Here is a 57671-nt window from a genome sequence, read left to right on the forward strand (position 1 = left end):
ATCCAGATTGCGGCATAGACATGCACGATCCAGACGCAGATGGCGATGACGGCGGCCATGGAGTGGATAAGCAATGCCCAGCGTTGCTGGTCGATGCTGACAATAAAGCCGAAATATTCGTTCCAGATGGCGAGGCCTGAGACGATCAGGATGATGATCAGCAATGACATTGACCAGAAAACGAGCTTCTGCCCGGCATTATATTTGCCGATTTCGGGCAGTTTCTCCTCATTGCCAGCGATCACATCATCGACCTGACCGAGCCAGCGCGTGTCCTCGCGCTTCCAGAGATTGGCGCTCCAGAAACGCACGAAAAGACCAAAGAAGCTGAAGAACAGCACGACGCCGATCCATGGATGAATCGTGCGCGTCCACTGACCGCCGCCGAAAAGACCGGACAGGAAAAACAGCCAAGGGTGGAACATGGCAAGCCCGGAAAGCGCCAGCAGCACGAGGCTGATGGCGGTGATCCAGTGATTGATGCGCGCGCCGCCGGAATAGCGATGCACGCGGACCGGCTTGCCCGGTTCTATGTCATCGCTGGCGGAAACATCGTCAAAGTCGGTCTTGCTCATGAGCTTTTTTCTCCCGTGAGCTTTTCGGCCTCTTCCTCGTCATGTTCGGTCACGACATTCGGACCTTTGAAAATATAATGCAGGAAGCCGGTGGCGACGGCCAGCCCCATTACCGCCATGCCTGCATATTTGGAGACGCCTTTCCAGACTTCGACAACCGGGCTGATGCGCGGATTGTTCGGCAGGTTGGCGTAAATTTCCGGTTTGTCGGCGTGGTGCAGCACATACATGACGTGTGTGCCGCCGACTCCCGGCGGATCGTAAAGCCCGGCATTTTCAAAGCCACGGGATTTCAGATCCTTGATGCGTCCATCGGCCCATTCCTTCATTTCGGCCTTGGTTCCATAGACGATGGCCTGAGTAGGGCATGCTTTTGCACAGGCCGGGCCTTGTCCAACCGCAATGCGGTCGGAGCACAGCGTGCATTTATAGGCCTTGTGGGTCACTTCCGAGATGCGCGGGATGTTGAACGGACAGCCCTTGATGCAATAGCCGCAGCCAATGCAATTATCGTGGATGAAATCGACGATACCGTTGGAATATTGCACGATGGCGCCAGGCGCCGGACAGGCCTTGAGGCAGCCGGGGTCCTCGCAATGCATGCAACCATCCTTGCGAATGAGCCATTCCAGATTGCCGGTGTCGGGATTATCCCATTCGGTATAGCGCATCAGCGTGAAGGTGTTGGGCGTCAGATCATGCGGGTTGTCATAGACCCCCACATTGATGCCCACCTCCTCATGCGTATCGTTCCATTCGGCACAGGCCGACTGGCACGCCTTGCAGCCAATGCATTTCGACACGTCGATCAGCTTGGCCACTTCTGTCTGGCGTTCGGCAGGTGGCGTCACGGATGACGCCGACCGCCGCATCAGGTCATTGTCACCGAAGCGCGGAGCTTGCGGCTGGACACTGGGATTGGGAACGGGTGGAAACATTCTTCAATCCCTTCTAAGCAACAGGCGCGCTGCTGCGCTCGATATTGACCAGAAACGCCTTGAATTCTGGCGTCTCGATGTTTGCGTCACCGACGAACGGGGTCAGCGAATTCGGGCCGAAGCCCTTGCGGGCAGCGCCCATGAAGCCCCAGTGCAGCGGAATGCCGACCACATGCACCGTCTTGCCGTCGCAGATGAGCGGCTTGATGCGTTTGGTCACCACCGCCTTGGCCTTGACCGAGCCGCGCTTAGACCAGACGCGCACCCAGTCGCCCTTGGCGATGCCCTTTTCCTTGGCCAGTTCTTCCGAAATTTCCACGAAGAATTCCGGCTGCAACACGGCATTCACATGCACATGCTTGGTCCAGTAGTGGAAGTGTTCGGTCAGGCGATAGGAGGTCGCCGCATAGGGGAACTCCTCGGATGCGGTATCGGCGAACTGCTTGAAGTCGTTGTTGAAGACGCGGGCCACCGGATTGCCCCGGACATTTGGCGCAACCACATTGGCGATCGGCGATTCAAACGGCTCGTAATGGGCCGGGAACGGACCATCCCGCATCATGCCACGGCAGAACAGGCGCGACGAGCCTTCCGCATTCATGATGAAAGGACCGACTTCCTGTGGCTTGGCGGTCGGCGCGATGTCCGGCACGTCATAGCCTGTCCATTTGGTTCCGTCCCACTCGATGAGCTTACGGCTCGGGTCCCATGCCTTGCCGTTGAGATCGGCGGAGGCACGGTTGTAGAGGATGCGCCGGTTGGCAGGCCACGCCCACGACCAGTTGAGATAGGCACCGGTCTCGTCAGGATCGTGATTGTCGCGGCGCGCCATGTTGTTGCCAGCCTCGGTGAAACAACCCGAATAGATCCAGCAGCCCGACGCGGTGGAACCGTCATCGCGCAGCACGGCAAAACCGGGTAGCAGTTTGCCTGCCTCCAGCACCACCTTGCTCGGGTCCGTCGGGTCCATCAGCGTGGTCAGGGCGCTGCCGTTGAGCTCCTTTGCCAGTTCTTCGGCGGTCGGTTCTTCCGGGTCCTTGTACTCCCAGACAAGATTGAGAATTGGATCGGGGAGTGCGCCGCCTTCCTTGCTATAAAGCGCTTTCAGCCGCATGAAGATCTGCGCCATGATCCAGTTGTCGGTCTTCGCCTCGCCGGGCGGTGTCGCCCCCGGCCAGTGCCATTGCAGCCAGCGTCCGGAATTGGTCAGCGAACCTTCGTCCTCTGCAAAGCAGGTGGATGGCAGCTGGAACACTTCCGTCTGGATTGATGCGGTATCGACGTCGTTATACTCGCCGTGATTTTCCCAGAAGCGCGATGTTTCCGTTTCAAGGGGGTCCATCGTGACGAGGAATTTCAGCTTCGATAGGGCCGCGGTCAGCTTGTTGCGGTTTGGCACAGCCATCAGCGGATTGAAGCCCTGACAGACATAACCGTTGACCTTGCCATTGTTCATCATGTCGAAGATGCGCAACACGTCATAATTCGGCACGTCCAGCTTCGGCAGCCAGTCATAGGCAAAGTCGTTTTCTGCTACAGCGGCGCTGCCCCACATTGATTTCTGGAAGCTCACGAAGAACTTCTTGTAGTTTTGCCAGTAGCTTGTCTGGTTCGGGCGCAGCGGCTTGAAGCTGCGCGTTGACATATAGGTGTCGAGGTCGATCTCCTTCTCGACCGGGATATTCATATAGCCCGGCAGAAGATTGGACATCAGGCCGATATCGGTCAGACCCTGAATATTGGAGTGACCGCGCAGCGCATTCATGCCGCCGCCCCGCACGCCGATATTGCCAAGGATCAGTTGCAGCATGGCCATGCCGCGAATGTTCTGCGCGCCCTTGGAATGTTGCGTCCAGCCCAGCGCATACATGGATGTCATGGTCTTGGTCGGCGAGGAACATTCGCCGATCATCTCGGCCACTTTCAGGAATTTCTCCTTCGGCGTGCCGCAAATGCGCTCGACCATTTCCGGCGTGTAGATGGACACATGCTGCTTCAGCAGGTTCCACACGCAACGCGGATGCTGCAACGTATCGTCAACAACGGCATAGCCGTCATCGCCGATCACATAATCCCAACTTGAGCGATCATAGTCACGTTTTTCCTCGTCATAGCCGCTGAAAAGTCCGTCCTTATATTCGAAGCCATCCTTGACGATGTAGCTGGCATTGGTGAAATGCTTCACATATTCCCACTGCACCTTGTCATTCTGGATGCAGTAGTTGATGACGCCGAGCAGGAAGGCGATATCCGACCCTTGACGGATCGGCGAATAATAATCCGCCACCGATGCCGTGCGCGTGAAACGCGGATCGACGACGATCAGCCGGGCGCCACGGTTGGCCTTGGCCTCCGTCACCCATTTGAAGCCGCACGGATGCGCTTCCGCCGCATTGCCGCCCATGACGACGATGAGATCAGTGTTCTTGATGTCTGTCCAGGCGTTGGTCATTGCGCCACGGCCAAATGATGGGGCGAGACTCGCCACCGTCGGGCCGTGTCAGACGCGTGCCTGATTATCGAATGCGACTATACCTGTGCTGCGCACCACCTTGTAGGTGAGAAACGCTGTTTCGTTGGTGGTTGCGGATGCGGCGAGAAAGCCCGTCGACGTCCAGCGGTTGACGGTGACGCCCGCCTCATTCTTCGCAATAAAATTCGCGTCGCGGTCATCTTTGAGGTGGCGCGCGATCCGGTCCAGCGCGTCCTCCCATGATATCCGCTTGAATGCACTGGTGCCCGGTTCGCGCACCATCGGATATTTCAGGCGTGTCTCCGCCTTGACAAAATCCTTGAGCGCCGCGCCCTTGGGGCACAGCGTGCCGCGATTGGTCGGGTGGTCCGTATCGCCCTCGATATGGATCAGGTCGGATTTCTCGCCCTTGCGCAGATCACCCTTGGAATAAAGGATGATGCCGCAGGCTACGGAGCAGTAAGGGCAGGTATTCCGGGTTTCGGTCGTATTGGCCAGCTTGAAGGGGCGGATGGATTCGGCATAGGCGGTTTCCACCGCACCGAAGCCGAAAGAACCGAGCGCCGAAGCCGCTACCACCGCTCCCGTTCCGCCCAGAAACTGGCGGCGTGAGAGCTCCACATTCATCGTGCGATACCTCCCTGATGATCAGAACCGACGTGCAGGGGAAACTTCCCGGTCACGTTGTCGGGCAGGCTTGACTTTCACTTTGGCAGTTCACCGCAATAAGACAAAGTTGTCAACCGAACCGAAGGGCGAAAAATATAATAACAAAGCCCATTTATATATAACATGACAGGCGTACTCAAGTATTAATACATGAATGTAATCTTCACGATGACTTTCTCTTGTTCGATGGTTGATTGACGGACATAAACAAACACGGCAGACTGCGCGTGTGACTTCTTCCGCTGCTCCCGAGTTTCGGGGCCTTGATCACAGATCATTCCTGGCATGCGCTGGTCTTTCCAGGTCGGGCGCAACAGCAGCGCTTTCTCCGCATATTCGTAAGAAACAGAGCTCATGGCTCCCAAAGAGGGGCCACGAAAGGGGATCGTCATGAATCGTCGGGAACTCCTCAAATCCGGTGCGGCCTGCGCCGCCCTCAGCCTTCTGCCGGGCTTCGCCTTGGCCCCTGCCTTTGCCGATGACGGCACGTTTACGCCCAAGCCATCGAACTGGCGCAGTTTCGAGATCAGGACAACTGTGAGCCCGACCGCATCCAAGGATGTCATTCGGGCATGGGTGCCTTTGGCCGGTTTTCAGGCGGATGACTGGAACCGCCCGGAAGGCAATCGGTGGACGACAAATGCCAGGGTCGCGCAGATCAATCGCGATCCACGCAGCGGGGTAGGCCTCCTCTATCTCGAATGGGCGCCGGGTGAAGAAACGCCGACTGCGGAAATCATTAGTCTCATCTCGACCCGTGACCGCGCCAGCAGCCTTGAGGCATCGGCGACCGCCGTGCCGCTGACACAGGCCGAGCGCGCAAAATATCTGGCTGGAACACGGCTGGCACCAGTGGATGGCATTGTTCGGGAGACCGCAAACAAGATTGTCGGCGACGCCGCAAGTGATCAGGATAAGGCCCGCCGCATCTACGACTGGGTTGTCGCCAACACCTATCGGCGCGCGTCCACGCGCGGCTGCGGCGACGGCGATATCGTCGCCATGTTGAGGAGCGGTGATCTTGGCGGCAAATGCGCAGATCTCAACCCGCTGTTCGTGGCGCTGGTGCGCTCTGTTGGCATTCCCGCGCGTGACCTTTACGGGGTGCGGGTGGCGCCGTCCGCTTTCGGTTACAAGAGCCTTGGCGCAAAGAACGAGGTCATCACCAAGTCGCAACATTGTCGTGCTGAAATCTATCTCGATGGCGTCGGCTGGGTGGCGACCGATCCGGCCGATGTGCGAAAGGTCATGCTTGAAGAAGAGAAGGACGGTTTGACAGCGGACGATCCGCGTGTGGTTGCCGTTCGTCAAAAGCTCTTCGGCGCATGGGAAGGCAACTGGATTGCCTTCAATGATGGCAGCGATATCGATTTGCCATCTGCGCAGGGCGGGGAGCTTGGCTTCCTGATGTATCCGCAAGCCGAGGTCGCCAGCATGCGGCTCGATTGTCTCGACGCGGACGCTTTCCGTTATAGCATGACGGCGCGCGAGATCACGATCTGATACGAAATAGCATCACGGGAACCGCTTTCGGTTCAGGAGGACCTATGGACATCGCATCGCCCATCCGTCTCAGCACTCTGGCGCATGGCGGCGGCTGTGGCTGCAAGCTGGCGCCTGCCGTGTTGCAAAATCTGCTTGCTGATCAGCCCGCCATCCAACCTTTCAAGCAGCTGCTGGTCGGCACCGAGACCGGCGACGACGCAGCGGTCTGGCAGCTTGACGATGAAACCTGTGTGATCGCCACCACCGACTTCTTCATGCCGATGGTGGACGATCCGGTCGATTTCGGGCGTATTGCGGCAACCAATGCCATATCCGACGTCTACGCGATGGGCGGAACGCCCATCATGGCGCTGGCGATCCTCGGCATGCCGGTGAATCAAATGCCTGCCGAAATGATCCGCCATATTCTGAAAGGCGGTTCCAGCATCTGCGCAGAAGCCGGAATTCCGGTGGCAGGCGGCCATTCGATCGATGCGCCGGAGCCAATCTACGGGCTGGCGGTGATTGGCACTTGCAAGCTTGCCAATCTGCGCAAGAACAGCGGCGCGAGGCCGGGCGATGCTCTCATTTTGACCAAGGGGCTCGGTGTCGGCATCTATTCCGCTGCTTTCAAGAAACAGGTTCTTGATGGTGCCGGTTACGATGAGATGATGGCCTCCGTCACTTTGCTCAATCGTGTCGGCGCGGAACTTGGCAAGGATGAAGCAGTGCACGCGGTCACCGATGTGACGGGCTTCGGCATTCTCGGTCATGCGCTTGAAATGGCGCGGGGGTCCAATGTCGGCATCACGCTTCGATACAGTGATCTTCCGTTTTTGGCTCAAGCCGCACATCTTGCCGAACAAGGTTTCATCACCGGCGCTTCGACCCGCAACTGGGCGAGTTATGGCGATGACGTGCGACTGGCGGACGATACTCCGCTCTGGAAGCAGCAATTGCTGACCGATCCGCAAACGTCGGGCGGGCTGCTCGTTTCCTGTGCGCCGGATGCGGCTGAGCGCATTCTCGCAATGATCCACTCTGCGGGCCATCCGGCGGCAAATATCATCGGCACGATTGGCGGAGCGCCAAAAGTCGTGACGGTGGTTGACTGAGCCCTGATTGAATTGCCAGTAAAATTCGAGCGTTCCTTGAGCGGCGACCCAGCCTCAGGCATAGTGTTCCTGTAAAAATAAGAGTCGCAACCCGCGATAGGGACAAGCATGTATTGGGCTGATGTTATCGGTATCTTAGCGGTTCTTCTTCTGGTGGCCGCTAACGGTTTCTTCGTTGCAGCTGAATTTTCATTGGTCGCGGTCCGTAAAAGCAGGGTGGCTGAACTGGTCGCGGCAAAGCGCACCAACGCTTCGGCCCTTATGCGCGCGGTTGATCATCTCGACGCCAATCTGGCGGCCACCCAGCTTGGTATCACCATTTCATCGCTTGCCCTCGGCTGGATCGGTGAACCGGCGCTTGCGCATCTCATAGAACCCGCTTTGGGCGCATTGCCGACCAACTGGGTAAGCTTCGGTTCCCATGCCATCGCGGTTGCGATTTCCTTCATCATCATTACGGCGCTGCATATCGTGCTAGGCGAACTTGCGCCCAAAAGCCTCGCCTTGCAGCGCAGCGAGGGCACGGCGCTTTTTGTCGTCCGCCCGCTCGGCGCGTTCACCTTCATCTTCTGGCCCGCCATTTCGACGCTTAACGCTCTGGGCAATCTGGTGCTGCGCCTGTGTGGCTTGCAGCCCGGCAACGGAGAGGGTTCGACTCATTCTCCCGAAGAAATCAAGCTGCTCGTTGCAGCCAGCCAGCAGGCCGGGCTGATCGAAATGACACAGCGCGAGGTGGTGGCGCGCGCGCTGACCATCGGTGATCGCCGCGTTGGCGATATCATGACGCCACGGCGCGAAATCGACTGGATCGATGCCGACGACAGTCAGGAACAAATGCTCAAGACCATCCGCGACTGTCGCCACGAACAATTGCTGATCGCCCATCAGAGCATTGATGAACCCATCGGTATGGTTCTCAAGAAAGACCTGCTGGATCAGGTACTCGACGGTCATGCGGTCGATCCACTGAAGGCGATCCGCGAACTCGTCGTGGTGCACGAAGCAACGCCGATTTTCCGAGTGCTGGAAATCTTCAAGAAAAGCCCGGTACGGCTGGTCGTGGTGGTTGACGAATATGGTATCCTCGAAGGCATTGTCACGCAGTCTGACCTGCTTGAAGTCATCGCGGGCGATATACCCGATATTGATGATGAAGAGCCGGATATCGTGACCCGCACGGACGGTTCGCTTCTGATCGACGGTTTGATGTCAGCCCATGAAGCCTTTCATCGGCTGGGCTTTACGGAAATCCCGGAAGATCGCGGCTATCACACGATTGCCGGATTTGCGCTGTTGCAGCTGGGCGATTTGCCGTCCGTCGGCGACAGCTTCGAATATGACGACTGGCGCTTCGAAATTGTCGACATGGATGGTCGGCGCATTGATAAGATTCTGGCGCAGAAGATATAGATCAGGCCACGGTCAGCGGTGCGTAACACTTTCGCTTATGGCTGATAATAGCTTATTGCCCGCAACAAATGATCGGGCTAGCATAGTTCCTATTACAACTACGGCAGGATGAACCTGTCGAAACAAATGGGGAAATAACATTATGAAAATGGCACGCCTTGCCTATGCCGGTGCACTTCTTGCAACTGTGGCCGGTTTTAATGCCGCGCCTGCTGCCGCGCGCGATCTGACCGTCGTCTCCTGGGGCGGCAACTATCAGGATGCGCAGCGCGAAATCTATTTCAAGCCGTTTTCGGAAAAGACCGGAAAGCCGCTGCTCGATGAATCATGGGACGGCGGTTATGGTGTCGTTCAGGCCAAGGTGAAGGCTGGCAAGCCCAATTGGGATGTGGTGCAGGTGGAAGCCGAGGAACTGGCGCTCGGCTGTGCCGATGGTCTTTATGAAAAGATCGACTGGGACAAGCTTGGCGGCAAGGACAAGTTCCTCGACAGCGCGGTCAATGATTGCGGTGTTGGCGCCATCGTCTGGTCCACGGCCATTGCCTATAATGGCGACAAGCTGAAGGACGGCCCCAAGTCCTGGGCGGATTTCTGGGATGTAAAGAAGTTCCCCGGCAAGCGCTCGTTGCGCAAGGGCGCAAAGTACACGCTGGAATTCGCTCTACTCGCCGATGGCGTCAAGAAGGATGAAGTCTATGATGTGCTGGGCACGCCAGAAGGCGTTGACCGCGCCTTCAAGAAGCTCGAAGAGTTGAAGCCGAATATCGTGTGGTGGGAAGCAGGGGCGCAGCCGCTGCAATTGCTGGCATCTGACGAAGTTGTAATGGCTTCGGCCTATAACGGTCGCATCACCGGCATCAACCGCGCCGAAGGCAAGAATTTCAAGGTTGTATGGCCGGGTAGCATCTATGCCGTCGATAGCTGGGTCGTCCTGAAGGACGCCGAAAACAAGGACGCTGGCATGGATTTCATCGCGTTTACCAGCGAACCGGAAAATCAGGTCAAGCTGCCGAAATATGTAGCCTATGGTCTGCCGAACAAGGACGCGGCGAGCAAGGTTCCGGCGGAATTCGCAGCCGATCTGCCAACGGCGGAAGCCAATATGACGGATGCGATTCCGCTCAATGTCGATTTCTGGATCGACAATTCGGAAGAGCTGACGAAGCGCTTCAATGCCTGGCTGGCGCAGTAAACGGGTTAGCCTGAGAACACCCATCGCCATCCCGTCTGCCGAGATAACAAAGAGATAGAGCGGTTCCGTTAAAACTGGACCCGCTCCATCGGGTGGACGGGATATTCCGATGCCGGCAACTGGAGTGATTCATTGACGGACTATCGAATTCGATTTGAGAATATCAGTAAATCCTACGCCGATTTCAAAGTCATAGACGGGCTCAACCTCGATATAGCACGCGGCGAGTTCGTCAGTCTGCTTGGGCCATCCGGTTCGGGCAAGACCACGCTTTTGATGATGCTCGCTGGCTTTGAAAGCCCGAGCGGCGGCAAGCTTGTCGTCGATGGCAAGTCGATCAACGATGTTCCATCCTACAAGCGCAATATGGGCGTCGTGTTCCAGAACTATGCGCTGTTTCCCCACATGAGCGTCGGCGAGAACATCGCATTCCCATTGCAGATGCGCGGGCTTGGCAAGGCGGAGATATCCGACAAGGTCGCAAAAGTGCTGGATATGGTGCAGCTTTCACCCATGCGCGAGCGCAAGCCGTCGCAGCTTTCCGGCGGGCAGCAGCAGCGTGTGGCTTTGGCCCGTGCGCTGGTTTTCGAACCGGGCGTGGTGCTGATGGACGAGCCGCTTGGCGCGCTCGACAAGCAATTGCGCGAACAGATGCAGCTCGATATCCGCGCGCTCCACAACCGCCTCGGTTTGACCATCGTTTTCGTGACACATGATCAGAGCGAGGCGCTGACCATGTCGGACCGTATCGCCGTGTTCAACAAGGGACAGATCGAACAGATCGGCTCGCCGCGCGAAATCTACGACGAGCCCAAGACCCGTTTCGTGGCAGAATTCATTGGTGAAACCAATCTGGCCGAAGGCAAGGTGGAGCGTGTCGATGGAACGAAAACGTTGATCCGCCTCAAGAACGGCGCCGAGTTGAACGCCTCATCATCCGGCGCGCTGACGCCGGGGCAAGATGTGCTGCTTTCCATCCGCCCGGAGCGGATCGAACTGGGCGGCGAGGCCAAGGCCGACAATAATCTCAGCACACGCGTGACCGATAGTGTTTATCAGGGCGATCATCTGCGCATCCAGCTGGATGACAAGGCGCATCATTTCATTGTGCGCCTCGACCGTAAGGCGCGCGAATGGCAACCGGGCGTCGATGTGGTGGCGCATTTCAATGCAGCCGATTGCTGGACAATTGTCGCATGACGGTTCTCTCCGCCAAAAGCACACGCTCGGTTCTGCTCATCGCGCCGCTTTTGATCTTCATTGCGCTGTTTTTCCTGTGGCCGCTTGGCGTGATGATGAAACAAGCAATCTCCGACACGGCGGTGCTGCGGGTTCTGCCGCAAACGGCGGAGGCCGTCGCCGGTTGGGACGGTCAATCGGGTCCGACACCGGAGATGAAACAGGCGCTGGTTGCCGATCTCAGGGCATCCACCGATCAGCAGGCGGTCGGCGATATGGTGCGGCGCCTGAACAGCGCCCAGTCGGGCTTTCGCACATTGATGAGCAAGACGCTTACAGCCATCGAGAAAGACGATCCGGCGCTTGATCTGGAAGCAGTCGATAAACGCTGGAGCCAGCCACAATATTGGCGGGCCATTGCCAATGCGCTGTCCCCCACCACAGACCGCAATCTGCTGGCGGCGGTGGATATGGAACGCGACAGTTCAGGCGAGATTGTTTCCATGGCCGCGGGCACGTCGGCCAATCGCGCCATCATGCTGCGCACATTCTGGATCGCCGCACTGGTCACGCTGGCCTGCGCCGCTATCGGTTATCCCTATGCGGTGTTGCTGGCGTCTGCCACGGGCTGGGTGAAAAGCGCCCTTTTTGCAGCCGTGCTTCTGCCGCTCTGGACATCGCTTCTGGTGCGCACGGCAGCATGGTTCATTCTGTTGCAAGACAAAGGGTTGATCAACGACACGCTGATCTGGCTCGGTCTCACCAACGGGCCGCTGCCGCTGATCTTCAACCGGATGGGCGTGATCATCGCCATGACGCATGTGCTTTTGCCGTTCATGGTTTTGCCGATCTACAGCGTGCTGGTGTCCATCCCGAACAATCTGATGCCTGCCGCCGCTTCGCTGGGTGCGCCGCCATGGCGGGCGTTCCTGCGCGTTCTGCTGCCGCTCAGCATGCGCGGCATCCTGTCCGGCATGTTGCTCGTCTTCATGAGCGCCATTGGTTATTACATCACACCGGCACTGATCGGCGGTCCGAGCGACCAGATGATCAGCTCGATCATCGCCTATTATGCCACCGGCTCGGCCAATTGGGGCATGGCTGGCGCGCTGGGTATGGTGCTGCTGGTTGTCTGCCTGCTGCTCTATGCGGTCTATGGTCGCCTGACCAACGAAAAGCCGGGGAGGGCATGATCATGGGACGCTCCGTCAAGATCGTGTTCGGCGTGGCCGCTGTCATTTTTCTGGTCGCGCCCTTATTCTCCATCCTGCCGCTGGCCTTCACGTCGAGCGTGTTCCTCACCTATCCGGTGCCAAGCTGGTCGATGCGCTGGTTCGAGGAACTGGCAACAGCCGATGCCTGGCGGCGCGCCATCGTTAACAGCCTGATCATCGGCTTTGGCACCATGACGCTGGCAACGGTTCTTGGCACTATGGCGGCCCTTGGCCTGCGCAATCGGGCGCTGTTCCTGTCCGGTCCAATCCGCACGCTGTTTCTGCTCCCGATGGTGGTGCCTGCGGTGGTGATGGGCGTCGGCATGCAATTGCTGTTCGTGCGGCTCGGCATCGCCAATTCCTATTTCGGGGTCATCGTCGCGCATACGGTGGTGTCGATCCCCTTTGTGATGGTGAGCGTCACCGGCGCACTGGCGGGCATTGACCAGCGAGTGGAGCTTGCGGCGGAAAGTCTCGGAGCATCGCCGCTGACTGTGTTTCGCCGGGTGACGTTGCCGCTCGCCATGCCGGGCGTGGTTTCGGGCGCGGTGCTGGCCTTCGCCACGTCGCTGGATGAGGTTGTGCTGACGCTGTTCGTCGCCGGTCCCAACCAGCGCACGCTGGCGCGACAGATGTTTTCCACCATCCGCGAAAACATCAGCCCGGCGATTGCCGCCGCAGCCTTCCTGTTCATCGCGGGCACGCTGATCCTCGGTCTGGCTGCCGTGCTGTTCAAACGGAAAACGCCGCGCATGGCGTGATCGGAAAACCGCATAACCTAGCGGATAAGATTGTGGAATTGTGGAACTTTTGACGGGGTATTCGGTTTGGAACCTATGCACCTCTCCACGATCCATACAGAGAGAACTTCGCTTGCGGCATTATCGCCGGAGCATTCCGGTTATGCGCTTTTCTTCGATATCGACGGAACCCTGCTGGATATCGCACCAACGCCGGACGGCGTCGTTGTCGATCCCGCGTTGGTGACCGCCTTGGAAAAATTGCGCGAGCGTTTGTCCGGCGCAGTGGCGCTGATGACGGGCCGTCCGTTGGATTTCGTGGCAAAGCGTTTCCCTTCCTATTCAGGCGCTATCGCGGCATTGCACGGCACCGAGTTCCGGCTGCCGTCGGGGCAGGTCGAAAAGCTGGAGCCGGGCGAAGAATTCGCGCGCGCCAAGGATTTTATTCGTGAGACGCAATCCGGTATTGCCGGGCTTCTGCTGGAAGATAAAGGCAATGCGATCGCAGTTCACTTCAGGCTTGCGCCCGAGAAGGAAGACATTGCGCGTGAATTGATCGATGCGGCGGAAAAACTGGCCGGTCCCGACTGGCGGGTTCAGGCTGGGAAATTCGTTTTCGAACTGCGTTCGCGTCATGGCGACAAGGGCGTCGCTCTGCGCCGCCTGATGCAGAGCGAGGCCTTTGCCGGGCGTCTTCCGGTCGCGTTCGGGGACGATCTGACGGATATACCGATGCTGCAAGCGGCGATGGATTTGGGCGGAATGGGCATTGCCGTGGGCGAAGCGATCAGCGACCTCTCGACGGACGCGGTTGCCTCGCCGGAAGCTTTGCGGGCATGGGTGATCAAAATGGCGGGGGAACCATAATACGATGAAAGGAGAATGGAGTGGGACGCCTTGTCGTGGTTTCCAACCGCGTTCCCCTGCCGGATAAGCAGGGAAAAGCCCCGGCAGGAGGATTGGCCGTCGCCTTGCAGGCGGCCTTGAATGTCAGAGGGGGTGTCTGGTTCGGCTGGTCCGGTGAAACACTGTCCGGCAGAGAGACACATCAACTGGAAACGAAACAGGTCGGGCCGATCAGCTATGCGCTGCTAAGCCTGCAAAAGAAAGATATCGACGAATACTACGCCGGCTTCGCCAATCGTATGCTATGGCCGCTCTGCCATTACCGGCTGGACCTCATAGACTATACCCGCAAGGATATGGCGGGCTATTTTCGGGTCAACCGGCTGTTCGCGCAGCAATTGTTGCCGCTAATCGAGCCCGACGACACAATCTGGGTGCATGATTATCACCTGATCCCGCTGGCCGAAGAATTGCGGCGCTGCGGGGTGGAAAATCGCATCGGCTTTTTCATGCATATTCCATGGCCTCCAGCCGATCTGCTTTTGACGCTTCCGGTGCATGAGGCGATCATTCGCGGTTTGACCTATTACGATCTCGTCGGTTTCCAGACGGAAAACGATGTGGAGAATTTCATCGGGGGTCTGCGGCGGGAAAAGATCGGCAAACAGATTGAACCCCGGCGGTTCGAGGCTTTCGGGCGCAGCTTCAGCGTGGACAGTTTTGGTATCGGCATCGAAACCGAAGCCTTTGCCGAGATTGCGATGAAGACGCAAAACAGCAGTTCCGTAAAGCGCATGCGCGACAGCATGAGCGGGCGCGATCTGATCATCGGCGTCGACCGGCTGGATTATTCCAAGGGGATCACCAACCGGCTTGAAGCTTTCGAGAATTTTCTGAAAATCGATCCGGTCAATCGCGGCCATGTCACCTTTTTGCAGGTGACGCCGAAGTCTCGCACCGAAGTGCCGGAATATAAGGATATGCAGCGGGAAGTGGCGGAAATGGCCGGGCGCATCAACGGGGCGAACGCCACCTTCGACTGGACGCCGATCCGCTATATCAACCGGTCTCTCAATCGCGATGTGCTGGCCGGGCTTTATCGTCTGGCGAAAGTGGGGCTGGTCACGCCGCTGCGCGATGGCATGAACCTCGTGGCAAAGGAATATGTCGCGGCGCAGGACCCGGATGATCCCGGCGTGCTTGTGCTTTCACGCTTTGCCGGTGCCGCGCAGGAACTGGATGGTGCGGTTCTGGTCAATCCCTATGATACGGAAGCCGTTGCCTATGCGATTGCGCGGGCGCTGTCCATGCCGCTGGAAGAACGGCAGGAACGCTATAACGACATGATGGATTTTCTCAAAACCCATGACGTCACACGCTGGTGCGACGATTTTCTGGCGCGGCTTGCGCCGGAAAAATAGACCAATAGCTTGCGCCGCAAGGCGCAAGCTGTTCCAAGAATTAGGCGACAGCCTTGCCGTAAGTGCGTACGACATTGCGAACGGCTTCGACCATCAGCGCATGCGGCGTGGCTTCGACCGCACCCGAGGCGACAGCCGGATAAAGCGTGCCGAGATATTGGCTGATCAGCGTTTCGGGTATCTTGCGACCTTCCAGGCGCTTCAAAAGCGAATCGACGGCGGCGGTTGCCACCGGGTGCGGCCAGTAATAGCGAATGCGGTCGCTATAGGAGAAATGGCGTTGCAGCCGCAGCTCTTCCGCGTCGCCGTGGTAATATTTTTCCCAGTTCTTCGACTCGGCCAGAAGCAGCGCTTCCATCTTGCCGCGCAGGGTTTCTTCCTCCGGCAGCTTGTCGAGGAATGCCGCAATCTGGTCGAGACCATAAAGCGCCTCGCGCAGTGCAAAAGTCAGGCCGGGGCCGACTTTCAGAATAGCGAAACCGTCGTGCACGAGATCGGAAAGCGCTTCCACCGACTGGTAATCGGTCGAATGGGCTTCGAACACGAAGTGCGGCATTTCGCTCAGAACAGCGCTTAAAGCCGTCGCTTTTTCGCTGTTGTAGAAGACGACATTCTCATTGCCGAATTCGACACCCGGCTGCACCACAACACCGATGGCGCGGGAAAAGGCGTCTTCCAGTCCGAGTGCTGCAAAAGCTTTGCGGTGAATGGCGACGGTTTCGACGGCAGCGCCCGGCTTGGTCAGCTCCAGCTCTTCGATTTCTTCCATCGCACCACCGGGAATCGGGACTTCCGTGCCGATGATATAGACCGGCAGGTCGTATCCGGCTTCGCGGGCCGCCGTTTCGGAAACCTTGGCGAGACGCGCAGCGCGCTCGGCTGTCACGGCATCAGGCAGCGCGACTGGCTCGCCAGCGCAGCCCATCGACGTATCGAGATGGATTTTGGTGAAGCCTGCGCGCACGAAGGCGTCGATCATGACATCCGATTTCGCAAGGGCTTCTTCGGCTGGCAGATGTTTCCACGGGTTGGGGCCGAGATGGTCGCCGCCCAGAATAAGCCGCTTGGTGTCGAAGCCGACGCGAGCGGCGATGTCTTCCACGAAGCGGCGGAAGTCGGCAGGCGTCATGCCCGTATAGCCGCCATCCTGATTGACTTGATTGCAGGTAGCCTCGATCAGCACGTCGGTCTCGGTCGCGATGCCTTCGAGGAGGGCTGCTTCGATCACCAGCGGATGCGCAGAGCAGATCGACGTGATGCCACCGCGAACGCCGCTTGCATAACGGGCGGGAAGTGCGCTCAGAACGTTCGTGCTGCTCATGCTGGAACTCCGTTTTTCTGCAGGAAGGCTACAATTTCAGCCATGGTCGAGGTGCCTTCCATCGGTCCCTTGACGCCGACGGCGCGTGCGCCGGTGGCATTGGCGATGACAAGAGCTTCCTTCGGGGCCATGTCGCGCAGCCAGCAGGTGACGAATGCCGCGCCAAAACTGTCGCCTGCTCCGGTCGGGTCGATTTCATCGACCTTGAAAGCGGGCGCGAAAACTTCACCGGACTGGTCGAAATAGCTGGCGCCTTCCGCGCCGCGCTTGACCACAACGGCCTTGACACCCCGCGCCAGCAGCTCTTCCACGGCTGCCTTTTCCTCGGTCGCCTTGGTGAAGAGGAAAATTTCCGGGCCGCTCGGCATGAACAGGTCGGTGTTTTCCAGAGCATGGGCCAGTGCCTGACGCATGCCCGGCAATTCCAGCATTTCCTTGCGGATATTCGGGTCGAAGGACACGGTGCCGCCCTTCGCCTTGATGCGGATTGTCGCCTCGTGGATCGCCGAAACGATGCCGTCGGAGAACAGGGCCGAACCCATGATATGCAGATGATCGGCGGTCTCGATCAGCTTTTCAGCTTCTGGTGTCAGGCCGATTGCGCTGCATGCGCTGTGCTTGATGTTGAAGATGAAGTCGCGATTGCCATCCGGGCGATAGCGCACGAAGGCGCTGCCGGTGGCGGCTGTCGGATGCACGCCGATGGCCGAAATATCCACGCCGTCGTTTTGCAGGCGCTCGACATTGAGCGCGCCGAAATCGTCATTGCCGACCGCGCTGACCATGCCGCAAGGCTGGCCCATCTTGGCCGCCTGATCGATGAAGATCGCGGGCGCGCCGGAGGCGAACGGGCCGATCAACGGGATGGCGGATTTGAAACCGTTGCCGGTTTCCACGGCCATGATCTCGACGACGATTTCGCCGATAGTGATGATCTTTTTCATATGCTGCACCGATTACGTCCGTACGGATTTCGAGCGCACATCGAGCCAGACCGCGACCAGAATGACCACGCCCTTGACGATGAGCTGATAGAAATAAGGCACAGACAGCATGTTCATGCCGTTATTGATAACGCCGATGATGAGCGCGCCGAGAATGGTGCCGACCATGGTGCCGACGCCGCCCGCAAGCGAGGTGCCGCCCAGCACGACCGCCGCAATGGCGTCGAGTTCGTAGCCCATGCCCGCATTGGTCTGCGCCGAGGACAGGCGCGACGAGAGCAGAATGCCGCTGATCGCAGCCATGACGCCGGAGAGCATGAAGACGATGATCTTGATGCGGTCGACGCGGATGCCCGAATAAATCGCCGCTTCCTTGTTGCCGCCCGACAGATAGATGCGGCGACCGAACACGGTCTTCGACAGCAGGATATAGTTGAAAATGAACAGGACGCCGACAATCCAGATGATGATCGGCAGGCCGAGCCAGTTTTCCGACCCGATGGCGAGCCAGGTATCGTTTTCGATGATTTCCGGCGCGCCATTGGTCGGCAGGCTGACCATGCCGCGATAGATGCCCATTGTCGCGACCGTCACGATGAAGGAGGGCAGCATCAGCTTTGCCGAAAGCACTCCGTTCAAGCCGCCCATGATGGCGCCCGCCGCAAGGGTGAAAACCACGGTTGGCACAAAGCCGAACCCCATGGAGAAGGCTTGCGCCGCCACCATTCCGGAAACGGCGATGATGGAGCCAATCGAAAGGTCGATCTCACCGAGCAGGATCACATAGGTCATGCCATAGGCGGCAACGGCAATCACCGCCACCTGCTGCATGATGTTCATGAAGTTGTTGAATGCGAGAAAGCGCGGGTTCAACACTGCGAAGACCACGCAGAGCACGGCCAGCGAAACAATGATGCCGCCATATTGGCGAACCAGCGGGGAGGAGAAAAGCGAACGGCGGACTTCCGCGTCCACGGCTTTCTTCTGGATATTTTGGGCGTTGCTCATAGGTGCATTCCTGCTGCGTAGCTCATGACGGTTTCGGGCGTAAGGCCATCGGCATCGACAATGGCGGCGACATGCTTGTTATGCATGATGACCACCCGGTCGCTGAGGCCCAGCACTTCCGGCAGTTCGGAGGAAACCATCAGAATCGCCGCGCCATTGGCGGCAAGTTCACGGATGATGCGATAGATTTCGAATTTCGCGCCGACATCGACACCGCGTGTCGGTTCGTCGAGAATGAGGATGCGCGGTTTTGTCTGCAGCCACTTGGCCAGCACGATCTTCTGCTGATTACCGCCGCTGAGCGATCCGGCAACCGTGTCGATGGAAGCGGTCTTGATGGCAAGGCGCAGCACTTCCGCCTTGGCGGCGGAGCGCTCCGCGCTGGAACGCATCAGGCCGAAAGGCCCCGCCAGCTGGCCGAGCCCCACCATATTGATGTTGCGCTCGACGCTATGCGGAAGAACAAGGCCTTCTTCCTTGCGGTTCTCGGTCACGAAGGCAATGCCGTGGCGAATGGCATCGGTCGGCGAGGCAAGCGTGATGGCTTCGCCTTCGAGCCTGATTTCGCCCGTTGGCCGCAGCATCCCGAACAGCGCCTTCATTACATCCGAACGGCCAGAACCGACCAGTCCGAAAAGCCCAAGGACTTCGCCGGGCTTCACATCGATGGAGACCTCGTGGAACTTGCCCGGTACGGACAGGTTCTTTGTCGCGAGAATCGGCGGAACGGCGTCCGAAGGACGTGGCGCTTCACGCGGCGGATAAATGTCGTTCATCTCGCGACCGACCATCAGCGCGATCAGGCGCTCGATGCTGGTCTCGCTCTTTTCGGTGGTCGTGACATATTCGCCATCGCGAACAACCGTAATGTCGTCGGAAAGCCGCATGATTTCTTCCATGCGGTGCGAGATATAGATGACGGCAGTGCCCTTGGCCTTCAGGCGCTCGATGATTGAAAACAGGATTTCCGCCTCGCTGTCGGAGAGCGACGAAGTCGGCTCGTCCAGAATGACGACATCGGCAGGCTGGCTCAAGCCCTTGGCGATTTCGACGAGCTGACGCTGGGCAATCGAAAGATCGCCGACCTTGGCGCGCGGATCGACCGGAAGTCCGAGATCGGCAACAAGTCTGGTCGCTTCCGCGTTCAGCTCGCGCTCGCGGATGAAGCCGAAGCGGCTCGGCTCGTGGTTCGCGAAAATATTCTCGGCAACGGTCAGGTTGCGGGAGAGGCTCAATTCCTGAAAGACGATGGCGATCCCGCTGGCGCGTGCATCGCGCGGGTTCTTCGGCGCATAGGCCGCGCCTTTGAGCAAAATCGTGCCGGAGGTCGGCTTGAACACGCCGGCCAGAATCTTCATCAGCGTCGATTTGCCAGCGCCGTTTTCACCGAGCAGCGTATGCACGCGTCCGCGCCGCACGGTCAGGTTCATGCGCTTCAGCGCGATGACCGGGCCGAAAGACTTCGCAACATCGCGAATTTCCAGAACCGTATCCGCTGCCGTCATCTGTTCGGATTGGGTTGCTGTCACAGGATCTGTCACTTTTGAGGCCTCCACGCTCCGTTTGCTGCAGTCTGCCACGAACCGGATATGGCCGGGTCCGCACAGCCGTGCTGTCTAAAGGGATGCGGTGGCGGCCCGGAAAGGGGAGGCTTTCCGGGCCGCCACCGCAAAAAGGAAACAGCGACTGGGAGGAGTGTCGCTGCTTCACGCGGTCTTACTTGGTTTCGCCGTCCTTGGTGACGACGCCCGGAACGATTGGCTGCTTGGCCGGAACGCTCTCGCCCTTGATGACCTTGGCGGCGGTTTCAACTGCAACCTTGCCCATCTGGTCTGGATATTGCGCGATCACGCCGACCATGATCGGGTCGTTTTTCACGGCGTTGCGGGCTTCTTCCATGCCGTCAAAGCCGATCACCTTGACCTGATTTTCAAGCTTGGCGGCTTTCACAGCCGATGCGGCGGCAAGTGCAGCATCATCGCCGAAGCCGAAGATGCCGACGATATCCGGGTTGGCCTGCAAGATGTTCTGCGCGGTCGCCAGTGCTTCCGGACGGGTGATGCCCGGCTGGATCGCCACGATTTTGATGTCGGGATACTTGGCGATGCCCTTCTTGAAGCCTTCAACGCGGTCAACAACTGACTGAACCGTCGGGTAATCGATGACGGCGACATTGCCCTTTTCGCCGATGGTCTTGGCCATCAGTTCGGCAGCGCGTTCGCCACCGGCAAAGTTGTCGGTGCCGACGAAGGAGGTCACGTCCACATTGTTGGCAGGCACATCGACCGTGATGACCTTGATGCCAGCCTTTTCAGCCTTGTTGATGGCCGAGCGCACGCCCTTGCTGTCAACCGGCGAAATGATGATGACATCGACGCCCTTGGTAATGAAATCTTCCACATCGGCGAGCTGCTTGCTCAGGTCCTGATTGGCGATAGAAATTTCGAGCGGCACGTTTTCTGCCTGCGCTTCCTTCTTCATCGCGTCAGCGAGCGAGATGTAGAACGGATGCTGCTGGGTGAGAAGTGATGCGCCAACGCCTTCGGCAGAGGCAGAACCCGCCATCATGGCCAGAGCGACGCCGGACAAGAGAATGCGGCCGAGAGAAGTGCGAAACATGATTTCCTCCGTATGAACCGGCGTCTGCCGGGCTTGTCCTTCTAACAGGGACATGAACGATGACTTACCTGCTGGTTCATCGGACCGCAGCACTTTGCGTCGGTCTTCAAATCTCCCGGAAGGGCAGGTGCCTTCAGCCCATTATCGAGCTTCACTAGACATGATGGAGCTTGTTCAACGTGTCAATATATAATTTTTCACGTGTAAAAATTATAACGATTTAATTTCGCCCGAATAGCGGCGGGAAAAACAGTCGTGTTGCCTTATATCAGCATTTTCTGCGGTAATAAGGGCTGGCACCGGTGAAATTCAGGTTGCTTCTGTGAAAAAATAAATTTACGCATGGAAAAATCTTGAGGCGTAGAGTGGGCGCCGATCGGGACTGGCCCGAGGAAAGCGGAGCATGGCTGAAAACAAGATCAGGACGATGGAGGAGTTCGCCGTGGCAAGCGGCTTGTCGCGTCCTACGGTCTCGAAATATTTCGATAATCCGGAAAGCGTAAAGCCTTCCACGCGCGCCCGCATCGAAAAGGCGCTGAAGGATTACAACTATCAGCCCAATATTTTCGCCGTCAGCCTCAACCGCAAGAAGCCGAAGAATATCGGCGTCATCGTTCCGCATATTTCCGATCCGTTCTATGCCGAAATCATTCGCCAGATCGAATTGCGATGCCTTGCGGAAGGTTATTGGACCATCGTTCTGTCGTCGCATGGCGAGCGCAAGCTTGAAGCACGCGCCATGCGCTCGCTGATGTCGCTCAAGATCGCCGGTGTGTTGATGGCGCCGCTTGGTTTCGAAACCGACACCAAGCTTCTGTCCAGCCTTTCCGATTCGATGCCGGTGGTGTTTCTGGATAGCCGTATCGGCGAGGACCAGCCTTTTGTCGGCACCGACAACCGCGTCAGCATCGGCAACATTACCGAATATCTATGCAGGACCGGCGAGCATCCCTGTTTTCTGGAAATGCCTGCCGTCAACCAGAACGCGCTGGAGCGCCGCGCAGCCTATATCGCCACGATGGAAAGGCTCGGTATCGAGCCCATCGTTTTGCCGATGACCCCGAAAAACTGGAGTTTCGAGGAGCTCGGCTATCAGGAGGCGGGGCGTATTCTCGACCGCGGCGGTTTCCCGACGCGCACGGTTCTCTGCGCCAATGATCGTCTGGCCTTCGGCGTGATTTCGGCAGCTTTTGAACGCAGGCGTCATGTCGGGCGAGAGGAAGGCAGCGATCTGCGTGTCGCCGGTCACGACGATCACCCACTGAGCCGCTTCACCTGCCCGCCTCTGACGACGGTTGCCCAGGATTACCGCCAGATCGCGCAGCTTGGTTTGGATATGCTGTTTTCACGCATCAATGAGCAGGACAGCAGCAGCGCGACCGGCGAGGATATTCGCTATCTCGACAGCCATCTGATCATGCGCAGTTCGGCGTGATTGCTGCCGATAATTGCGTATTTAAGCTGACATTCTCAGCTTGATCTCCGCATTCAGCAGGATGCGGTTGCTTTCGGGCAGTTCGAGCCGATCTTCGGAATCTTCGCCCAATGTACGGAACAGAAGCTCAATCGCCAGCCTGCCGATTTCGTTATAATCCTGTGCGACCGTAGTGAGCGGCGGGCAGGTATATTCCGACAGCGGATTGTTATCGTGACCGGCCACGCGGATATCGCAATCCTTGAGCCTGCCGATTTTCAGTCCCGCCTGCCAGAGCGCGCCCGTAACGCCAAAGGCGATGCGGTCGTTGGAGCAGAGCACCGTCGAGGTCGGAAAACTTGCCTTCTCGCGCATGATGCGCGCCGTCTGTTCAAAGGCATATTGTTCGAAATCCCAGCTGCGGCTCGGTTCCAGTTCGATGATGCGTGGCTCGTGACCGAGCTTTTCCATTGCCGTCGTATAGGCTTCGCGCCGTTTGAGAGCGTTGTTGTTCACAATCGGCATCGAGAAATAGCAAGGCTCGCTGCCAGAACGGCAGAGATAATCGACGATCAGGTGGAACGATTTCTGGTTGTCGGTGCCGACGAAAGGCGTGGTGCTGTCGAGTGGCGAATCCACATAGACGATGGGGACGTCGTCGGCGAGACGCGCCAGCGCGGAATGCTGCGACTGTTCGCCAAGCGGTGCGATGATGGCGCCCGCGACATTGAGCGAGCGAAGCGTTTCAATCGCGCGCTTTTCCAGTTCCGGCTTGCCATCCGACGACAGAACGACAGTCAGATAACCCCGTTGCTCGGCCAGCGTTTGCAGCCTGCGGGTCATCGCCATGTAGAAATGATCGAGCTGGTTTGGAATGATGATTCCCAATATTGTCGTGCGACGACGATTAAGGTTCACCGCGAAAAGATTGGGACGAAAACCGGACTGCTTGACGGCCGCTTCGATGATCTCGCGGGTCTTCGGGCGGACGGATGATGGGTCGTTGAAATATTTGGAAACTGTGGGGCGCGACAGCCCGACGAATTCCGAAAAGTCTTCCATGGTGCGTATGGTTTTGCGCACGTTTCTCTGTCCTGTCCGTCAGCTTCCCGCTGCAATTTCTTGCGGTGACAGCTCACATTCTCCTGCTATCGGTCGGGTCCAGATGCGCTGGCCCATAGATGCGCGACACATGGTCTGCAGCTTGTTTTCCAATAATTTCAGGATGTTCCTCCAACCAGACCCGCCATGAAATTTTTCGCGGCAGACCCAAGTCAAACTGTCAAAGGCTGAAGCAAAGGTCAAGCGAACAATGACGAACATCTGGAACGATGCAGTGCATATTTGAATGTGCTAAGATAATCGCGGGGTCAGATCGCGCGGTGAAAAATCCGTTGTTTCGGCCAGGAAAACAATCGAATGAATGGTCTTTTCAGCGCGCAAATCAAAATCAAAAACCGTGCTTGACAAGCTACGGAGAGCCGCGCCATAAATTTTACATATGTAAGAATTTTGCTATGCATTCGTAAAGGAGGAGACGAAATGCGGACCAAAACTTATGTGACAGGGCTTATTGCGTCTGCCGCTGGCGTCGCAATGTTTGCCGGTTCGGCGTGGGCGGAGGAGCTCACGATCGCAACGGTCAACAATGCCGATATGATCATCATGCAGAAGCTTTCGCCGGAGTGGGAAAAGGCCACCGGCAACAAGCTCAACTGGGTGGTGCTCGAAGAAAACGTGCTGCGCCAGCGTGTCACGACGGACATCGCAACCAAGAGCGGCCAGTTCGACATCATGACCATCGGCGGTTATGAAACCCCGATCTGGGGCAAGGCCGGATGGCTTCTTGCGGTCGATGATCTGGGCGACGATTACGACTATGACGATCTTATCAAGCCGGTGCGCGCCGGTCTGACGGTCGATGGCAAGCTTTATGCCGTGCCGTTTTACGCGGAAAGCTCGTTCACCCTTTATCGAAAGGATCTGTTCGAAGCCGCTGGCCTGAAAATGCCGGATGCGCCGACCTATGCCGAGATCAAGGAATTCGCGACCAAACTCACCGACAAATCGAAAGAACAGTACGGTCTTTGCCTGCGCGGCAAGCCGGGCTGGGGCGAAAACATGGCCTATCTTTCCACCCTGGTGAACACATTTGGCGGCAGCTGGTTCGATGAGAGCTGGAAGCCGCAGATGAGCTCCGATACCTGGAAAAAGGCCATCAACTACTACGTCGATCTGATGAAGGAAGCAGGCCCTCCCGGAATCACCTCGAACGGCTTCAATGAAAATCAGGCGCTGTTCTCCACCGGCCATTGCGCCATGTGGATCGACGCCACCTCGGCTGCGGGCCGCATTTACGATCCGAAGCAGAGCCAGGTTGCCGACAAGGTGGCCTTCACCAAGGCGCCTGTCGAAGTGACGCCGAATGGCTCGTCCTGGGCCTGGTCGTGGAACCTCGCCATCCCGGCATCGACCAAGAAGGCGGAAGCCGCAAAGTCGTTCCTGAAATGGGCGACCTCGAAGGGCTACGTCGAACTGGTCGGCAAGTCGGAAGGCTGGGTTGCCGTTCCGCCGGGTACGCGTCAGTCGACCTACGCCAATGAAGAGTACAAGAAGGCCGCGCCTTTCGCCGAGACGGTTCTCAAGGCGATTGAATCGGCCGACCCGACCAAGCCGACCAAGGACCCGGTCCCCTATACCGGCATCCAGTTCGTGGCGATCCCTGAATTCCAGGCGATCGGCACCATTGTCGGTCAGGCAATCTCTTCGGCTGTCGCCGGTCAGCAAAGCGTCGATGCGGCGCTCGATGGCGCACAGAAGCAGGCCGAACAGATCATGACGCAGTCCGGTTACATCAAGTAATCCGGTTACCATCAGCCTGCTGCGCTCCCGAGTGAGAGCAGCAGGCTCGATTTTCGCGCGATCCGCCGCACCCTTTTCGGGCGCGGTGGATGTTGAAGCGGGAAGGGGAGGAACGTCAGACATGCCAGCAAACCCGGCCTTGGCCACAGGCACCAAATCGCGCTTTGCCGCAAAATCGCGCCGCAGCGTCCGCACCGGACCTCTGCTTGCACCCGCAGTCATCCTGCTCTTGCTATGGATGATCGTTCCACTGGCGATGACGCTCTGGTTCTCGTTTCAGTATTACAATCTCATCAATCCCTTCGTGACCGGCTTTGCCGGTTTCTCGAATTACAAGTTCCTGCTGTCCGATCCGGGGCTCTGGTCGGCCATCACGAAGACGCTCATTCTGCTGGGCTCGGTTCTGGCCATTTCGGTGGTGCTGGGCGTTTTGTTTGCGGTGATTTTCGATCAGGATTTCTGGGGCAAAAACATTGCGCGACTTCTGGTCATTGCGCCGTTCTTCGTCATGCCGACAGTGTCGGCGCTGATCTGGAAAAATCTCCTGATGCATCCGGTCAACGGGTTGTTCGCTTTCATCTCGCGCAGTCTCGGACTGCCGGTCATCGACTGGTTCGGACAGTTTCCGATGGCGTCGATCATCATGATCGTATCCTGGCAGTGGGTGCCTTTCGCGACGCTTATCCTGATGACCGCCATGCAGTCGCTCGACCGCGAGCAGATGGAAGCGGCGCGGCTTGATGGCGCCAAAGGGCCGGTGATGTTCTTTTATATCGTCCTGCCGCATCTGCTGCGCCCGATCTCGGTCGTCATCATGATCGAGACGATCTTTCTCCTGTCGGTCTTCGCGGAAATCCTCGTCACTACCTCCGGTGGGCCGGGTATTGCCACGACGACGCTGACCTATTTCATCTATCTGAAGGCGCTCCTTCAGTGGGATATCGGTGGCGCTTCCGCTGCCGGTGTCGTCGCCATCATCCTCGCCAATATCGTTGCCGCGTTCCTCATCCGAACCGTGGCGCGCAATCTGGATAATTAGGGGAGACGAACGATGGCTGCAAAACGCAAGTTCGACAAAGCCGCGCTCTCCGCCGGGATTATCGGCTGGATCGTGGCGCTTTTGATGTTCTTCCCGATCCTCTGGATGCTGCTTGCGGCATTCAAGACGGAGATCGACGCGGTGGCCCCGCCAAAGTTGTTCTTCGAGCCGACGCTGGAAAATTTCGCGGCGGTCAATCAGCGCGCCGACTATTTCCGCTACGCCATGAACAGCGTGATCGAGAGCCTTGGCGCGACGATCCTGTCGCTGCTGATCGCCGTTCCGGCGGCATATGCGGCGGCATTCTTTCCGGGAAAACGCACCAAGGATCTGCTGTTGTGGATGCTCTCGACCAAGATGCTGCCTGCGGTGGGTGTTCTGGTGCCGATCTATCTTCTGGCGCGCGATACCGGGCTTCTCGACACGCGCACCGGTCTGATCATCATCTTCACTCTTTCCAATCTGCCGATTGTGGTCTGGATGCTCTATTCCTTCTTCAAGGAAGTGCCGCATGAAATCCTTGAGGCGAGCCGCATGGACGGGGCGAAGGTCGGCCAGCAGATACGCTATCTGCTCCTGCCGCTAAGCCTGCCCGGCATTGCATCGACGGCGCTTCTTTCCATCATCCTGTGCTGGAACGAAGCCTTCTGGAGCCTCAATCTCACGGCCTCGCAGGCCGGGCCTCTCACGGCATTCATCGCGTCCTTCTCGTCACCGGAAGGGCTTTTCTGGGCAAAACTCTCGGCAGCGTCCACGCTCGCCATCGCGCCGATCCTCGTCTTCGGTTGGGTTACGCAGCGCCAGCTGGTGCGCGGTCTCACCTTCGGCGCCGTGAAGTAAAGGGAACCCCATGGCTACGCTTTCTTTTCATAACGCCACCAAGTCCTTCGGCAATATTGATGTCATCAAGGGTGTGGACCTTAACATCGAAGACCGCGAATTCGTGGTCTTCGTCGGGCCGTCCGGTTCGGGCAAATCTACGCTTCTGCGGATGATCGCGGGGCTGGAAGAAATTACCAGCGGTGATCTGCTGATCGACGGGCAGCAATGCAACGATACGCCGCCGGACGAACGCGGGCTTGCGATGGTGTTCCAGACCTATGCGCTCTATCCGCATATGAATGTGCGCGACAATATGGGTTTCGCGCTCAAGCTTGCAGGTGTCGGCAAGGCCGAGCGTGACCGCAAGGTGGAAGATGTTGCCAGGACATTGCAGCTCGACAAATTGCTGGACCGCAAACCGCGCCAGCTTTCGGGCGGTCAGCGCCAGCGCGTCGCCATTGGGCGCGCCATGGTGCGCGAGCCGAAGATTTTCCTGTTCGATGAACCGCTGTCCAATCTTGACGCGGCGTTGCGCGTGCAGATGCGTATCGAATTGGCGCGCCTGCATGACCGGCTGAATGCGACGATGATCTATGTCACGCATGATCAGGTGGAAGCCATGACGCTGGCCGACAAGATCGTCGTGCTGCGCGATGGCAAGCTGGAACAGGTCGGTTCACCGCTGGAGCTTTATCACCACCCGGTCAATCGCTTTGTGGCGGGTTTCATCGGATCGCCGACCATGAATTTCATCGAGGTCAAGGCGGGCGCCGTCGATAGCGATGGCGTGACGGTGCAGCTTGCCAATGGGCGTTCGGTCAAGGTGCCGGTTGCCGGTGAAGGGGTGAGCGCCGGTGCGCCGCTTGTGCTGGGCGTTCGCCCGGAACATCTGCATCCGGCGGATGACGGCATTCTCGAAGGCGAGATCATGGTGGTCGAGCGTCTTGGCGGCCAGACTTATCTCTATGTGCAAAACGATGGCGCTTCCGGCCTGATCGTGGCGGAAGCAGGCGGCAATAGCACGGCGCGTGCGCATGAGACGGCAAGGCTCGGTTTTGATACCGCCGACGCGCATCTGTTCACGCCCAATGGCCTGTCGCTCCAGCGCCGTGACCGCCATCCGCTGATCCTGTCTGAAAAGAAAACGCATCTTTAAAGAAGCATTTCCAGCAAAAGTGCGAAGCGGTTTTGCGTCGGATAATGCGTAAGGAAAAACAATCACATTACCGGAGAAAGTCCATGAGACTGAAAGACAAGGTTGCCCTCATTACCGGCGCTGCGCGTGGCATCGGGCTTGGCTTTGCGGCGGCCTACGCGCAAGAGGGTGCAAAGGTCATCATTGCCGATATCAATATCGAGCGCGCGGAAGAAGCCGCGCGCGGTATCGGTCCATCCGTGAAGGCGGTGAAGCTGGACGTGACCGATCTGGGCGCAATCGACAAGGTGGTGGCCGCCATCGATGCCGAATATGGCGGCATCGATATTCTGGTCAACAATGCCGCAATCTTCGACATGGCGCCGATCAATGAACTGACCGAGGACAGCTACGAGCGCGTTTTGGGTATTAATCTCAAGGGCCCGCTTTTTATGATGAAGGCGGTTTCAAATGTGATGATCAAGCGCGGACGCGGCGGCAAGATCATCAATATGGCGAGCCAGGCGGGTCGCCGTGGTGAGGCGCTGGTGACGCTCTATTGCGCATCCAAGGCGGCAATCATTTCCGCCACGCAGTCGGCGGCTCTCGCTCTGGTCAAGCATGGCATCAACGTCAATGCGATTGCGCCGGGCGTGGTCGACGGCGAACATTGGGATGTGGTGGATGCGAATTTCGCCAAATGGGAGGGCCTGAAGCCGGGCGAGAAAAAAGCAGCCGTGGCGAAGTCGGTGCCGATTGGTCGCTTCGCGACGCCGGAGGATATTACCGGCATGGCGGTGTTCCTCGCCTCGTCCGACAGCGACTATATCCTCGCCCAGACCTTCGGTGTCGATGGCGGCAACTGGATGGCGTAAGGCGAGGCCGGGATAGTGCAATGAAAGCGATCTATTTTACCGGCCATGGCGAAGCAGGCATGGCCGATCTGCCGGAACCGGCATTGCTGCCAGGGCACGCGCTGATCGGCGTCAAGGCGTCGGGCCTCTGTCACACAGACATTGATGTCCTGCATGGCCGCTATGGGTCGAGTGCCTTTCCGCTGGTGCCGGGGCATGAATATGCGGGCAGGGTGATGGCCATCGCCGAAGACGTGACCAATGTGAAGGTCGGCGACCGCGTTGCGGTCGATCCGAATATTCCCTGTGGTCACTGCCGCGCCTGCCTCAAGGGGCTGACCAATCTCTGCTCCGACCTGAAAGCTTATGGCGTGACCCATAATGGCGGCTTTGCTGGCATGAGCCTCGTCAATGCCAGCCATCTCCATTCTATCGGTGATCTGCCTTATGATATCGCGGCCCTTGCCGAACCGTTGGCCTGCGTGCTGAACGGGCTTGGCGCGGCAGGCTTGAAGACTGGCCCGCACGGTACTGAAAATGCGCTGGTTTTCGGGGCAGGCCCCATCGGCCTGTTGCTGGCCCTGTCGCTGAAAGCGCAGGGCGTGTCCGAGGTTGCGGTCGCCGACATCAATGAACACCGGCTGGCTTTCGTTGAAAGCCTCGGGCTTGAGCCGGTCGTGTCCGGTTCGCAAGCGCTGGACAGGCGCCAGCGCAGCTTTGATTTTGTCGCCGACGCCACCGGCATAGCCGGGGTGGTCGAAAGCATGGTCGGCTTCACCGCCGATGGAGGAACCGTTCTGGTATTTGGCGTCTGTGCGCCCGACGCACGAATTTCAGTGGCACCCTTCGAGATTTTCCGTCGCCAGATCAGGATTGCCGGTTCGCATTCTTTGAACCGTAACATTCCGCAGGCATTGGACATATTGAAACAGGACTTTTCAAACGGGGGCTCTATGGCGCGGCTCGTTTCCCACCGGTTGCCGCTGGAGGAAATGCTGCCATTCTTCACCAAGCACGGCGGCGATGCCGCGACCATGAAAGTCCAGTTCGTACCCGATTGAATAGAGGATATCGTCATGACCAAGCTATCGCGCGCAACGCTTCAAAGCTTCGATAAAGTGCACAAGCCCGGCTACGATCCTGCCGGGTTGAAGCCGGGTATCGTCCATTTCGGCGTCGGCAATTTTCACCGCGCCCATCAGGCAGTCTATCTGGACGATCTGTTTGCGACTGGCGAGGGGCACGACTGGGCGCTGGTGGGCGCCGGTGTGCGTGGCAGCGACGACGCCATGCGTGATACGCTCAAAGTCCAGGACTGGCTGACGACTGTTGTGGAACAGGAGGCTGATCATGCAGCCGCGCGCATCACCGCATCGATGGTCGATTATGTGACGATTTCGACCGAGGAAGGGCGCAAGGCCCTGATGGCCTATCTGACATCGGCCGATACGCGCATTGTTTCCATGACGATCACCGAGGGCGGCTATTATATCGACCCGGCGAGCCAGACCTTCGACCCCGCCCATCCGGACCATCCGAAAACCGTGTTCGGCCTGATCGTTCAGGCGCTGAAACTGCGCAAGGCGGCGGGTGTCCAGCCTTTCACGGTCATGTCCTGTGATAACATTCCGGGCAACGGGCATGTGACGGAAGACGCCGTGACGGGGCTTGCCAAGCTGAGCGACCCGGCCTTTGCCGACTGGATTTCTGCCAATGTCGCTTTCCCGAATTCGATGGTGGATCGCATCACGCCCGCCACCGGCGCGCGCGAACGCGAGATTGCCGCGAAGGATTTCGGCGTCGATGACGGCTGGCCGGTCTTCTGCGAAGTTTTCAAGCAATGGGTGATGGAGGATAATTTCCCGACCGGACGCCCGGCTCTGGAAAAAGTCGGCGTCACCTTCACCGATCAGGTTGCCGCTTATGAACTGATGAAAATCCGCATCCTGAATGGCGGCCACGCGGCCATCGCCTATCCGGGCGGCTTGCTCGACATTCATTTCGTGCATGAGGCCATGGAGCATCCGCTGATCCGGCGCTATCTGGAGAAGTTGACCAAGGAGGAGATCATCCCGGAAGTGCCGCCCGTGCCGGATACCGATCTTGAAGCCTATCGCGTGTTGATCGACAAGCGCTTCGCCAATCCAAGCATCGGCGACACCATCCGCCGCCTGTGTCTGGATGGCTCCAACCGCCAGCCGAAATTCATCCTGCCCACCGCTGCTGACCGCGTCGCGAAGGGCCATACCGTGACCGGGCTTGCGCTCGTTTCCGCTTTCTGGTGCCGCTATTGCTATGGCACCACAGATAGCGGCGCTGTTATCGAGCCGAATGATCCGTCATGGGATCGCCTGACCAAGCAGGCAGCGCGCGCCAAGGCCGACCCGGCTGCGTGGCTTTCCATGGATGATATTTTCGGAGCGCTTGCCGCCAATCCCGCCTATGTCACCGCGTTCAGCTCTGCACTGAAAGCAATCTGGCGGGATGGCACGGTCAAGACATTGGAACGCTATCTTGCAGGTCAGCAGTTTTAATTACAAAGGAGCTGCAATCAGATGCCCGGTCGCGGCGTGGTGCATGACTTCCATCGGCACGCCGTAAATCTCCCGAAGCTGATTGGGCTCCATCACACCGGCGGGTGTTGATTGAGCGATCAGGCGGCCACTATGCAGCGCGAAGATGGAATCGCAGAAGCGCGCGGCCATGTTCACATCGTGCAGCACAATGAAAACGCTCAGTTCCTTTTCCTGCGACAGCTTGCGTACCAGCGACAGAACTTCCAGCTGATGGGCAATATCGAGCGCCGATGTGGGCTCATCGAGAAGCAGGCATTGCGTATCCTGCGCCACCAGCATGGCCAGCCAGACGCGCTGGCGTTCGCCGCCGGAAAGCGTATCGACAAGCCGGTCCGCAAAAGGTGCTATGCCGGTCAGTTCGATGGCCTCTTCCACCTTCGCCCGGTCGGTATCACCAAAGCGGCCCAGAGCGCCGTGCCACGGATAACGGCCAAGCGCGACCAGTTCCTTGACCAGCATGCCCGATGCGGATGCCGTCTGCTGCGGCAGATAGGCAAGCTTGCGTGCAAATTCGCGGTCGCCCCATTGGTCGAGGCGCTTGCCTGCAAAATGGATTGTGCCTCCCGACGCTGGCTGCTGGCGGGCAAGGATTTTAAGCAGCGTCGACTTGCCCGAACCGTTATGTCCGATCAAGGCTGTTACACTTCCTGCCGGTATCGACATGGTCAAAGGCTGCAACAGCGTGCGCCCGGCAACCGAAAAGCTGACATTCTCAAGTTCGAACAAGTTGGTCATCAATCGTCGTCCTCTGGCGCAGTGCTTTCCCTGCAATAACGCAGCTTTTCGAAAGTTGCCACAAAAACATGAGTAAGTTATACCTCTTTTAGATTAAGATTTCGGGAAAGCAGATTTGGGTTTCCATCCGCATATGAAAAGCCGGATCGAAGACGTCACCTTGCTGGACGATCTTCACTATCGCGTCTGGAATGGCGCGATTGCTGACGTGTGGTCTGTCGAATGCGGTCCCGGCGCGCGCGGTGAATATGTCTCGCAAGCGCCACGCCTGTTTCTCGTCTGCGAAAGCCAGGGCGCGCTCGATATCCGTCCCGGCAGCAAGGGGCGTGCCGTTGCGCAAGGCGCGAACCCTTCGCGTCTTTGCTATATTCCGGCGGGCATGACGATCTGGAGCGAGAGTGCGAGACCGGGTAAGCTCAAGCATCTTGATCTGCATCTCGACATCAACACGCTGCAGCAGCGCTTTGGTGGCGCGCTCGACAGGGCTGCGGTCGAGCGTCCACGCCTTTTGTTTTCCAATGCCAGGATTGAGCAGATCGGCGGGCTTCTGGCGGAAGAGTGCCTGTCCAATGCGCCGTTGCACGATCTCTATGGTGAAGGCCTGATCAACGCGCTTGTCGCGGAACTGTTCGGGGCGGAAGCGCAGCCGCGTGCAGGCGCGAGCAGGCTGTCACCATGGCGGCTCCGGCGCGTGACAGATTTCATCGAGGACAATTACGCGCGCATCATCCGCTTGCAGGAACTGGCCGATCTGGCTGGTCTGTCGGAAACATATTTCTGCAGCGCCTTCAAGGCATCGACGGGGGTGTCGCCCCATAGCTGGCAGATGGAGCGACGCATCGCGCGTGCGCAGGCGCTGCTGCTTCAGGCGCACACGCCGCTGCCGCATATTGCGGCGCTGGTCGGGTTTTCCGATCAGGCCCATTTCACGCGTGTTTTCAAGAAGCAAACCGGCACAACGCCGGCGGCATGGCTGAGACAACAGGTGTAGCAGAGCCACAGAAAGGATTGCTTTTTTACTGCACGCTGAGATGAACTGAAGATCGTTCAATTTGCCATAAAAACGAACAATCCTGCCGAATATTCTTGATATAAGCACTCATATTAACGCGCCCGTCTGCGGGGTCGCGGGAGCCTGTGAAGGTTCGCGTTTTTATCCGTCTTAGGGGTCACATCATATGCCGTCGATGAAGCACAATCTTCTCGTCCTGCTGGCAAGCGGTACTGCGCTTGCCGCCATTCCTGCCTTGGCGCAGGAAGACAGCAAAACCCTTCAGCTGAACACCGTTGTCATTCAGTCTGATGGCAATGGCGGCACCACGCGGGCTGACGGTGTTGCGCCGGTCCGGGGCTTTGTGCCTCAGGCGACGACCACCGGCTCGAAGGACAGCGTTGCAATCGACAAGATCCCGCAATCCGTATCGGTCGTCGGGCGCGATCAGATGGATGCGCTCGGCGCGCAGAAGATCGACGAAGCCTTGCGCTATACGCCCGGCGTGCTGGCGCAGCCTTTCGGCGTCGATAATGACACGAACTGGCTCTATATTCGCGGTTTCGACGCGACGGCCAATGGCACCTATCTCGATGGGTTGCAGAATTTCAGTTACGGCTTTGGCGGCTTTTTAATCGACAGTTTCGGTATCGAGCGCATCGACGTGCTGCGTGGTCCGGCATCGGCTCTTTATGGCGGTGCCAATCCCGGCGGTATCGTGAACTATATCAGCAAGCGCCCGACCGGCGAACGCCTGCGCTATCTTGAGGCGGGCATCAACAGCTATGGCAATGGCTATCTCGGCTTCGACATTGGCGACAAAGCGACGGAGACGGTTAATTACCGCGTCAACGGCAAGATCCAGGGTGGCGACAACTATACGGATTTTTCCAAGGAGTTTCGTGGCGTCATCTCGCCAAGCATCGAATACAAGCCGGATGAATCGACCAGCCTGACCATTCTGGCCAACTATACCCATCTGGACCTGACGCATGATGGCGGCTTTCTGCCTTACTATGGTACCGTGGTGCCGACCGAGTTCGGCAAGATTTCGCGCAAGGCGAATTTTACCGAGCCGGATGTCGATTCCTATAATCGCGAACAGCTATCGATCGGCTATGAATTCGAACACACATTCGACAGTGACTGGACCATCCGTCAGAATGTGCGTTACGGCTTTGCCAATGTGAAGGAGCATAGCCTCTACCCTTACGGCTATGACGGATTTCTGGCGCAGCCAGCTGCTGGCAATCCCTACCTCGCCCGCATCAATTTCAAGCACGATACCACGGTCAACACCTTTCAGGCTGATAACCAGCTTGAAGGCAAGGTGACGACCGGGGCCATCGATCACAATCTGCTGTTCGGCGCGGAGTACCGCTATTTCCGCATCGACCAGATGCAGCAGACCGGCGGCGCGACGATCATCGACGCCTATAACCCGGTTTATGGCGAGCCGCAGGGGCCTATGTGGGACCCCTATATTGATCAGGATCTGCGCCGCAATCAGGTGGGTGTCTATGCGCAGGATCGCATGGAATTCGGCGATGGCTGGATACTGACGCTGAATGGTCGTTACGATCATGTCTGGACTGAAGCCTCAGGTCTGCCGAGCTTCGAATATGATACGGGCCGCTTCTCCGGTCGTGCAGGTCTCGGCTATGAGTTCGAGAACGGCATCACGCCTTATGTGAGTGCTGCGACCTTCTTCAATCCGATTATCGAGACCCTGTATGACGGCAGCTATGCCAAGCCGGAAACCGGCGTTCAGTATGAAGCCGGTGTCAAATATCGCCCGGCATTCTTCGATGGCCTGATCACCGCGTCCTTCTTCGATCTGACCAAGGAAAATTCGCTCACCGGCTCCAGCTTTGCCCGTGAACAGCTCGGCAAGGTCAATTCGCGCGGCTTCGAACTCGAAATGCAGGCCAATATTGCCGAGGACTGGAAGGTGACGGCAAGCGTGACCGCCTATGACCTCAAGGTCAAGGAAAACGCCTCGGACCCAACGCTGGTCGGCAAGCGTCCTTATCTCCTGCCGGAGCAACAGGCTTCGGTCTTCGTCGAGTATAAGGTGCCCGAAGGCGCGCTGAAAGGAGTGACTCTGGGCGGCGGCGTCCGTTATATCGGCTCGTCCTATGCCGACGAGCAGAACACGCTGAAAGTGCCCGCTGTGGCACTCGCCGATTTGAAACTCGGCTATGAAAAGGATAATTGGGGCATCGATCTCAACGTGACCAATCTTTTCGACAAGGATTATGTTGCTGGATGTCAGGGCGTCTATGTCTGCGGTTATGGCGAGGGCAGGAAGGCTTTGCTCAAGGTGCACACCAAGTGGTGATGCGACGGTTTTCGCCGCGCGTTCCGTCATGACAGTCACCCGTCGCACGGTTCTCGGATTCGCAGGCGCCCTTTTTGCGGCGCCTGCACTGCGTTTGGCCCATGCCGCGACGATGCGTTTTGCGGTGATCGACTGGGCCATGCTTGAGACCGTTCTGGCGATCGGCGCTGTGCCGGTGGCAGCGGCAGAACTGCGCCAATACAGGCAAATGCAGCTTGAACCGGCAGTGCCGGAAAATGTCGCTGATCTTGGTCTGCGCGGAGCGCCCAATCTTGAGCTTCTGCGCATGATCGAACCGGATCTGATCGTCGCGTCCAATTTTTACGAGTATCAGCGTGCGGCCTTCGAGCGCATCGCGCCGGTCTTCGCGCCGACTGTCTATAGCGCCGGTCAGCCGCCCTATGCGATGCTGGAAGAGGCGACGTTGCGCCTTGGCGAAAAGCTTGGTCTGGCTGCGGAAGCGCGCGCTTACGTCGTGACTGTTGCACGCGAGATTGCGGAGGCGCGGCAGCGCTTCGCTGCGATACCGGGACGGAAGGTCTTCGTCATCAGCCTGGGCGATGCCCGGCACTTTCGCGCTTTCGGTCGCGACAGCCTGTTTGGAGAAGTGCTGGTTCGGCTTGGCTTCCAGAATGCGTGGACGCGCGATACAAGCTATTCAGCCGCAGCGCCGGTGGGGCTGGAGCAATTGGCCGAAACGCCGGACGCATCCATCGTGGTCGTCGGCCTGACCGATCCTGAAACGCTTTATCGTCTGCCGCAAAACGCCTTGTGGAACGCTATGCCCGCCGTCCGTGAAAAGCGGGTTCTGTTTCTGCCGCCGCTCGACCATTTTGGCGGATTGCCTGCCGCGCGCCGCTTTGCCCAGCTTCTTCGTGAAAACTGGAAGAGCAGCCCATGACGGAGAAGAGTGTTGCAGGCGTCAGGCCGCTTCTGTTCTGGGCGCTGCTCGCGCTTGTCGCGGCACTGATAGCCGCTTTCGAATTCACGCGGGCGCTGAATGGTCCTGCCGGTTCACCGGAACTGCTGGCGCTGCACCGGGTCATCGCGTTCGACACCGTCTTACCGCGCAACGCCATGGCCCTGATCTGTGGCGCCGGTCTTGGGCTTTCCGGTCTGCTGTTGCAGCAGGTTTTGCGCAATCCGCTCGCCGAACCCTCAACGCTCGGCATTGCTGCCGGGGCGCAGCTCGCCATGACGGCGGGTATACTCTATCTGCCCGCGGCCCTCATCTTTCGAGAATGGCTGGCTTTGGCGGGCGGTCTGGCGGCGGTCAGTCTGGTGCTGGCGCTCAACTGGAAACGCTCGCTGGAACCCGCTTCTGTCATTCTCTGCGGCATGATCGTGTCGCTGACCGCAACGGCGGCAAGCACGGCGCTCATCCTCGCCAATGGCGAATATGTGTTCTCGCTGTTCATCTGGGGCGGCGGTTCGCTGGAACAACAAAGCTGGGGGCCGGGCATTTCGCTCTCCCTGCGGGTTCTGATCGGCGGCGGGATTGCCTTCTTCCTGCTGCGCCCGTTGACATTGCTGGCGCTCGACAATGCCAATGCGCGCAGCCTCGGCCTGTCGCTGGCGGCAAGCCGCCTTCTGGTGATTGCCCTTGCCGTCTGGCTGGCGGCAAGCATCACGGCAGAAGTCGGCATATTGGGCTTTGTCGGTCTGGTCGCTCCGACGCTGGCGCAGCTTTCTGGCGCGCGCCGTCTCAAGACAAAGCTGATCGCCGCGCCCGCCATTGGGGCAATTCTGCTCTGGTTGACCGATGGCTGCGTCAGCCTGTTGCAGACCGTCACCGGCGACCGCCTGCCGGTGGGCGCTGCGACTGCATTGCTCGGCGGTCCGCTGCTGCTCTGGATGCTGCCGCGTCTGCGCATGTTTGAATGGCCGTCGGGCCAGAGCGAGCCCAGCGCTGTTCGGCTCAAGCGTACCGGCTTGTTCTTCGCCATTTTGTTGCTGCTTGTCCTGCTTGTTGCTGGCGTCACGCTCGGTCTCGGCCGGGGGCAGGACGGTTTTGTCCTTGCCCGTGGTGAAGTGTTCGCTGCGCTTTTCGACTGGCGCGTGCAAAGACTTGCTCTTGCGGGCCTATCGGGCGGCATGCTGGCATTGGCCGGAGCCATTCTCCAGCGCATGACGGGTAACACGCTCGCCAGCCCCGAAATTATGGGCGTCGGCCTTGGTGCTGGTGCGGGTTTGGCGGTGGTTCTCCTGCTTCCCGTCGCAAGCCTTTCCCTGCAATGGCTGGGCGCTTCCATCGGCTCGGTGCTGGCGCTGATCTTCATTCTGGCGATTGCCGCGCGCAGCGGTTTTGGTGCGGAAAAGCTGCTTCTGGCCGGTGTCGGCCTTGGCGCTATGGTCAGCTCCATTCTGACAGCCATCATTGCAACCGGCTCTCCACAAGCCTTTGTCCTGCTCGGCTGGTTGAGCGGTACCGGCACGCAGGCGACGCCTATGCAGCTTTGGCTGGCCGTTCTTGCGCTGGCCGCCAGTTTCACGATCCTGCTTGCTTTGTCGCGCTGGCTCGACATTTTGCCGCTTGGTTCGGTGACGATGCGCACCCTCGGTCTTTCGCTCGTCCTGCCGCGTCTTGTGATCGTGCTGATTGCAGCGCTTCTGACAGCGATTGCATCGATGATGGTGGGGCCGCTCTCGTTTGTCGGGCTGATCGCTCCGCATCTGGCGCGCAATTTCGGCCTGCATACACCGAAGCGCTTCCTGACGGCATCCATGCTGATCGGCGCGCTGATGATGGTCAGCGCCGATTGGCTCGCGCGGATGGTAGCCTTTCCCTACAATCTGCCGCTTGGCCTGTTCGCCTCGCTTCTGGGCGGGGCCTGCTTCATCGCGCTGCTATCGCGGCGCGGGTAGCCTTTATGACGTGGCCTTCGCCGGGGCGGTTCTAAGCACGCGCCAGCCGAGAAGACTGAAGCCGATGGTCATCAGCGGATTGAGAATGTTGAAAAAGCAGAAGCCGACATAGGCGGTGGTGCTGACCCCCAGCGCTGCGGCCATATAGGCGCCGCAACTGTTCCATGGGATCAGCGGGGACGTCACGGTTGCGCTGTCGCCAATCACGCGGGAAAGAAGTGCGGGTGCCAGTCCGCGATTGGCAAAAGCCTGCTTGAACATGCGCCCCGGCAGGGCAATGGAAATATACTGATCGGACGTGACGACATTCGACAGGACAGCGGTTCCTGCGACGGTCGAGATCAGACTGGCATCGGATTTCGCGCGATGGATCAACGGGTCGATCAGGCGATTGAGAATGCCTGCATGCTCGATCACCGCGCCAAAGGCGAGTGCTGTGATGATGAGCCAGATGGTCGTCATCATGCTCGCCATGCCACCCCGGCTGAGAATCATGTCGATATCGGGATCGCCGACGGAGCTCGTATAGCCGGTGGCAAGCGCCAGCCATGCGCCTTTCAATAGGGCGAGCGCACTGGGAAGCGCTGCATCATTGGCAAATGCGATCACCCGTTGTGGGTCCATGATGACGCCCTGGATAGCGCCTGCCAAAGCGCCGCTGAATATCGCCACGACCGGAGATACCCGCGCTACCGACAGCACGAAGACCAGCAGCAGGGGCAGGAAAGCCCAGAGCGAAACCTGAATCTGACTGTCGATCTTTGTGAGAAGGGAGCTTGCGTCAAAATCGTTTTGCTCACCAAGAAAGCCGAACAGCACAATGGACAAAAGCAAAGCGGGGATCGAGGTCCAGAGGGATTCCCGGATGTGGTCGAATATTTCCGAACCGGCGGAGGCCGCCGCCAGATTGACCGTGTCGGAAAGCGGCGATGCCTTGTCGCCAAAATAAGCGCCGGAAATGACGGCGCCCGCCGTGATTGCAGGGGAAAGGTCCATATGAGCCGCGACACCCATAAGCCCGATGCCGATAGTGCCTGCGACGGTCCATGAACTGCCAATGCTGAAGGCCACCACCGCGCAGACAATGGTGGTCGTCGCGTAGAAATAATCGGGGTTGAGAAGCTTCAGCCCGTAATAGACCATGGACATGATCGTGCCGCTGAGCGCCCATGTGCCAATCAACGCGCCAACCGCCATCAGGATGAGAATGGCGGGCAAGCCGGTCGCGATCCCGTCAACAACGGCGGCGCGGACCGCGGCCCAGCTCGATCCGTTCTTATAGGCAACACCGGCGGCGATCAGCCCGCAGACCGCAAGGGCGATCTGGTTGGGGCCGGACGAGGCCGCATCACCAAACAGATAATAGGAAAGGGCGAGGAAAACGATAAGCGCAATACATGGAACAAGTGCATCCAGAATGGATGGAATATGACCGCCAGTGGTCGGCGCCGGTTCGTTTTCGCTCACCTTGTGGTCTCCCCTGATAGCGACTTTAGTAGGTTAAACGCTGAAAACTCCGGTCTTCCCTCAAAGGCCGGAGCTTCCAATATTTCCTTCAATGCCAGGTCAGTTTTGAAAAGCCTGTACTGACAATGGTTCCTTTTTTACCATCGACAATGCCGGGAATGTCAGCCAGCGCGCCAATGGCGGCAGACTTTCCGGTTGCCTCGGCAAAATTGCAGGCGGCATCCACCTTCGGTCCCATCGAACCTGCCGGAAACTGATAGTGCGAAAGGGATTCCGGCGTCGCTTCGTGGATGCCCTTTTGCGTCGGCTTACCCCAGTCGGTAAAGACCGCTTCGGCGTCGGTCGCCATGATGAAGAGGTCGGCGCCAAGTTCACGTGCGAGAAGCTCGCTCGCCAGATCCTTGTCGATGACGGCCTCCACGCCGCCAAGCGAGCGTTCCTTGCCTTTCTCATACATGGTGGGAATGCCGCCGCCGCCCGCGCAGATGAGAATGGTGTTCTTTTCAAGCAGCCATTTCAACGGGCGGATTTCGAAAATCCGCTTCGGAAGCGGCGAGGGCACAACCCGTCGCCACTTGTCGCCGTCCTGCTTGAAGGTCCAGCCTTTTTCGCCACGGATACGGTCGGCATCGTCCTTGGAATAGACCGGGCCGACGAACTTGGTCGGGTTTTGGAAGCCGGGATCATCGCCATCCACCTCAACCATGGTAAGGACGGTTGCGATGGGAATGTCGAATGGCAGAACATTGCCAAGTTCCTGTTCCAGCATATAGCCGATCATGCCTTCCGTCTGGGCGCCAAGCACGTCCAGCGGATAGGCTTCGTCGGGCTTGTAGGCGGCGCCCTGCAAGGCAAGCAACCCCACCTGCGGGCCATTGCCATGGGTGATAATGACCTGATGGTCTTTGGTGACCGGCGCGATGGCTTCGACAGCGGTGCGGATATTCCTGCGTTGCACTTCGGCTGTCATCGGCTCGCCGCGCCGCAAAAGGGCGTTGCCGCCCAATGCGATGACGATGCGCATTCTCAATCTCCAATCGTTGCCACAAGCAGGGCCTTGATGGTGTGCAGACGGTTCTCCGCCTGTTCGAATGCGATATTGGCGTGGGATTCGAACACTTCGTCAGTCACTTCAAGACCGTCCGTAATGCCAAACTGATCGGCAATCTGCTTGCCGACCACGGTTTCGGTATCGTGGAAGGCTGGCAGGCAATGCATGAACTTCACCTGCGGATTGCCTGCGGCTTTCATCAGCGCAGCATTGACCTGATAGGGCTTCAGCAGCTTGATGCGTTCGGCCCAGACTTCCTTCGCTTCGCCCATCGAGACCCAGACATCGGTGTGGATGAAGTCCACGTCCTTGACCGCCGCCTTGACGTCATCGGTGATGGTGACCTTTGCGCCCGATGCGGCGGCGAGGTCTTCTGCAATCTTGCGATATTCGTCAGCGGGCCACAGTTCCTTCGGTCCGCAGATGCGAACGTCCATGCCCATCAGGCTGCCGACGATCAGAAGCGAATGACCCATATTGGACCGCGTGTCGCCCACATAGGCATATTTGATCTGGGGGATCGGCTTGTCGCTGTGTTCCCACATGGTCAGCACGTCGGCCAGCATCTGGGTTGGATGATATTCATCGGTCAGGCCGTTATAGACCGGCACACCGGCATATTTGGCCAGCGTCTCAACACCGCTCTGCGATGAGCCGCGATATTCGATGGCGTCATACATACGCCCCAGCACACGCGCCGTGTCCTTGAAGGATTCCTTGTGGCCGATCTGCGATCCGGCTGGATCGAGATAGGTGACATTGGCGCCCTGATCCGAACAGGCGACCTCGAAGGCGCAGCGCGTGCGTGTGGAGGTCTTTTCAAAGATGAGGCAGATTTCCTTGCCTGACAGGTGCTTTTGTTCGGTGCGCGCATATTTGGCGCGCTTCAGATCGCGCGCCAGATCGAGCAGGAAGCGGAATTCGCGTGGCGTGTAATCCTGCACCGTGAGGAGGGAACGATTGCGCAGATTAAAGCTCATGATACGTCTCCAAAACTATATAACGTTGCGATGGAAGTCCGGTTCTCAGACCGGATCGCGCCATATGGGGCAAGTCATGCAATGCCCGCCGCCCCGACCACGGCCAAGCTCGGAACCGCGAATGGTGATGACTTCAACGCCCGCCTTGCGCAGCAGCGTGTTGGTGTAGGTGTTGCGGTCGTAGGAAACCACCACGCCGGGCTCCAGCGCGACGACATTGTTGCCGTCGTCCCACTGTTCGCGCTCGGCTTCGTAGGCGTTGCCGCCAGTTGCCACCGAGCGCAGTTTCTTCAGTCCCAGCGCTTCCGCCGTCACTTCCAGCAGGTGCTTTGTTTCGGGACGAACGGCGATTTTTCCGTCGTCGCCCGGATAAATGCTGAAGCAGCGAATCTGGTCCACGACTTCGCCAAAAATCGTAACGAGGTCGCGGTCGCAGAAACTAAACACCGTATCGAGATGCATGGCCGCACGGCTTTTCGGCATCACACAGGCGATGACGCGGGTGGCGGCATTGGCGGCAAACAGCGCTTCCGCCACCTGACCGACAGCCTGATAAGTTGTGCGTTCGCCCATGCCGATCAGCACAACGCCATTGCCGATGGGCATGACATCGCCGCCTTCCATCGTGGCGTTGCCGTGGTCGGTGTCGAAATCGCCCCACCAGATTTTGAAATCGCCGTCCTTGAATTCCGGATGATATTTGTAGATGGCGCGCTGGATCAGCGTTTCCGGCTGACGGGCTGGCCAGAACATCGGGTTCACGGTCACGCCGCCGTAAATCCAGCAGGATGAGTCGCGCTGGAACAACGTGTTGGGGATCGGCGGAATAATGAATTCCGTACCGCCCAGCACGTCCAGCATCAGTTCCTTGCCCCATATGTCCGGCAGGTCGGAAACGGCCACGCCGCCGATGAGAAATTGGGCCAGGTTTTTTGATGGCAGTTCATCCAGCCAGGGGCGCATGGAATTGGCGACATTGCGCCCGATCTGATTAGGCAGAATACGCCGGTCGAGAACGAATTGGCGTGCTTCCTTGTCGTCCAGCGTTTTGGCGAGCAGGTCCTGCATTTCCAGAACCTCCACGCCGCGCTCCCGCATTTTGAGAACGAAGTCGAAATGGTCCTTCTGGGCCTCGTGCACCCAGATCACATCATCGAACAGAAGGTCATGGCAATTGGCTGGCGTCAGTCGTTGATGGGCGAGCGATGGGCTGCAAACCATCACTGTGCGTAGCTTGCCGACTTCCGAATGCACTCCAAATTGTCTCATCTCGATGCTCCTGTTTGAAAGGGTGATCTGGGCGGGAAGATTTTCCGGTAGCCGGCAAAAGATCGTTCCCGTGGATGAATGCGTCAGAATGGGGTGATAACTCCCGTCCACATCAGATAGATGGCGACGAGGGCGAGCAGGGTTATGCCTGCCGCGATCCAAACTTCATGTCCCTCAAAGATCGGTTCTCCATGTTCCTTGCGGGCTTTCGCGTAAACCAGAATGCCGGGTGCGAAGAGCACCGTGCACATCAGTAGAAAGCTTAGTCCCGCCGCGTAGACGAGCCAGACGCCGTAGAGCGTCGCTATCAGGCTCACCCACAGGTCTCGCCGTCGCGACTTGCTGTTGGCGCCATATGTCTCGCCGCTGAGCGCGAGTTTCAGTGCAAAAGCGCCGGAAAACACATAAGGCGGCAGAATGGCGACCGATGCGATGAAGTAGAAGAACTGGTAGGCGCTTTCGGAAAAATAGGTCAGCAGCAGGAAGAACTGAATCGCGAGGTTCGTTGCCCAGAGCGCATTGGCTGGCGACCCGTTCTTGTTCTCGACCGCAAACCACTTTGGAAATGTGCCGTCGCGACCGCAGGAAAATGGGATTTCCGCGCAGAGCAGGGTCCAGGACAGGAAAGCCCCACCCACTGAAATCAGAAGGCCGATATTGATGAGCAGCGCGCCCCAATGACCGACAAGCGGCTCGAAGACGCCTGCCATGGAGGGCACTTTCAACCCGGCGAGTTCCGGCTGGCTCATCAACCCGGTCGAGAGCAGCGATACCAGCACATAGATGCCGAGTGCGCCGAGAAAGCCGATCACGGTCGCGCGGCCCACATCCTTGCGGTTGGCGGCGCGGGCCGAATAGACGCTGGCACCTTCAATGCCGATGAACACCCACAGCGTCACCAGCATCGTGCTTTTGATCTGGTGCGTAATGCTGCCAAGTGTGGCTTCCTCACCACGGCCCCAGAAATTGAAGGTGAACTTGTCCCAATGGAAAGCAACGATGGCGATCAGGATGAACAGCATCAGCGGCACAAGTTTGGCTATCGTCGTGACGATATTGACGAATGACGCCTGCTTGATGCCGTAGAGGACAAGTGTATGGATCAGCCAAAGGCAGATGGACGCGCCTATGATCGACGGCAGGTTGGACCCATCGCCGAAAACTGGGAAAAAGAACGACAAGGCCGAGAAGATCGCCACCGCATAGGCAACATTGCCGAGAAAGGCGCTGAGCCAGTATCCCCAGGCGCTGTTGAAGCCGATAAACGATCCGAAACCGGCCTTAGCATAGGCGTAAGGTCCGGCATCGAGATCGGGACGACGATTGGCGAGCGACTGATAGACGCGCGCCAGCATCAACATGCCGATGCCGGTGATGATCCAGCCGATAATGATTGCGCCCGGCGATGCCGCGCGAGACATATCCGATGGCAGATTGAAGACGCCGCCGCCGATCATCGATCCCAACACAAGCGCAATCAAAGGAAACAATGTCAGTTTGTGCGGCTCTTTTTCTGCCGTGACTTGCCCACTCTGCGTATCGGCCATGCAATTCTCCAATCGTGCGCGATTATGAGCATGAAACGAAATTTCACAGACAATGATGCGATCGCTAATCTCACGTCATTGATCAAGATCAATGGTATAATTATTATTTATCAAATACATCGATGCGGGTTTAGTAAGTGATATTAGCGTAAATAAAATAAAGTCAATAATTTAAATAAATTAAAATAGATCGAATAGCCCTAGTTTTGCTGTTAATCAGTTAAACATATTCAAAAATATTTCACGTACTGCGCAGGATGCTTGATATATATATTTAAATTACGCAAAACTCCTTGGACGCCAATGGCAGTTAAGCCATGCGCCGGTTGTGGTGGATCAATCTCTCTTTTTTTAAAGAGCCGATGAGCCGCGAAGCGGTCCCGGCTCATTCTTCAATAATGTTTGTTTTTCATGCGATCCCCGCGATACGCATTTGATCTACACCGCGACCAGATCCAAAGTTGGCTATTAAGCAAACGATAAATCAGGCCAAGCTAACGGAGAGCTATGGCAGAGCTGGATTTTATCAATATGGTTTTCTTTAAAAAATTCGGGTGGTGCCGCGTTTCAAGGCCGGTCACGCGAATGGGTTGCACAGAGCGCCCACATTGCGGGGATGGCCGCTAGCGCAAGGGCGCCGACGATGGAAAAGAAGACGCCATAGCCGAAATACTGGGCGGCATAACCCGCCGCCACACCGCCCGCCATGCTGATCAGCGCATCCATGCATTGGAACAGCGTGAAATCCACTCCTGCCTGGCGCGGGTCAGACCACAGCATAAATTGCGCATAAAGCGCAACGAAACCCAGCGCTACCACACCGGATGAGCTGATAATCGCAACCGCGATCAATTGCACGCTGGCGGTCTTGTCGCCGGCATGTATGGCGAAAAACAGGAAGCACAGCGCCTGAAGCAAGAGCGCTACAGCCAGTATCTTGCGCATGCCGAAGGCGCGCACCAGACCGCCACCGGCAAGTGCTGCGGCAAGGCCGACAAACATGCTTCCGGCGCCGTTCAGCAATCCGACGGTGGTGAGGTCGAGACCGCTATCGATCAGGAAGGGTCCAAGCATTGCGAGCCCCGCCTTCTGTGCGATGACATAGACCGCTGCCGCCGCCAGTCCGCGCCGGATATCACGCCGCCGCAGTGCTGCCGCCAGCGACGGCACATGCGGGCGTGTTTCCGCGACAGAACCTTTGCGGGCGAAAAGCGCGAAGGGCAGGCCGAGCAGCACGAGGATCAGCGCCATTGTCCAGATGGCGATACGCCAGCCGAATGCACCGACGAGAACGAGAAACAATCCGGCGCCGATCGCCGAACCGAGATAGGCGCCGCCGACCTGTGCGGCATTGCCCCAACCGTAATGGTCTTCCGACAGGCTTTGCACGGCATAACCGTCGCAGGCGATATCGACGGTGGCCGTTGCAAAGGCGATCAGCATCAATATGCCGAGAAGCGGATAGACCTGTGATGGGTCGATAAGCCCGATGATCAGGAGGCCGATGACCGAGACAGCGCCGCCGCCCAGAATGATGGTTGCCGTTCGGGCGGCACCGCTATGCGGCAGCCGGAAACGTTCCACTGCGGGCGCCCAGAGAAATTTGAGCGCCCATGGCAGTATGATCAGCGAAACGAGGCCGATGCGGTCGAGCGGCACGCCGCTGTCGCGCATGATGGCAGGCAAGCCTGACCAAGTGATACCGCCAATGACGCTTTGCGCCACATAGAGCCCGCTGATCGTCAGGAACACGCGGGCTGGCGCGACGGTCGGTGACGGCTGGTCGGCCTGTTTCTGCATCGACGTCATCAGAAGCGATAGCGTAGGCTGCCGAATATCTGGCGGCCTTCCTGCTGGTAGCAATAGCCAGCGGTGCAGACCGGATCGCGATTGTCGAAGATGTTCTTCGCATTCACTTGCAGCTGCATGCCGTCGAGCTTCGGATTGCGATAGCTGAAGTCATAGGACAGCGCCGCATCCACCATGACACGCGAGTCGTTCTTGAAGGTGTTTTCGTCATCGCCATAGCTGGAGCTGACATAGCGCACACCGGAGCCAAAACCGAGGCCAGCCAGCACGCCGTTCTCGATCTTGTAATTGCCCCACAGCGACAGCACGTCATTGGGCGTGCCGGAAAGCTCGTTGCCTTCCGTACCTTCGGTGCCGCCTTCGATCTTCACGCGCAGATGGGTGTAGGACGCGATGATGCCGAGACCGTTATCGAGCGTGGCATTGGCTTCCAGTTCGAAGCCACGCGAGTTGAGATCGAGCTGGCGCTGCTTGTTGCGATCCGCCGAGGCGACGAGGACGACACCGTCTTCCTGATCGATATCGAAGAAAGCGGCACTCACTACGGCATTATAGCCGGGGATTTCGTATTTGACGCCGATTTCCTTTTGCGTGGCGATGGTCGGCTTGGCGACATGTTTGTCGTCGCTGGCGATATCGTCATAGACGAAGCCGATATTGGGCGAGAACGAGGTGGAATAGTTCACATAGGGGATGAAGCCCCATTCCGTCTTGTAGGCTGCGCCGACGCGACCGGAGAAGGCGCTGTCCTTCTGTTCGCTTTCCGAATAATCCACATCGGTGGTGTTGGTTTTCACCCAGTCATAACGGCCGCTGCCGAACAGGGTGAAATTATCCCATTCGATCTGGTCATGGGCATAAATGCCGACCTGATTCATCTTCTGCCCGCCATAATAGGGCACGTCCTGGGCCCGCATGTCCTCGACGGACACATAGGACAGGCCGCTATAGGCGTTATAATCCGACCAGCCATAATCGATGCCAGCAATGGCCTTATGGGTCATCGGGCCGGTGTCGAAATCGAACTGCGCCATCGTATCGACGACGAAATTCTTCATCCGCTCGGTGTAATGGCCCCAGTAGCGTGACAGGTCTGTGCTGCCTGCTGTCGTGTAATGGCCGCTATATTCGAGATCGGCATCGACATCGCTGTAACGCAGGTTCTGGCGGATGGTCAGCAGGTCGTTGAAGCGATGTTCGAACTCATAGCCGATGCGGCCCTGGTGCTGAACGAAGTCGTTATAGGCAGGGTCGCCCTCATAAATATCCGAAACCTCGCCATAGGACGGATTGTAGAAGGCCGCCGTTCCACCGGTCTTGGAGCGGGAAAACTCGCTTAGAACCGTGAATTTCGTGTCTTCGTCCGGCTTCAGCGTGAAGGCTGGCGCGATGTAATATTTGTCGTCGGGATAGCCGGGCAGTTCGGTATCGCTTATGCGGCCAAGGCCGGTGATGCGATAGAGGAAGGTCTTCTCGTCATTGGCGGGGCCGGATACGTCGAAGGCAGCCTGATACCGATTATGATTGCCGAACAGCAATTCCACTTCGCGGAAATCTTCGTCCTTCGGGCGCTTTGTGACGACATTGACGATGCCGCCGGGGCCGCTGACGCCATAGAGCGACGAGGCCGGGCCTTTCAGCACCGTGATACCTTCAATGCCGTAAGGTTCCGCCTTCAGCCATGCGGAAGGGCCGTTCATGACGCGGAGGCCGTCGCGGAACATGCCGTTATAATATGCGGGAAAACCGCGCAGGTAGAACGCGTCATAGCGCGTATCGAAACCGTAATTGTTGGGATTGGCGCTTGCCGTATAGCTCAGCGCATCGTTGAGCGTGTTCGGCTTCTGGTCTTCCATCTGGCGCTGCGTGATGACGGAAATCGACTGCGGAATCCGGGCGATTTCCGTGTCGATCTTGGTGCCGTCGCGATCCTTCTTGGCGACATAGCCATCCTGCACCAGCGTATCGTTGCTCTGAGACTCGATGGTCACGGTGTTGAGCACCAGAGGCTGCGAGGCGTCCTGCGCAAAAACGATGGCAGTGGAGGCGAGAAGGGTGGAACTGGCGAGTGCAAAGCGTAGCGGGAGGCGGAGAGCAGGAGTCGGCATGGATGTCCCTCGAACAACGATCTTGCGTCGCTCGGCTCCCCCGATCCGGCGATGCAAATTTGAGTATGAGACTCCACTATAAAATTGACTCTAAAAGTCAACTATAAGCAGTTCATTAAATTAGCTCTCAATGATATTGCGCTGCGGCTTGCGATTTTTCTGCAACAGATGGGCGCTGCGGCGTGCCCTTTGGCGTCAGCGATTGCGAAATTGCGGCGGGCGCTTTTCGGCACTGGGAGAGATGCTGATGAAGCTGACTGCCCCGGAACAGCAAGCGCTTCGAGGGCAGGTTGAGCCCTCAAAGCATGAGTGGGACGCTTATCGCGCCAGACCTGCATCCTTCAGGAACTTGACCGATGGCATGATCTTGTTCTTGTCGCGCAGTTCGAGGATCAGGCGCGGATTGCTTTCGAGTTCAGCCAGAGCCGCGAAAACGCCATGCCAGCGGATGGTGCCTTCGCCGATGCCCCAATGACGATCCGCATGGCCGTCCGCGTCCTGCAAATGAACATGCTGCAGGCGGTTGCCCGCACGACGGATGAAGTAATCGACCGGATGCGCGCCCAGCGAACCATAGGTGAAATGGGCATGGCCGGTATCGACCGAAACGGCGACCGATGACGACTGGAAGCTGTCGGCGAGCAGGCAGCGGGCATCGGTATCGATATCCTCGATATTTTCGATCACCAGCGTGCAGCCGATTTCTTCGGCGCGGTTGACGACCGGCGCCAGCGTTTCATGGGCGTAGTCGATAATCTGCTGGCCGCTTTCGACAAAATTGTCGAGATTGTTATAGGTCCAGAAATTATAAGGGCTGTGGATCACCATCTGCGTGGCGCCGATGAATTCGCAAACCTCCAGTCCCTGAAGATAGCGCTGGGTGACGATCTTGCGAATGTCTTCATCCTGATTGGAGAAGTTGAGACCCCAGAATGGACCATGAATGCCGAGGCGGCCCTTATAACCGTTGAGCAGAGTCTTGATGCGGCTTGCAGGCGTCTTCCAGTCGGCCTTCAGGAGAGCGACATGGACAAAATCCTGGATCTCCAGATCGCGGTTTTCCGACAGGATGAAATCGAGATTTTCTTCGAGATAGGACAGCGGCACGGCTGCGCCGAGAAGCGGCAGGTCGGACATAATCAATTTCCTGGATTGACCGGATGGCATGGGATGAAAGCGGTTCTGCCTCGCCTCCGGACTAAAGTGCAGGCAGAGCCGTTATTGTATGACTTTCAGGCTGCGGCTTCAGCCAGCGCCAGACGCGACGCGATCACCAGATCGGGGCTATCGGAGGTGATGTAGGCAACATCGCGCTCCATCCAGCGGTCGATCAGCGCGCGGTCGTTGAGCGTCCAGACGCCAAGGCGGTCATTGGGAAACAGCGACGTGATGCGGTCGAATTCGGCTTCGAACAATTCGTGATGCACGCCGACATAACGGACCAGAGGTTCCACGCTGCGAAAGAAGTTTTCCAGCCCGCCATTGCGTTCCACCCATTGCGCGTTGAGCGAAATCAGCCGGTCGATTTCTGGCGCAACTTCCGCACAGCGTTCGACGACACTGCGGTCGAAGGAGTGCAGCACCACATGGTCGCCAATATTGCGGGCGCGGATGATTTCGACGGCCTTTTCCACGAGACCTTCATAGGGCTTACCGTCGGCATCGGATTTTAGCTCGATATAGAGATGCACGTCCGGGCGCGTTGCGAGAACGTCCAGCACTTCCTCAAAGGTCGGGATGTGATCGCTTGTGACGGTGCCCTGTTCGTTTTTCAGTCGGACAGCACGGCGACCGGCATCGTCGAGCGCGCGCACATTGCCGGAACCGGTGGTGGTGCGGTCGAGCGATGCGTCATGAATGACGAGTATCTGCCCCGCATCGCTCAGGTGAAGATCGAACTCGACGCTGTCGATTTCGAGAGCCAGAACGTTGCGAAAGCCGGTGAGCGAGTTTTCCGCCCACAGATTGCGCGCGCCGCGATGGGCCATGATCTTTTTCATGTCTGTATGTCCTATTGAACGGTTGGGTCGAGCTTGTCGCGAAGCCAGTCCCCGAGAAGAGAAATCGAAAGTGTGGTGAGAACGATCACCAGCGCCGGAGCCAGCATTATCCATGGCGCGCGTGTCAGATATTCGCGCGCGAACCCAACCATGTTGCCGAGCGATGATTCCGGCGGCTGAACGCCGAGACCAAGGAAGGAAAGGCCGGATTCCATCAGGATGATTTCCGGGAATGTCAGCGTCATCGAGACGATCAGCGTCGAGGCGACATTGGGCAGGATGTGGCGGAAATAAACGCGGAACGGTGTTGCGCCAAGCTGCACCACGGCGCTGGCATAGCCCTGCGCTCCGGCGGAAATGGCAAGGCCGCGCGCGATGCGGGCATAACGCTCCCAGCCGTAGAAACCCATCAGGCCGATCAGCAGCGGCATGGAATTGCCGAAGAAGGCGAGCACTGCAAGCGCCAGAACCATAAAGGGCAGGGCGGCCTGAAAATCGGCCAGCATCAACACGATATGTTCGACCCAGCCGCGAAAGCGGGCGGCAAGAAAACCCAGTAAGGTGCCGAAGACGGCAGAAAGGATCGTCGCGCCAAAGGCGATGACCAGCGACACGCGGATCGACTGTATCAGCCGCGAATAGACATCGCGGCCCAACTCGTCGGTGCCGAGCCAGTGTCCCGGTGATCCCACCGGAACAAGCCGCGCCATCAGGTCCATCTTGGTGATGGAATAGGGCCGCAGATAATCCGCGAAGATCACGACGAACAGCATCAGCGCGAGCCAGAAACAGGCAAAGGCGACGCTCATCGGCATGGAGGTGCGTAGGCGAGTGATGAGCGCGGGCGCCTTGACGGCGGGGGCAGGGATAAGGGCGGTATCGGTCATTGTGTCCACCTCAATGCGCGGCTTTGGTGCGCAGGCGCGGGTCGAGAACGCCATAGAGCACATCGACAACGAGATTGGAGATCACCATGCAGCTCGCGATAATCAGCAGCAGGCATTGCACCACGGCGAGGTCGCGATTGGCGACTGAGACCACCAGAAGGCGGCCAATGCCGGGCCATGAGAAGATGGTTTCGACCACCACCGCCCCGGCGATCAGCGCGCCCACCATGAAGCCCACGATGGTGACAATCGGCACGGACGCATTGGGTAAAGCGTGTTTCCACACCACATCGTTCCAGCTGATGCCTTTGGCCGATGCCGTGCGGATATAGGGCTGTCCCAGCACTTCGATCATGGCCGAGCGTGAGAAGCGTGCCAGAACGGCCGTCCCGCCAATGGCGATGGTGAGGGTTGGCAGAATACCGTGGACCCATGTGTCGCTGCCGCCGGACGGCAATACGCCGAGCTGTACCGAGAAGATCAGCACCAGCACGAGGCCAAGCACGAAAGATGGCACGGTGAAGCCGAGGATCGACAGGGTGATGACGCCACGGTCAGCGATGCCCTGACGGTGCAGCGCAGCATAGACACCCGCCGGAATGCCGAGGCAAAGCTTGATGATCAGCGCTGGAATGGTGATCTGGAGCGTGGCAGGCACACGTTGCAGCACCAGATCGATAGCTGGCGCCTTGTCGCGCATCGATATACCGAAATCGAAGCTCAATATGCCTTTGAGATAGGACAGATATTGCAGCCAGATGGGATCATCGAGGCCCCAAGCCTTGCGGAAGGCATCGATGGATTCCTGCGGCGCATCGGGACCAAGCATGATCTGCGCCGGATCGCCAGACAGGCGCAGCACCACGAAGGCAAAGGTCATCACCAGAAAGACGGTGATCAGCGCACGGAAGAAGCGGGAGGCGATGAAAGTAAGCATGGGTGCCTCACGCAGCACTTTTTGCCGGCTCAACGAAGTGACAAGCCGTGCGCCGGTCAAAGCCGGTCGATTCCAGATCGGGCATCGTCGTCGGGCATTGAAAGCCCGCTACCGGACACCGGGGATGAAACACGCAGCCGCTCGGACGGTTTGCAGGGTTTGGCGGTTCACCTTTGAGGATCATGCGCTGGTTGAATTTCTTGCCCGGAATGGGAACCGAAGACACCAGCGCCCTGGTATAGGGGTGCTGCGGTGTTTCGAAAATCACGCCCGAGCTGGCCTCTTCAACAATCTTGCCGAGATACATGACGGCGACGCGGTCGCAGATGTTGCGCACGACTTTCAGGTCGTGGCTGATGAACACCATGGCGATGCCGTGTTTTTCCTGAAGGTCGCGCAGCAGATTGACCACCTGCGCCTGAATGGAAACATCAAGTGCGGAAACCGGCTCGTCGCAGACCAGCAGCCTTGGGCTGGTCGCAAGGGCGCGGGCGATGATGACGCGCTGGCGCTGGCCGCCGGATAGTTCATGCGGATAGCGCTCGCCCTGATCGCGGCGCAGTCCCACCGATTGCATCAGCTCGCCGACACGTTCTTTCAGTTCCGCGCCAGAGGCGATCCCGTGAATTTGCAGCGGCTCGCCGATCTGTGCCGCAATCGGCAGGCGGCGATCAAGTGCCGCCAGCGGGTCCTGAAAGACAAGCTGCATCTGTGCCCGCAGTTTGCGCCATTCGGCTGTGTGGCGGCGGGGCAAGGGCTTGCCGTCGAAAAGAACCTCGCCTTCGGTGGCGTCGTCAATGCCAAGCAGCATGCGTCCAAGCGTGGACTTGCCGCAGCCGGATTCGCCGACAATGCCAAGCGTTTCGCCCGGCTGGACACGCAGGCTGACACCATCCACCGCCTTGACCGGATCGGCCTTTTTGAAAAGGCCGTCGCTTCGGTAAACCCGAACCAGATTGTTTGCTTCGAGCAGGAAACTCATGCCAGAGCGCCTTCCGTCGGGATAGTACGGTTGTGATAGAGATGCGATGCCGCGCTTTCGCTATGGGGGTGGAAACAGGCCACCTTCTGGCCGTTGCGCATCTGCAAATCGGGAATTGCGCTCGTGCATGTTTCGCTGGTTTGCGAACAGCGCGGCGCGAAGGCGCAGCCTGTCGGCAGATTGCGCGGGTCGGGCACGGTGCCGGGTATGGCGCGCAACCTTTCGCGCCCGCCGTCAAGGCGCGGGATGGCTTCGAACAAGCCGCGCGTATAGGGATGCTGCGGCCTGTCGAACAGTTCGACGGTCGTGCCACTTTCCACGATGCGCCCGGCATACATGACGCAGACGCGTTCGCAAATCTGGCTGACCGCGCCGAGGTCGTGGCTGATGAAAACCACTGCCATGCCGGTTTCGCGGCGAATCTGATCCAGAAGATCAAGGATCTGCGCCTGAATGGTCACATCGAGCGCGGTGGTCGGCTCGTCGGCTATCAGCACATCGGGCTGACCGGCCAGCGCGATGGCGATCATCAGCCGCTGGCACTGCCCGCCGGAAAACTCGTGTGGATAGAGATTGAAACGACGGGCCGCATCGGGAATGCCGACGCGCTCCATCAGTTGGACCGCTTCGCTGCGCGCTGCCGTGTCTTTCAGTCCGCGATGCAGCGCCAGCGATTCAACGATCTGATGGCCGACTTTCTTGACGGGATTGAGCGACGAACTCGGGTCCTGAAAGATCATGGCGATGTGTCCGCCGCGAACGCTTTCCTTGACGGAGCGGGCGGAGCCGACCAGTTCCTGACCGTCGACCTTGACCGAGCCGGAAACCGCCGCCTTGCCGGGGAGAAGCCCAAGCGCGGCAAGCCAGGTTACGGATTTTCCGCAGCCGGATTCTCCGACGAGGCCGAGCGTCTCGCCACGGTCTACATCGAGATCGATCCCGTGCAGAACCTGCACGCCGCTGAACGAGACCTTCAAGTCCCGGATGGAGACGAATGCCACGGGCGGCACCTTTTCATTGAGAGCAAGAAGGCTGGCATAGTGAAATGCCAGCCTTGGTCAGCGGATCAGACGTTCCAGTTGGTGGAACGGAAATCCATGGCGAATGCCGGTGCGGCTTTCCAGTTCAGTTCCTTCTTCATGCCGGTGAAGACGGCATTCTGATGCAGAACATTGTAGGCCGGGTCTTCCCGCTCGCAGATTTCCAGCATGCGCTTGATGGCCTTCTTGCGCTGGTCGCGGTCGGTGGATGTTTCCATGATGACCGACAGCTTGTTGACCTCGTCGTTCGACCAGTCCTTCTTCTGCTGCGCTTCGCCATTCGGGCCGAACTGGACCACCAGCGGCGTGATCGGATCGTTGATGTTGTTGGATGCGGACCAGTCGCGAACGCCCTTGACGCCTTCCGGGTCGTGAACCTGCGCCCAGTTTTCCTTCATCTCGATTTCGACATTGAGGCCCACCTGCTTCCACATTTCCACCAGAACCTGCGCCGTCGGAGTCTGGTTGGTGTAGTAGTTGTTCAGCAGACGGTAGGGGATGGCGTCGCCCTTATAGTTGGCCTGCTTGAGCAGATCGCGTGCCAGTTCCGGGTCGAATTTCGGCGGCTGCCAGTCGTCGATGAACATATCGAAGGTGCGGAAGCTCTCGAACTGCATGCCAGCCGGTACGACCGTCTGGCCGGCCCACAGCGCATCCACAATCGCCTGACGATCGATCGAATGGGTCATGGCGCGGCGCACCAGCGGATTGCGCAGGATTTCGTTCTGCGTGTTGAAAACCGTGATGCGGTGGTTCCAGATGGTCGAGCTCTGGATTTCGAGGCCCGGATTGGCAGTAACAGTGCTGATCTGGTCTGGCGGCAGGTCGCAGGCAAAATCATACTGGCCGGAGATGAGGCCGTTCACGCGGCTTGCAACTTCCGGCACTTCGACAAAGCGGATCTGCTGCAGCGGCGGCTGGCCACCCCAATATTCGTCATGGGCTTCAAGAACGAGTTCCACATCCGGCTTATAATCGGCAACCTTGTAAGGTCCGGTCGTGACCGGCTTGCGCGCCCATTCGGCATAAGACTTGGATTCATCCCAGGCGCGCTTGTTGGCGATCTGCGAGCCGAAGGCATAGAGGCGGCCTTCCAGCGTCACATCCGGCGTCGCATTGTGGAAACGGACGGTATATTTGTCGACAGCTTCGACACCGCGCAGCGCGGGCCAGAGACGGCGCGAAATGCCCGGAATGGCGGCGGGCAATTCCTTGGCCGTCTGCGGTTTGAAATTGGCTTCGTAAAGCGTCTTGCCGCCAGCAGGCTCGGTGCCTGCAAAAAGGCGCTCGTCGGAGAAGGAGAAGACCACGTCTTCGGCGGTCAGCTCATCGCCATTGTGAAATTTCACGCCCTGACGCAGCTTCAGTTCGATGGTCTTGTCGTCCAGACGCTTCCATTCCGTGGCAAGGCCCGGAACCGGACCCTGATTGCCCATCCAGTCGCGCAGGATCAGGCCTTCCCACAGGTTCGGGAAGAACACGCGCTCGCCGACATTCGACTGTTCGTTCCAGATATCGAGCGTGTTGTTGTTGGTGATCTTCTGAACCGCGACGGTGACCGAGCGGCGCTGATTGGCGCGGACGACCCCCGGCATGATGAACGTGCCAGCGGCAGCGCCCATGAGACCCAAAGCGTGACGACGGTTGATAAGCATGTTTTCCCCGTTCCGTAGCGGCCACGGAAATCCGCTGGCCAGACTAAAACTGAGGGCGGGGAATAGGCCTCAAATGTAACAGGCTTTTCTCAGTTTATTGAAGCTTTCTTGACGCTGTTGTGTGTATGTCAATACAAAAGCATATATATCTAGTTGTATATCGAATTTATTGCTTATTTATACGTGTGAAATCTTTTGTTGCAGGATAGCGATTTATCGGGCCGCACATGGCCATGCTAAATTTTTTTCATCCCCGCTTTCCGCCGATCATGACCTGCCGTACCTTTCGCCTGCAATCTGATTTGATCCGTGGGGTGTGCAAGCAGTGTTGACGTCCATCGATACCGGCAATCTGGAAAAACTCGCCTCGCAGCGCGTCAATGGCGTTGGCGGGCTGACCGTCCATTTCAAGGATGGGCGGTCCCGCATTTCCCGGCTTTATCAGGAAGGCGCGGCCAAAATCCGCATGCCGCAAGTGGCGCGTGACCCGCTGGAAGCGATCCTGATCAACACCTCCGGCGGACTGACCGGCGGCGACCGGCTGCGCTGGGATGTGGAATTGCAGGAAGGTGCTTCCGCCGTCATCACAACGCAGGCCTGCGAGCGAATTTATCGCTCCGGCGGTGGCGATGCGCGCATCGCTACACGCATCAAGGCTGCAAAAGGCACGCATCTTGCATGGCTCCCGCAGGAAACCATTTTGTTCAACCGTTCCGCGCTGTCGCGGGGGCTGGATGTCGAGATGGAGGAAGGCGCGGACGTGCTGCTGGTGGAGGCGACTGTTTTCGGGCGGCTCGCCATGGGTGAGGCGGTCGAACAGGCATCGTTCAGTGATCGCTGGCGGGTGCGGCTTGGCGGGCGTCTGGTTCATGCGGAAGAGTTCTGCCTTGGGCCTGATGTTGCCGCTGAATTGCGGGCGAGAGCGGTCGCCGATGGCGGGCTTGCCGTTGCCACGGTGTTGCTGGTTTCGGATCAGGCCGAACGGCAACTGGGGGCCGCACGCGCGATCATCGGCGAAGAGGGCGGCGCCAGCATCTGGCAGGTCGGCGGCGCCTCGAAGCTCGCGGCGCGGCTTTATGCGCCGGACAGTTATGCCTTGCGCAAGCGCCTTGTTCCTTTGCTGGCGCTGCTCAATGGAAAGGCAGGACTGCCCAAA

The 57671-nt window shown here is 58.4% G+C and carries 47 protein-coding genes (2 of these 47 cut by a window edge); 22 read left to right on the forward strand and 25 right to left on the reverse strand.

Annotated features, from left to right (window positions below; translation table 11 throughout):
* The 4 genes from FIC94_RS09520 to FIC94_RS09535 form a co-directional block, all read right to left on the reverse strand.
* Positions 1-575, reverse strand: the 5' portion of a protein-coding gene (locus tag FIC94_RS09520) for a formate dehydrogenase subunit gamma (RefSeq protein WP_109366927.1). 133 nt of this gene lie to the left of the window's left edge; only the first 575 of its 708 coding nucleotides appear in the window; the start codon lies at positions 573-575; the stop codon falls past the left edge of the window.
* Positions 572-1513 (reverse strand): formate dehydrogenase subunit beta, encoded by a 942-nt coding sequence (gene fdxH / locus FIC94_RS09525; RefSeq protein ID WP_140024699.1) that lies wholly within the window; start codon positions 1511-1513, stop codon positions 572-574. The genes FIC94_RS09520 and fdxH overlap by 4 nt, the downstream gene beginning before the upstream one ends.
* 13 nt (positions 1514-1526) lie before the next feature.
* Entirely contained in the window at positions 1527-4613 is a 3087-nt protein-coding gene (gene fdnG / locus FIC94_RS09530; protein WP_109366929.1) for a formate dehydrogenase-N subunit alpha, read from the reverse strand.
* A 185-nt stretch (positions 4614-4798) separates the two neighbouring features.
* Positions 4799-5047 carry a hypothetical protein gene (locus FIC94_RS09535; protein WP_140024700.1) on the reverse strand — a complete coding sequence of 83 codons (249 nt, stop codon included), beginning with the start codon at positions 5045-5047 and terminating at the stop codon, positions 4799-4801.
* Between FIC94_RS09535 and FIC94_RS09540 the strand changes: the two genes are divergently transcribed.
* From FIC94_RS09540 to otsA, 9 genes are all read left to right on the forward strand, one after another.
* Positions 5046-6158 (forward strand): transglutaminase-like domain-containing protein, encoded by a 1113-nt coding sequence (locus tag FIC94_RS09540; protein WP_140024701.1) that lies wholly within the window; start codon positions 5046-5048, stop codon positions 6156-6158. The two genes, FIC94_RS09535 and FIC94_RS09540, sit on opposite strands and share 2 nt — an antisense overlap.
* Before the next feature lie 44 nt (positions 6159-6202).
* Positions 6203-7255: a selenide, water dikinase SelD gene (gene selD, locus FIC94_RS09545; RefSeq protein WP_140024702.1), complete on the forward strand. Its 1053-nt coding sequence runs from the start codon at positions 6203-6205 to the stop codon at positions 7253-7255.
* A gap of 108 nt (positions 7256-7363) precedes the next feature.
* The gene (locus tag FIC94_RS09550; protein ID WP_140024703.1) at positions 7364-8665 is read left to right on the forward strand and encodes a hemolysin family protein; all 1302 of its coding nucleotides are present in this window, start codon (positions 7364-7366) and stop codon (positions 8663-8665) included.
* A 142-nt stretch (positions 8666-8807) separates the two neighbouring features.
* Positions 8808-9857, forward strand: coding sequence for an ABC transporter substrate-binding protein (locus tag FIC94_RS09555; RefSeq protein WP_140024704.1), 1050 nt, complete (start codon positions 8808-8810; stop codon positions 9855-9857).
* A 132-nt stretch (positions 9858-9989) separates the two neighbouring features.
* Positions 9990-11057: an ABC transporter ATP-binding protein gene (locus FIC94_RS09560; RefSeq protein ID WP_140024705.1), complete on the forward strand. Its 1068-nt coding sequence runs from the start codon at positions 9990-9992 to the stop codon at positions 11055-11057.
* Complete coding sequence (locus tag FIC94_RS09565) at positions 11054-12229, forward strand: ABC transporter permease (protein ID WP_140024706.1); 1176 nt, start codon at positions 11054-11056, stop codon at positions 12227-12229. The genes FIC94_RS09560 and FIC94_RS09565 overlap by 4 nt, the downstream gene beginning before the upstream one ends.
* Before the next feature lie 2 nt (positions 12230-12231).
* Positions 12232-13011 (forward strand): ABC transporter permease, encoded by a 780-nt coding sequence (locus tag FIC94_RS09570; RefSeq protein WP_140024707.1) that lies wholly within the window; start codon positions 12232-12234, stop codon positions 13009-13011.
* Positions 13012-13086: 75 nt separating this feature from the next.
* Complete coding sequence (otsB, locus tag FIC94_RS09575; protein ID WP_140024760.1) at positions 13087-13857, forward strand: trehalose-phosphatase; 771 nt, start codon at positions 13087-13089, stop codon at positions 13855-13857.
* A gap of 20 nt (positions 13858-13877) precedes the next feature.
* Positions 13878-15257: an alpha,alpha-trehalose-phosphate synthase (UDP-forming) gene (gene otsA, locus FIC94_RS09580; protein ID WP_140024708.1), complete on the forward strand. Its 1380-nt coding sequence runs from the start codon at positions 13878-13880 to the stop codon at positions 15255-15257.
* Between the two features lie 40 nt (positions 15258-15297).
* Here otsA and FIC94_RS09585 read toward each other — a convergent pair whose 3' ends face one another.
* The 5 genes from FIC94_RS09585 to FIC94_RS09605 all read right to left on the reverse strand — a co-directional run bounded on the left by FIC94_RS09585 (position 15298) and on the right by FIC94_RS09605 (position 21149).
* Entirely contained in the window at positions 15298-16578 is a 1281-nt protein-coding gene (locus FIC94_RS09585) for a D-tagatose-bisphosphate aldolase, class II, non-catalytic subunit (protein ID WP_140024709.1), read from the reverse strand.
* Positions 16575-17522, reverse strand: a complete 948-nt coding sequence (locus FIC94_RS09590) for a tagatose kinase (RefSeq protein ID WP_140024710.1) — start codon at positions 17520-17522, stop codon at positions 16575-16577. Before FIC94_RS09590 ends, FIC94_RS09585 begins: the two co-directional genes overlap by 4 nt.
* 12 nt (positions 17523-17534) lie before the next feature.
* Positions 17535-18530 (reverse strand): ABC transporter permease, encoded by a 996-nt coding sequence (locus FIC94_RS09595; protein WP_167836168.1) that lies wholly within the window; start codon positions 18528-18530, stop codon positions 17535-17537.
* On the reverse strand, positions 18527-20035 hold the full coding sequence (locus FIC94_RS09600; protein WP_180917948.1) for a sugar ABC transporter ATP-binding protein: 1509 nt from the start codon (positions 20033-20035) through the stop codon (positions 18527-18529). Before FIC94_RS09600 ends, FIC94_RS09595 begins: the two co-directional genes overlap by 4 nt.
* Positions 20036-20246: 211 nt before the next feature.
* Positions 20247-21149 (reverse strand): substrate-binding domain-containing protein, encoded by a 903-nt coding sequence (locus FIC94_RS09605; RefSeq protein WP_140024712.1) that lies wholly within the window; start codon positions 21147-21149, stop codon positions 20247-20249.
* Positions 21150-21552: 403 nt separating this feature from the next.
* Here FIC94_RS09605 and FIC94_RS09610 point away from each other — a divergent pair, with 403 nt between their 5' ends.
* Positions 21553-22584: a LacI family DNA-binding transcriptional regulator gene (locus tag FIC94_RS09610; protein WP_109366944.1), complete on the forward strand. Its 1032-nt coding sequence runs from the start codon at positions 21553-21555 to the stop codon at positions 22582-22584.
* A gap of 21 nt (positions 22585-22605) precedes the next feature.
* Here the strand turns inward: FIC94_RS09610 and FIC94_RS09615 are convergent, their stop codons facing one another.
* Positions 22606-23625 carry a LacI family DNA-binding transcriptional regulator gene (locus tag FIC94_RS09615; RefSeq protein ID WP_109366945.1) on the reverse strand — a complete coding sequence of 340 codons (1020 nt, stop codon included), beginning with the start codon at positions 23623-23625 and terminating at the stop codon, positions 22606-22608.
* 480 nt (positions 23626-24105) lie between these two features.
* On the opposite strand from FIC94_RS09615, the gene FIC94_RS09620 reads away from it, so the two are divergent.
* The 7 genes from FIC94_RS09620 (at position 24106) to FIC94_RS09650 (ending at position 31809) form a co-directional block, all read left to right on the forward strand.
* Positions 24106-25425, forward strand: a complete 1320-nt coding sequence (locus FIC94_RS09620; protein ID WP_171318019.1) for an ABC transporter substrate-binding protein — start codon at positions 24106-24108, stop codon at positions 25423-25425.
* Positions 25426-25546: 121 nt separating this feature from the next.
* Positions 25547-26464: a carbohydrate ABC transporter permease gene (locus FIC94_RS09625; protein ID WP_109366946.1), complete on the forward strand. Its 918-nt coding sequence runs from the start codon at positions 25547-25549 to the stop codon at positions 26462-26464.
* Between the two features lie 12 nt (positions 26465-26476).
* Positions 26477-27304 carry a carbohydrate ABC transporter permease gene (locus FIC94_RS09630; RefSeq protein WP_109366947.1) on the forward strand — a complete coding sequence of 276 codons (828 nt, stop codon included), beginning with the start codon at positions 26477-26479 and terminating at the stop codon, positions 27302-27304.
* A 10-nt stretch (positions 27305-27314) separates the two neighbouring features.
* A complete protein-coding gene (locus FIC94_RS09635) occupies positions 27315-28442 on the forward strand; it encodes an ABC transporter ATP-binding protein (RefSeq protein WP_140024713.1) in 1128 nt (375 codons plus the stop codon).
* A gap of 83 nt (positions 28443-28525) precedes the next feature.
* Complete coding sequence (locus tag FIC94_RS09640; RefSeq protein ID WP_140024714.1) at positions 28526-29296, forward strand: L-iditol 2-dehydrogenase; 771 nt, start codon at positions 28526-28528, stop codon at positions 29294-29296.
* A 20-nt stretch (positions 29297-29316) separates the two neighbouring features.
* Complete coding sequence (locus FIC94_RS09645) at positions 29317-30336, forward strand: zinc-dependent alcohol dehydrogenase family protein (RefSeq protein ID WP_140024715.1); 1020 nt, start codon at positions 29317-29319, stop codon at positions 30334-30336.
* Positions 30337-30351: 15 nt separating this feature from the next.
* The gene (locus FIC94_RS09650; RefSeq protein WP_140024716.1) at positions 30352-31809 is read left to right on the forward strand and encodes a mannitol dehydrogenase family protein; all 1458 of its coding nucleotides are present in this window, start codon (positions 30352-30354) and stop codon (positions 31807-31809) included.
* On the opposite strand, the gene FIC94_RS09655 is transcribed toward FIC94_RS09650, so the two are convergent.
* Positions 31810-32586, reverse strand: a complete 777-nt coding sequence (locus tag FIC94_RS09655) for an ATP-binding cassette domain-containing protein (RefSeq protein ID WP_140024717.1) — start codon at positions 32584-32586, stop codon at positions 31810-31812.
* Positions 32587-32701: 115 nt separating this feature from the next.
* Here FIC94_RS09655 and FIC94_RS09660 point away from each other — a divergent pair, with 115 nt between their 5' ends.
* The 4 genes from FIC94_RS09660 to fhuB all read left to right on the forward strand — a co-directional run bounded on the left by FIC94_RS09660 (position 32702) and on the right by fhuB (position 38783).
* Positions 32702-33577 carry a helix-turn-helix transcriptional regulator gene (locus FIC94_RS09660; protein WP_109366953.1) on the forward strand — a complete coding sequence of 292 codons (876 nt, stop codon included), beginning with the start codon at positions 32702-32704 and terminating at the stop codon, positions 33575-33577.
* A gap of 187 nt (positions 33578-33764) precedes the next feature.
* Positions 33765-35918 carry a TonB-dependent siderophore receptor gene (locus tag FIC94_RS09665; RefSeq protein ID WP_140024718.1) on the forward strand — a complete coding sequence of 718 codons (2154 nt, stop codon included), beginning with the start codon at positions 33765-33767 and terminating at the stop codon, positions 35916-35918.
* Between the two features lie 28 nt (positions 35919-35946).
* A complete protein-coding gene (locus FIC94_RS09670; protein ID WP_180917941.1) occupies positions 35947-36819 on the forward strand; it encodes an iron-siderophore ABC transporter substrate-binding protein in 873 nt (290 codons plus the stop codon).
* Positions 36816-38783 carry a Fe(3+)-hydroxamate ABC transporter permease FhuB gene (gene fhuB, locus FIC94_RS09675; protein WP_140024719.1) on the forward strand — a complete coding sequence of 656 codons (1968 nt, stop codon included), beginning with the start codon at positions 36816-36818 and terminating at the stop codon, positions 38781-38783. Before FIC94_RS09670 ends, fhuB begins: the two co-directional genes overlap by 4 nt.
* Before the next feature lie 3 nt (positions 38784-38786).
* Here the strand turns inward: fhuB and FIC94_RS09680 are convergent, their stop codons facing one another.
* The 14 genes from FIC94_RS09680 to FIC94_RS09745 all read right to left on the reverse strand — a co-directional run bounded on the left by FIC94_RS09680 (position 38787) and on the right by FIC94_RS09745 (position 56515).
* Positions 38787-40250 carry a Na+/H+ antiporter NhaC family protein gene (locus FIC94_RS09680; RefSeq protein ID WP_140024720.1) on the reverse strand — a complete coding sequence of 488 codons (1464 nt, stop codon included), beginning with the start codon at positions 40248-40250 and terminating at the stop codon, positions 38787-38789.
* Between the two features lie 88 nt (positions 40251-40338).
* Positions 40339-41274, reverse strand: coding sequence for a carbamate kinase (gene arcC / locus FIC94_RS09685; protein WP_140024721.1), 936 nt, complete (start codon positions 41272-41274; stop codon positions 40339-40341).
* Positions 41275-41276: 2 nt separating this feature from the next.
* Positions 41277-42281, reverse strand: a complete 1005-nt coding sequence (locus FIC94_RS09690; protein WP_140024722.1) for an ornithine carbamoyltransferase — start codon at positions 42279-42281, stop codon at positions 41277-41279.
* 45 nt (positions 42282-42326) lie between these two features.
* The gene (gene arcA, locus FIC94_RS09695) at positions 42327-43550 is read right to left on the reverse strand and encodes an arginine deiminase (protein ID WP_121539446.1); all 1224 of its coding nucleotides are present in this window, start codon (positions 43548-43550) and stop codon (positions 42327-42329) included.
* Positions 43551-43633: 83 nt separating this feature from the next.
* Positions 43634-45097 (reverse strand): arginine-ornithine antiporter, encoded by a 1464-nt coding sequence (gene arcD / locus FIC94_RS09700; protein WP_109366959.1) that lies wholly within the window; start codon positions 45095-45097, stop codon positions 43634-43636.
* A gap of 567 nt (positions 45098-45664) precedes the next feature.
* Entirely contained in the window at positions 45665-46906 is a 1242-nt protein-coding gene (locus FIC94_RS09705; RefSeq protein ID WP_371830899.1) for an MFS transporter, read from the reverse strand.
* The gene (locus tag FIC94_RS09710; RefSeq protein ID WP_140024723.1) at positions 46906-49014 is read right to left on the reverse strand and encodes a TonB-dependent siderophore receptor; all 2109 of its coding nucleotides are present in this window, start codon (positions 49012-49014) and stop codon (positions 46906-46908) included. The genes FIC94_RS09705 and FIC94_RS09710 overlap by 1 nt, the downstream gene beginning before the upstream one ends.
* 318 nt (positions 49015-49332) lie before the next feature.
* Complete coding sequence (locus FIC94_RS09715) at positions 49333-50151, reverse strand: sugar phosphate isomerase/epimerase family protein (RefSeq protein ID WP_109366961.1); 819 nt, start codon at positions 50149-50151, stop codon at positions 49333-49335.
* Positions 50152-50246: 95 nt separating this feature from the next.
* On the reverse strand, positions 50247-51014 hold the full coding sequence (locus tag FIC94_RS09720; RefSeq protein ID WP_140024724.1) for a glycerophosphodiester phosphodiesterase family protein: 768 nt from the start codon (positions 51012-51014) through the stop codon (positions 50247-50249).
* Between the two features lie 11 nt (positions 51015-51025).
* Positions 51026-51901, reverse strand: coding sequence for an ABC transporter permease (locus tag FIC94_RS09725; RefSeq protein ID WP_109366963.1), 876 nt, complete (start codon positions 51899-51901; stop codon positions 51026-51028).
* A gap of 10 nt (positions 51902-51911) precedes the next feature.
* A complete protein-coding gene (locus tag FIC94_RS09730) occupies positions 51912-52838 on the reverse strand; it encodes an ABC transporter permease (RefSeq protein WP_140024725.1) in 927 nt (308 codons plus the stop codon).
* Positions 52839-52845: 7 nt separating this feature from the next.
* The gene (locus tag FIC94_RS09735; protein ID WP_140024726.1) at positions 52846-53820 is read right to left on the reverse strand and encodes an ABC transporter ATP-binding protein; all 975 of its coding nucleotides are present in this window, start codon (positions 53818-53820) and stop codon (positions 52846-52848) included.
* On the reverse strand, positions 53817-54821 hold the full coding sequence (locus tag FIC94_RS09740; protein ID WP_140024727.1) for an ABC transporter ATP-binding protein: 1005 nt from the start codon (positions 54819-54821) through the stop codon (positions 53817-53819). Before FIC94_RS09740 ends, FIC94_RS09735 begins: the two co-directional genes overlap by 4 nt.
* A 65-nt stretch (positions 54822-54886) precedes the next feature.
* Positions 54887-56515, reverse strand: a complete 1629-nt coding sequence (locus FIC94_RS09745) for an ABC transporter substrate-binding protein (RefSeq protein WP_140024728.1) — start codon at positions 56513-56515, stop codon at positions 54887-54889.
* Positions 56516-56843: 328 nt separating this feature from the next.
* Between FIC94_RS09745 and FIC94_RS09750 the strand changes: the two genes are divergently transcribed.
* On the forward strand, positions 56844-57671 hold the 5' portion of the coding sequence (locus FIC94_RS09750) for an urease accessory protein UreD (protein ID WP_140024764.1). It continues 15 nt past the right edge of the window; 828 of the gene's 843 nt are visible here — the first part of the coding sequence; the start codon lies at positions 56844-56846; its stop codon lies beyond the right edge, outside the window.

Origin of the sequence: Ochrobactrum teleogrylli (genome assembly GCF_006376685.1) — a bacterium.
GTDB classification, from domain to species: domain Bacteria; phylum Pseudomonadota; class Alphaproteobacteria; order Rhizobiales; family Rhizobiaceae; genus Brucella; species Brucella teleogrylli.

Excerpts from the sequence above, each read along its gene's own strand:
- fdxH (WP_140024699.1), bottom strand. The coding sequence starts at position 1,513 with ATGTTTCCACCCGTTCCCAATCCCAGTGTCCAGCCGCAAGCTCCGCGC.
- FIC94_RS09540 (WP_140024701.1), top strand. The coding sequence starts at position 5,046 with ATGAATCGTCGGGAACTCCTCAAATCCGGTGCGGCCTGCGCCGCCCTC.
- FIC94_RS09535 (WP_140024700.1), bottom strand. The coding sequence starts at position 5,047 with ATGACGATCCCCTTTCGTGGCCCCTCTTTGGGAGCCATGAGCTCTGTT.
- selD (WP_140024702.1), top strand. The coding sequence starts at position 6,203 with ATGGACATCGCATCGCCCATCCGTCTCAGCACTCTGGCGCATGGCGGC.
- FIC94_RS09550 (WP_140024703.1), top strand. The coding sequence starts at position 7,364 with ATGTATTGGGCTGATGTTATCGGTATCTTAGCGGTTCTTCTTCTGGTG.
- FIC94_RS09555 (WP_140024704.1), top strand. The coding sequence starts at position 8,808 with ATGAAAATGGCACGCCTTGCCTATGCCGGTGCACTTCTTGCAACTGTG.
- FIC94_RS09565 (WP_140024706.1), top strand. The coding sequence starts at position 11,054 with ATGACGGTTCTCTCCGCCAAAAGCACACGCTCGGTTCTGCTCATCGCG.
- FIC94_RS09570 (WP_140024707.1), top strand. The coding sequence starts at position 12,232 with ATGGGACGCTCCGTCAAGATCGTGTTCGGCGTGGCCGCTGTCATTTTT.
- otsB (WP_140024760.1), top strand. The coding sequence starts at position 13,087 with ATGCACCTCTCCACGATCCATACAGAGAGAACTTCGCTTGCGGCATTA.
- FIC94_RS09585 (WP_140024709.1), bottom strand. The coding sequence starts at position 16,578 with ATGAGCAGCACGAACGTTCTGAGCGCACTTCCCGCCCGTTATGCAAGC.
- FIC94_RS09590 (WP_140024710.1), bottom strand. The coding sequence starts at position 17,522 with ATGAAAAAGATCATCACTATCGGCGAAATCGTCGTCGAGATCATGGCC.
- FIC94_RS09595 (WP_167836168.1), bottom strand. The coding sequence starts at position 18,530 with ATGAGCAACGCCCAAAATATCCAGAAGAAAGCCGTGGACGCGGAAGTC.
- FIC94_RS09600 (WP_180917948.1), bottom strand. The coding sequence starts at position 20,035 with ATGACGGCAGCGGATACGGTTCTGGAAATTCGCGATGTTGCGAAGTCT.
- FIC94_RS09605 (WP_140024712.1), bottom strand. The coding sequence starts at position 21,149 with ATGTTTCGCACTTCTCTCGGCCGCATTCTCTTGTCCGGCGTCGCTCTG.
- FIC94_RS09610 (WP_109366944.1), top strand. The coding sequence starts at position 21,553 with ATGGCTGAAAACAAGATCAGGACGATGGAGGAGTTCGCCGTGGCAAGC.
- FIC94_RS09615 (WP_109366945.1), bottom strand. The coding sequence starts at position 23,625 with ATGGAAGACTTTTCGGAATTCGTCGGGCTGTCGCGCCCCACAGTTTCC.
- FIC94_RS09620 (WP_171318019.1), top strand. The coding sequence starts at position 24,106 with ATGCGGACCAAAACTTATGTGACAGGGCTTATTGCGTCTGCCGCTGGC.
- FIC94_RS09625 (WP_109366946.1), top strand. The coding sequence starts at position 25,547 with ATGCCAGCAAACCCGGCCTTGGCCACAGGCACCAAATCGCGCTTTGCC.
- FIC94_RS09630 (WP_109366947.1), top strand. The coding sequence starts at position 26,477 with ATGGCTGCAAAACGCAAGTTCGACAAAGCCGCGCTCTCCGCCGGGATT.
- FIC94_RS09635 (WP_140024713.1), top strand. The coding sequence starts at position 27,315 with ATGGCTACGCTTTCTTTTCATAACGCCACCAAGTCCTTCGGCAATATT.
- FIC94_RS09640 (WP_140024714.1), top strand. The coding sequence starts at position 28,526 with ATGAGACTGAAAGACAAGGTTGCCCTCATTACCGGCGCTGCGCGTGGC.
- FIC94_RS09645 (WP_140024715.1), top strand. The coding sequence starts at position 29,317 with ATGAAAGCGATCTATTTTACCGGCCATGGCGAAGCAGGCATGGCCGAT.
- FIC94_RS09650 (WP_140024716.1), top strand. The coding sequence starts at position 30,352 with ATGACCAAGCTATCGCGCGCAACGCTTCAAAGCTTCGATAAAGTGCAC.
- FIC94_RS09655 (WP_140024717.1), bottom strand. The coding sequence starts at position 32,586 with ATGACCAACTTGTTCGAACTTGAGAATGTCAGCTTTTCGGTTGCCGGG.
- FIC94_RS09665 (WP_140024718.1), top strand. The coding sequence starts at position 33,765 with ATGCCGTCGATGAAGCACAATCTTCTCGTCCTGCTGGCAAGCGGTACT.
- FIC94_RS09670 (WP_180917941.1), top strand. The coding sequence starts at position 35,947 with ATGACAGTCACCCGTCGCACGGTTCTCGGATTCGCAGGCGCCCTTTTT.
- fhuB (WP_140024719.1), top strand. The coding sequence starts at position 36,816 with ATGACGGAGAAGAGTGTTGCAGGCGTCAGGCCGCTTCTGTTCTGGGCG.
- arcC (WP_140024721.1), bottom strand. The coding sequence starts at position 41,274 with ATGCGCATCGTCATCGCATTGGGCGGCAACGCCCTTTTGCGGCGCGGC.
- FIC94_RS09690 (WP_140024722.1), bottom strand. The coding sequence starts at position 42,281 with ATGAGCTTTAATCTGCGCAATCGTTCCCTCCTCACGGTGCAGGATTAC.
- arcA (WP_121539446.1), bottom strand. The coding sequence starts at position 43,550 with ATGAGACAATTTGGAGTGCATTCGGAAGTCGGCAAGCTACGCACAGTG.
- arcD (WP_109366959.1), bottom strand. The coding sequence starts at position 45,097 with ATGGCCGATACGCAGAGTGGGCAAGTCACGGCAGAAAAAGAGCCGCAC.
- FIC94_RS09705 (WP_371830899.1), bottom strand. The coding sequence starts at position 46,906 with ATGACGTCGATGCAGAAACAGGCCGACCAGCCGTCACCGACCGTCGCG.
- FIC94_RS09710 (WP_140024723.1), bottom strand. The coding sequence starts at position 49,014 with ATGCCGACTCCTGCTCTCCGCCTCCCGCTACGCTTTGCACTCGCCAGT.
- FIC94_RS09715 (WP_109366961.1), bottom strand. The coding sequence starts at position 50,151 with ATGTCCGACCTGCCGCTTCTCGGCGCAGCCGTGCCGCTGTCCTATCTC.
- FIC94_RS09720 (WP_140024724.1), bottom strand. The coding sequence starts at position 51,014 with ATGAAAAAGATCATGGCCCATCGCGGCGCGCGCAATCTGTGGGCGGAA.
- FIC94_RS09725 (WP_109366963.1), bottom strand. The coding sequence starts at position 51,901 with ATGACCGATACCGCCCTTATCCCTGCCCCCGCCGTCAAGGCGCCCGCG.
- FIC94_RS09730 (WP_140024725.1), bottom strand. The coding sequence starts at position 52,838 with ATGCTTACTTTCATCGCCTCCCGCTTCTTCCGTGCGCTGATCACCGTC.
- FIC94_RS09735 (WP_140024726.1), bottom strand. The coding sequence starts at position 53,820 with ATGAGTTTCCTGCTCGAAGCAAACAATCTGGTTCGGGTTTACCGAAGC.
- FIC94_RS09745 (WP_140024728.1), bottom strand. The coding sequence starts at position 56,515 with ATGCTTATCAACCGTCGTCACGCTTTGGGTCTCATGGGCGCTGCCGCT.